General features: G+C 40.2%; 43 protein-coding genes, 3 tRNA genes and 1 riboswitch. Of the genes, 25 read left to right on the forward strand and 21 right to left on the reverse strand.

The annotated features are described in order from the left end of the window. Positions 1 to 37: 37 nt before the first annotated feature. A complete protein-coding gene (gene lptD, locus PR834_RS18455) occupies positions 38 to 2413 on the reverse strand; it encodes an LPS assembly protein LptD (RefSeq protein ID WP_153674097.1) in 2376 nt (791 codons plus the stop codon). A 178-nt stretch (positions 2414 to 2591) separates the two neighbouring features. Between lptD and djlA the strand changes: the two genes are divergently transcribed. Beyond that, positions 2592 to 3407 carry a co-chaperone DjlA gene (gene djlA / locus PR834_RS18460; protein ID WP_004257658.1) on the forward strand — a complete coding sequence of 272 codons (816 nt, stop codon included), beginning with the start codon at positions 2592 to 2594 and terminating at the stop codon, positions 3405 to 3407. A gap of 445 nt (positions 3408 to 3852) precedes the next feature. On the opposite strand, the gene rluA is transcribed toward djlA, so the two are convergent. The 6 genes from rluA to thiB form a co-directional block, all read right to left on the reverse strand. Continuing rightward, positions 3853 to 4506, reverse strand: a complete 654-nt coding sequence (rluA, locus tag PR834_RS18465) for a bifunctional tRNA pseudouridine(32) synthase/23S rRNA pseudouridine(746) synthase RluA (RefSeq protein WP_262960734.1) — start codon at positions 4504 to 4506, stop codon at positions 3853 to 3855. A 144-nt stretch (positions 4507 to 4650) separates the two neighbouring features. Then, the gene (gene rapA, locus PR834_RS18470) at positions 4651 to 7557 is read right to left on the reverse strand and encodes an RNA polymerase-associated protein RapA (protein ID WP_262960733.1); all 2907 of its coding nucleotides are present in this window, start codon (positions 7555 to 7557) and stop codon (positions 4651 to 4653) included. A 377-nt stretch (positions 7558 to 7934) separates the two neighbouring features. After that, the gene (locus PR834_RS18475; RefSeq protein ID WP_272536853.1) at positions 7935 to 10286 is read right to left on the reverse strand and encodes a DNA polymerase II; all 2352 of its coding nucleotides are present in this window, start codon (positions 10284 to 10286) and stop codon (positions 7935 to 7937) included. Positions 10287 to 10349: 63 nt separating this feature from the next. Further along, positions 10350 to 11060: a thiamine ABC transporter ATP-binding protein ThiQ gene (gene thiQ / locus PR834_RS18480; protein WP_206277535.1), complete on the reverse strand. Its 711-nt coding sequence runs from the start codon at positions 11058 to 11060 to the stop codon at positions 10350 to 10352. Beyond that, positions 11053 to 12657: a thiamine/thiamine pyrophosphate ABC transporter permease ThiP gene (gene thiP, locus PR834_RS18485; RefSeq protein ID WP_196725186.1), complete on the reverse strand. Its 1605-nt coding sequence runs from the start codon at positions 12655 to 12657 to the stop codon at positions 11053 to 11055. The genes thiQ and thiP overlap by 8 nt, the downstream gene beginning before the upstream one ends. Continuing rightward, positions 12633 to 13637, reverse strand: a complete 1005-nt coding sequence (gene thiB, locus PR834_RS18490) for a thiamine ABC transporter substrate binding subunit (RefSeq protein ID WP_196725187.1) — start codon at positions 13635 to 13637, stop codon at positions 12633 to 12635. The genes thiP and thiB overlap by 25 nt, the downstream gene beginning before the upstream one ends. 58 nt (positions 13638 to 13695) lie before the next feature. Further along, positions 13696 to 13793: riboswitch (TPP riboswitch) on the reverse strand. Between the two features lie 112 nt (positions 13794 to 13905). On the opposite strand from thiB, the gene rppH reads away from it, so the two are divergent. The 13 genes from rppH to PR834_RS18555 all read left to right on the forward strand — a co-directional run bounded on the left by rppH (position 13906) and on the right by PR834_RS18555 (position 33286). Beyond that, on the forward strand, positions 13906 to 14439 hold the full coding sequence (gene rppH, locus PR834_RS18495) for an RNA pyrophosphohydrolase (RefSeq protein ID WP_004257639.1): 534 nt from the start codon (positions 13906 to 13908) through the stop codon (positions 14437 to 14439). Positions 14440 to 14442: 3 nt separating this feature from the next. Further along, complete coding sequence (gene ptsP, locus PR834_RS18500) at positions 14443 to 16689, forward strand: phosphoenolpyruvate--protein phosphotransferase (protein WP_136134319.1); 2247 nt, start codon at positions 14443 to 14445, stop codon at positions 16687 to 16689. A 162-nt stretch (positions 16690 to 16851) separates the two neighbouring features. Beyond that, on the forward strand, positions 16852 to 17748 hold the full coding sequence (lgt, locus tag PR834_RS18505; protein ID WP_112307518.1) for a prolipoprotein diacylglyceryl transferase: 897 nt from the start codon (positions 16852 to 16854) through the stop codon (positions 17746 to 17748). 119 nt (positions 17749 to 17867) lie between these two features. Continuing rightward, on the forward strand, positions 17868 to 18719 hold the full coding sequence (locus tag PR834_RS18510) for a thymidylate synthase (protein ID WP_094961114.1): 852 nt from the start codon (positions 17868 to 17870) through the stop codon (positions 18717 to 18719). Positions 18720 to 19036: 317 nt separating this feature from the next. After that, positions 19037 to 19522, forward strand: coding sequence for a prepilin-type N-terminal cleavage/methylation domain-containing protein (locus tag PR834_RS18515; protein WP_036957998.1), 486 nt, complete (start codon positions 19037 to 19039; stop codon positions 19520 to 19522). Then, positions 19516 to 20121, forward strand: coding sequence for a prepilin peptidase-dependent protein (locus PR834_RS18520; RefSeq protein WP_004257611.1), 606 nt, complete (start codon positions 19516 to 19518; stop codon positions 20119 to 20121). The genes PR834_RS18515 and PR834_RS18520 overlap by 7 nt, the downstream gene beginning before the upstream one ends. After that, positions 20118 to 20558: a DUF2509 family protein gene (locus PR834_RS18525; RefSeq protein ID WP_004257609.1), complete on the forward strand. Its 441-nt coding sequence runs from the start codon at positions 20118 to 20120 to the stop codon at positions 20556 to 20558. The genes PR834_RS18520 and PR834_RS18525 overlap by 4 nt, the downstream gene beginning before the upstream one ends. Continuing rightward, a complete protein-coding gene (locus tag PR834_RS18530) occupies positions 20558 to 20944 on the forward strand; it encodes a type IV pilus modification PilV family protein (RefSeq protein WP_110591275.1) in 387 nt (128 codons plus the stop codon). Before PR834_RS18525 ends, PR834_RS18530 begins: the two co-directional genes overlap by 1 nt. Continuing rightward, on the forward strand, positions 20922 to 24296 hold the full coding sequence (gene recC / locus PR834_RS18535; RefSeq protein WP_196725188.1) for an exodeoxyribonuclease V subunit gamma: 3375 nt from the start codon (positions 20922 to 20924) through the stop codon (positions 24294 to 24296). The genes PR834_RS18530 and recC overlap by 23 nt, the downstream gene beginning before the upstream one ends. Positions 24297 to 24313: 17 nt before the next feature. Next, a complete protein-coding gene (gene ptrA / locus PR834_RS18540) occupies positions 24314 to 27211 on the forward strand; it encodes a pitrilysin (protein WP_272536854.1) in 2898 nt (965 codons plus the stop codon). Further along, complete coding sequence (recB, locus tag PR834_RS18545; RefSeq protein WP_272525365.1) at positions 27208 to 30816, forward strand: exodeoxyribonuclease V subunit beta; 3609 nt, start codon at positions 27208 to 27210, stop codon at positions 30814 to 30816. The genes ptrA and recB overlap by 4 nt, the downstream gene beginning before the upstream one ends. Continuing rightward, positions 30816 to 32663 (forward strand): exodeoxyribonuclease V subunit alpha, encoded by a 1848-nt coding sequence (recD, locus tag PR834_RS18550; RefSeq protein WP_272536855.1) that lies wholly within the window; start codon positions 30816 to 30818, stop codon positions 32661 to 32663. The genes recB and recD overlap by 1 nt, the downstream gene beginning before the upstream one ends. Positions 32664 to 32716: 53 nt before the next feature. Continuing rightward, complete coding sequence (locus tag PR834_RS18555; RefSeq protein WP_094961122.1) at positions 32717 to 33286, forward strand: hypothetical protein; 570 nt, start codon at positions 32717 to 32719, stop codon at positions 33284 to 33286. Positions 33287 to 33390: 104 nt separating this feature from the next. On the opposite strand, the gene argA is transcribed toward PR834_RS18555, so the two are convergent. After that, positions 33391 to 34734 (reverse strand): amino-acid N-acetyltransferase, encoded by a 1344-nt coding sequence (gene argA / locus PR834_RS18560; protein ID WP_036957996.1) that lies wholly within the window; start codon positions 34732 to 34734, stop codon positions 33391 to 33393. Positions 34735 to 35096: 362 nt separating this feature from the next. Here argA and amiC point away from each other — a divergent pair, with 362 nt between their 5' ends. Continuing rightward, on the forward strand, positions 35097 to 36347 hold the full coding sequence (amiC, locus tag PR834_RS18565; RefSeq protein ID WP_165880118.1) for an N-acetylmuramoyl-L-alanine amidase AmiC: 1251 nt from the start codon (positions 35097 to 35099) through the stop codon (positions 36345 to 36347). Positions 36348 to 36487: 140 nt separating this feature from the next. Here amiC and PR834_RS18570 read toward each other — a convergent pair. From PR834_RS18570 to PR834_RS18580, 3 genes are all read right to left on the reverse strand, one after another. After that, positions 36488 to 36564, reverse strand: a tRNA-Met gene (locus PR834_RS18570). 18 nt (positions 36565 to 36582) lie between these two features. Continuing rightward, positions 36583 to 36659 (reverse strand) — tRNA-Met (locus tag PR834_RS18575). A gap of 61 nt (positions 36660 to 36720) precedes the next feature. Then, positions 36721 to 36797, reverse strand: a tRNA-Met gene (locus tag PR834_RS18580). A gap of 232 nt (positions 36798 to 37029) precedes the next feature. Between PR834_RS18580 and mltA the strand changes: the two genes are divergently transcribed. Both mltA and tcdA read left to right on the forward strand, forming a co-directional pair. Beyond that, positions 37030 to 38151, forward strand: coding sequence for a murein transglycosylase A (mltA, locus tag PR834_RS18585; RefSeq protein ID WP_272536856.1), 1122 nt, complete (start codon positions 37030 to 37032; stop codon positions 38149 to 38151). Between the two features lie 30 nt (positions 38152 to 38181). Beyond that, positions 38182 to 38997: a tRNA cyclic N6-threonylcarbamoyladenosine(37) synthase TcdA gene (tcdA, locus tag PR834_RS18590; RefSeq protein WP_094961125.1), complete on the forward strand. Its 816-nt coding sequence runs from the start codon at positions 38182 to 38184 to the stop codon at positions 38995 to 38997. Positions 38998 to 39038: 41 nt separating this feature from the next. Here the strand turns inward: tcdA and csdE are convergent, their stop codons facing one another. Both csdE and csdA read right to left on the reverse strand, forming a co-directional pair. After that, positions 39039 to 39497 carry a cysteine desulfurase sulfur acceptor subunit CsdE gene (csdE, locus tag PR834_RS18595; protein WP_094961126.1) on the reverse strand — a complete coding sequence of 153 codons (459 nt, stop codon included), beginning with the start codon at positions 39495 to 39497 and terminating at the stop codon, positions 39039 to 39041. Positions 39498 to 39515: 18 nt separating this feature from the next. Then, a complete protein-coding gene (gene csdA / locus PR834_RS18600) occupies positions 39516 to 40721 on the reverse strand; it encodes a cysteine desulfurase CsdA (RefSeq protein WP_262960724.1) in 1206 nt (401 codons plus the stop codon). Between the two features lie 699 nt (positions 40722 to 41420). Here csdA and PR834_RS18605 point away from each other — a divergent pair. From PR834_RS18605 to rlmM, 3 genes are read left to right on the forward strand one after another with little or no spacing between them, the layout of a single operon-like run. Then, the gene (locus tag PR834_RS18605) at positions 41421 to 42362 is read left to right on the forward strand and encodes a transcriptional regulator GcvA (RefSeq protein WP_004257564.1); all 942 of its coding nucleotides are present in this window, start codon (positions 41421 to 41423) and stop codon (positions 42360 to 42362) included. 27 nt (positions 42363 to 42389) lie between these two features. Further along, positions 42390 to 42785, forward strand: coding sequence for a DUF423 domain-containing protein (locus tag PR834_RS18610; protein WP_004908716.1), 396 nt, complete (start codon positions 42390 to 42392; stop codon positions 42783 to 42785). After that, positions 42778 to 43881, forward strand: a complete 1104-nt coding sequence (gene rlmM / locus PR834_RS18615; RefSeq protein ID WP_004257556.1) for a 23S rRNA (cytidine(2498)-2'-O)-methyltransferase RlmM — start codon at positions 42778 to 42780, stop codon at positions 43879 to 43881. Before PR834_RS18610 ends, rlmM begins: the two co-directional genes overlap by 8 nt. A gap of 59 nt (positions 43882 to 43940) precedes the next feature. On the opposite strand, the gene xni is transcribed toward rlmM, so the two are convergent. The 3 genes from xni to queF all read right to left on the reverse strand — a co-directional run bounded on the left by xni (position 43941) and on the right by queF (position 47013). Further along, positions 43941 to 44696 carry a flap endonuclease Xni gene (xni, locus tag PR834_RS18620; protein ID WP_110591281.1) on the reverse strand — a complete coding sequence of 252 codons (756 nt, stop codon included), beginning with the start codon at positions 44694 to 44696 and terminating at the stop codon, positions 43941 to 43943. An 18-nt stretch (positions 44697 to 44714) separates the two neighbouring features. Then, the gene (ppnN, locus tag PR834_RS18625; protein WP_036957994.1) at positions 44715 to 46082 is read right to left on the reverse strand and encodes a nucleotide 5'-monophosphate nucleosidase PpnN; all 1368 of its coding nucleotides are present in this window, start codon (positions 46080 to 46082) and stop codon (positions 44715 to 44717) included. Positions 46083 to 46167: 85 nt separating this feature from the next. Then, positions 46168 to 47013 carry an NADPH-dependent 7-cyano-7-deazaguanine reductase QueF gene (gene queF / locus PR834_RS18630; protein WP_094961131.1) on the reverse strand — a complete coding sequence of 282 codons (846 nt, stop codon included), beginning with the start codon at positions 47011 to 47013 and terminating at the stop codon, positions 46168 to 46170. 145 nt (positions 47014 to 47158) lie between these two features. Here queF and syd point away from each other — a divergent pair, with 145 nt between their 5' ends. After that, on the forward strand, positions 47159 to 47719 hold the full coding sequence (syd, locus tag PR834_RS18635) for a SecY-interacting protein (protein ID WP_004257535.1): 561 nt from the start codon (positions 47159 to 47161) through the stop codon (positions 47717 to 47719). Between the two features lie 467 nt (positions 47720 to 48186). On the opposite strand, the gene PR834_RS18640 is transcribed toward syd, so the two are convergent. After that, the gene (locus PR834_RS18640; protein ID WP_004257530.1) at positions 48187 to 49083 is read right to left on the reverse strand and encodes a DUF535 family protein; all 897 of its coding nucleotides are present in this window, start codon (positions 49081 to 49083) and stop codon (positions 48187 to 48189) included. A gap of 255 nt (positions 49084 to 49338) precedes the next feature. On the opposite strand from PR834_RS18640, the gene PR834_RS18645 reads away from it, so the two are divergent. From PR834_RS18645 to PR834_RS18655, 3 genes are read left to right on the forward strand one after another with little or no spacing between them, the layout of a single operon-like run. After that, the gene (locus PR834_RS18645) at positions 49339 to 49674 is read left to right on the forward strand and encodes a YqcC family protein (protein WP_004257526.1); all 336 of its coding nucleotides are present in this window, start codon (positions 49339 to 49341) and stop codon (positions 49672 to 49674) included. A 7-nt stretch (positions 49675 to 49681) separates the two neighbouring features. Further along, positions 49682 to 50440, forward strand: coding sequence for a tRNA pseudouridine(65) synthase TruC (gene truC / locus PR834_RS18650; protein ID WP_272525363.1), 759 nt, complete (start codon positions 49682 to 49684; stop codon positions 50438 to 50440). 21 nt (positions 50441 to 50461) lie between these two features. Next, positions 50462 to 50914, forward strand: coding sequence for a flavodoxin (locus tag PR834_RS18655; protein ID WP_004257522.1), 453 nt, complete (start codon positions 50462 to 50464; stop codon positions 50912 to 50914). Positions 50915 to 50997: 83 nt separating this feature from the next. Here the strand turns inward: PR834_RS18655 and PR834_RS18660 are convergent, their stop codons facing one another. The 4 genes from PR834_RS18660 to map all read right to left on the reverse strand — a co-directional run bounded on the left by PR834_RS18660 (position 50998) and on the right by map (position 56232). After that, the gene (locus PR834_RS18660; RefSeq protein ID WP_004908747.1) at positions 50998 to 51378 is read right to left on the reverse strand and encodes a DUF3461 family protein; all 381 of its coding nucleotides are present in this window, start codon (positions 51376 to 51378) and stop codon (positions 50998 to 51000) included. Positions 51379 to 51797: 419 nt separating this feature from the next. Beyond that, positions 51798 to 52625 (reverse strand): 2,3,4,5-tetrahydropyridine-2,6-dicarboxylate N-succinyltransferase, encoded by an 828-nt coding sequence (gene dapD, locus PR834_RS18665; RefSeq protein WP_004257518.1) that lies wholly within the window; start codon positions 52623 to 52625, stop codon positions 51798 to 51800. A 63-nt stretch (positions 52626 to 52688) separates the two neighbouring features. Next, entirely contained in the window at positions 52689 to 55325 is a 2637-nt protein-coding gene (glnD, locus tag PR834_RS18670; protein WP_196725196.1) for a bifunctional uridylyltransferase/uridylyl-removing protein GlnD, read from the reverse strand. 109 nt (positions 55326 to 55434) lie between these two features. Continuing rightward, positions 55435 to 56232, reverse strand: a complete 798-nt coding sequence (gene map, locus PR834_RS18675) for a type I methionyl aminopeptidase (protein WP_036957992.1) — start codon at positions 56230 to 56232, stop codon at positions 55435 to 55437. A gap of 652 nt (positions 56233 to 56884) precedes the next feature. On the opposite strand from map, the gene rpsB reads away from it, so the two are divergent. Continuing rightward, the gene (gene rpsB / locus PR834_RS18680) at positions 56885 to 57610 is read left to right on the forward strand and encodes a 30S ribosomal protein S2 (RefSeq protein WP_004257504.1); all 726 of its coding nucleotides are present in this window, start codon (positions 56885 to 56887) and stop codon (positions 57608 to 57610) included. Positions 57611 to 57671 lie beyond the last annotated feature (61 nt).

Consider the following 57671-nt stretch of genomic DNA (forward strand, 5'->3'; position numbering starts at 1 on the left):
CCCCTGAGTTATTGACAGTAACTCTATGTTATTTTTATCAGAAAGCACGTTGATAAGGCATAATGCCACTTTCTAACATCTTCTGACTACCTAAACTATGATTGTTATTTAGGCCTCTAAGTTCCACATTGATTGACCATTTATTATCATATTCACTGCTGAACTTCTCTTTTTGCCAACCAACTATCTTACGTTCATAGCCAAGATTGACCGCCCAGCAGCAAGTATTGTATTGCAAACCAACAAGTTGGCTCGCAGGTTGCTGTTGTTTGGTATCATAATAATATGAGCCCACAAAACCCCAGCGCTCGCTTAATGGCCAACTAACTACAGTACCCACCTGTGAAATACCACGTTGGTATTCAGGCAGTGTATAGGTATAGCCGCCATTCGCAGTATCTTCACGACGGAAGGTCGCTTGAATATAATCGCGGTCAACGAAACGGTAGTTCAACTGAACTAAACGATCGGCATCTAAACGGTATTCTGCAACCGCATTCCCCATGGTGACATTACCGAGGCGGCGGTCATATTGTAAACCACCACGCAAGCCCCAGTTATCATCAATTCGCCACATAGAGTCGGTGGCCCACAATAATGAACCAGTGTTACTTTTATCATCAATTGGGCGATTTGAATCACCCGCACGTGGGCGTTCGAAATAATAAATTTGACCTACTGAGAAATTAAACCGCTCAGCTAAAGCATCATCATACACGCGGGTTGTAACACCTGTGGTGAACTGGTTTGCAGAGGCGATACGGTCAAGGCCACTGTAAATTCGGTCACGGAATAAACCACTATAGTCTGACTGCAACAATGAAGAGTCAAAGTTATTGATATTATCTTGATCTTTATACGGAATATATAAATATTGGACACGTGGTTCTAATGTTTGAACGAAATCACTACCTTGGAAAAGGTCTCGTTCGAAGACAACTTTTGCATCGCTTTTAAACATTGGTAGAACACGTGTCACATTTTTTTCTAAGCTTTTATCTGTATTCGAGCGTGGGATATCTTGGTCGTAATGAGTCGCATACAATTTGATGCTGTTATTCATATTCGCCCAGCCATTAGATAATGGCAGGTTTACTTCTGGCTCGATGTGTAAGCGAGTTGCATCAGGGTTATTTTTCCCCACACTCGTAAAGCGAGCAGCTTGTGCGTAAGTATGCACATCAAAGGCACCTAAATTATTTTTATAATAATTGAAGTCCACTTGTGGCTCTGCTTTATAAGCTCGTTTGTTGGGGTTATCAGCAAAAATTTGGAATTGTTTGTGAGTAACTTTTGCATTCCAGTTTGTATCTGAATAACCTGCACTGAATTTTTGAGTGGCATAGCCATCAGTGGTACTACCATACTGGGAACTAAAGTCAGTAAAATAGCTAGGGTCGCTCACTTTGGTATAGTCAGAGCTGAAGTTCCAGTGTTCCGCGTAAGTCCCAGAATGGCGCCAATAGAATAACCAACGGTCATCACTATCACGGTCTTCACGCTTACCACGTTCTTTGTCCTTGATATAAGCTCGGTCATGATTTAGAAAATCAAAGGCCACGGTGCCTGTACCAGGAGCAATGAGATAACGGAATTCATTGTTTAATTTTACACCACGGTGGGTCATAAACTGTGGGGTAATCGTGGCATCGTAGTTTGGCGCAATATTCCAATAATAAGGTAATGAGAACTCTAGCCCATCGTTACTTGAATAGCTTCCCGTCGGAATTAAAAAACCGGAACGGCGTTTATTACCAATCGGCAATTGCATATATGGGCTATAGAAAATAGGCACGTCACCCACTTTAAAACGTGCATGCCAAATTTCAGCCACTTCTTCTTCGCGGTCGATAATCACTTCAGAGCCCGCAACGCTCCAGCTATTATTGCCGGGCAAACAGGTCGTGAATGTGCCATTTTCCATAATAGAATAACGGTTTTCACCACGCATTTTCATTTTCGTCGCATCACCACGTCCCTGACGGCCTACCATCATGTAGTTACCATCATTCACATCAGTGTTTTTATTATCTAAGTTAGACCACGCAGAAGGGCCTTTTAAGATAATTTGTGGGTCATCGTAGTGAACATTACCGGTGGCGGTTACTTCACGGACAGGAAGTTCACCCGCAGTTTCTGTTTGCGTGAGTTTAACCTTATCAGCGGTTAATGTTTGGTTCCCTTGTTGAATATCGACATTACCTTCATATTCAACAAAATTCGGGTATTCACCACGGACATCTTCAGCGGTAATGTGAATCGGCAGGTCGTTAGGGTCACCTTTTACAATCGGTTTTGTGTAAACAGGGACACCCAGCATACACTGCTGTGCAAGGTCAGCATGCGCTTGCTGACTATAAATTGCCGCCCATACCATGGTGGCGAGTAGTGTTGGATAGCTTTTTTTCATCATTAAATATGGGGTTCCGTCATCATTGGCATCGCCAGCAAACGCTCAAAGACTAACTTAGCCAACCACTTTGCGCCAGTATAATGTAAGAAACTTTACGCGCGGGTAGTTATGCATAGAGCTGAATGAATAGTATGATAATGCAAAATTGCATTTTGAGCATTGAAGAATTGAGGGATATATGCACTATTGGGGCAAAATTATTGGCGTTATACTCGCAATCGTCTCTGGATTGGGTTTTTGGGGGGCGCTAATTGGGTTAATTATTGGGCATGGTTTTGATAAAGCATCGATTCAACGTAAATTTGCAGGGAGAATGAATAAGCGTGATCGCCAAATTATTTTCTTTGCTAGCACTTTCCAAATTTTGGGGCATTTAACGAAGTCCAAAGGCCGTGTAACCGAGACAGATATTCAGCTTGCAACCAATTTAATGGACAGAATGCAATTACACGGAGAAACACGAAAAGCGGCTCAACAAGCATTTAGAGAAGGCAAATCCCCTAACTTTCCATTACGTGATGTATTAAAACAATTACGTATGGCCTGTTATGGCCGTTTTGACTTGATTCAGATGTTTCTGGAAATTCAATTACAGGCAGCTTTTGCAGATGGGCAGCTACATCCGAACGAACGAAAAGTATTGTTTATTATTGCCGAAGAATTAGGGATTTCTAAGGTTCAGTTTGAACAGTTCTTGGATATGATCCAAAGTGGTCGCCAATTTGGCCAAGGGTACTCTCAGCAGCAATCAGGCGGGTATTATCAGCAATCAAATGGCCCAACCCTTGAAGATGCTTGTAAAGTCCTTGGTGTGTCCCCGAGTGATGACCCAACAAAAATTAAGCGTGCCTATCGTAAATTAATGAGCGAACATCACCCAGATAAATTGGTTGCGAAAGGTTTGCCGCCAGAAATGATGGAGATTGCTAAGCAAAAGGCGCAGTCTATCCAAGCCGCTTATGACTTAGTTAAGAAGGAGCTCGGCTTCAAATAAATTTCCCCGTCATATTTCGCGCCGCAGCGTTGTTGGCTGCGCTCGCGAACCCTAGTCACATACTACTGTATGCTCCTAGGAATTCGCTCTCTTGCCGCCTAGCTGCATCACGAACTATTTAGGGGAAATCAGGCTAACGAAGAAAAACCAAAAAATCTCGCTTTGTTGTCTTCATTCATGAACCCTAGTCACGTAGTTATCTACGCTCCTAAGGATTTGCTCTCTTGCCGCCTAGCTGCAACACGAACTATTTAGGGGAAATCAGGGGAATAATTAAAATGGATTATTTCGCTTCCGTTTTTTGTTGGCTGCGCTCGCGCACCCTAGTTACATAGTTATGTATGTTCTTAGGGTAAAAACAAACGGGAAAATAATCAGCGCAAAAATAGAGTGAGTTAATTTCTGCACTGGTAATATTGAAATCTAATCAATCGATTAGAGACCGTTAAAAATCCGGTGGGCAGGTAAAATGCATTGGCGTGCCGTATTCAGGGTGGGTGATGTATAATTCCTGAGCATGTAATTGTAAGCGAGTAGCTAGCGCTTTGGCCTCATCGTGTGCATAGAAGCGATCACCAAGGATAGGGTGACCTAATGCTAACATATGGACTCTAAGTTGGTGCGAACGACCCGTAATAGGGGAAAGCTTTACGCGAGTGGCTTGTTCTTCGTATTGTAAAACTTGGTATTCAGTTTGTGCTGATTTCCCTGTTTCGAAACACACTTTTTGCTTAGGGCGGTTTGGCCAATCACAAATTAGCGGCAAATCAACCAAGCCTTCTTCTTTTTCTAAATGACCCCAAACACGAGCAATATAGAATTTTTTCGGCTCACGCTCTCTAAATTGGCGTTTAAGTTCACGCTCAGCTTTTTTGTGCAGTGCCACAACCATTACGCCACTTGTCGCCATATCTAACCGATGTACGGATTCAGCGGCGGGAAAATCACGCTGAACACGGCTCATAATGCTGTCATGGTGCTCCGGCGCTTTTCCGGGAACAGAGAGTAACCCGCTAGGTTTATTCACCACAATGATGTGATCATCTTGGTAAAGTATATGCAACCAAGGTTCAATAGCAGGTTGGTAGGGTTCCATCATAACGTGTGTAACTCCGAAGCTTTTAAATAATTTCTCCCTCAGATGAGGGAGAAATAAGTGACTATTTTAGTTTACGCTTACTATAATTCAAATTACTAATAATAAGCTATTTGAATGAGCGACAGCGTACTCACAGCAAGTCGGCTACTGATGAGTTACCACAACTAAACGAATCGCATCTAGTCGCCATGTAGCTTGGTCGATATTAGTCATCAGTTGTTGGCGTTCTTCCTCAATAATATCAAGCTCTTCATCACGGATATTTGGGTTGACCGCTTTTAGTGCTTCTAAACGAGAAAGCTCCAACGTTAGCGCCTTATCAGCCGCTTCTTTTGCATTTTCTATCAATGCCTTGGCTTCTTTTTCGATCATCGGCTCAGATAAGCGTAATACCGAATGAACCTCATTTTGTACTGCATTGACCAGTTTGCTTGCCATATGGCGGTTAATGGCATTTAATTGGCGGTTAAAACTTTCAAACTCAACTTGAGATGATAAGTTATTACCTTTTAAATCAATTAATAAGCGTACCGGAGTTGCGGGTAAGAAACGGCTAATTTGCAGGTTCTTAGGTGCTTGCGCTTCCACAACGTAAATCAGTTCAGTCAATAAGGTGCCAACAGGCAGCGCTTTGTTTTTCAATAAAGAAACCGCACAGCTGCCGGTATCGCCAGATAGCACTAAATCTAAACCATTACGAATAATAGGGTGCTCCCAGCTGATAAACTGCGTGTCTTCACGAGAAAGCGCTTGCTCTCTATCAAACGTGATGGTGCAACCATCTTGAGAAAGTCCTGGGAAATCAGGTACTAACATATGGTCTGAAGGTGTGAGGATAATCAGGTTATCACTTTTATCTTCTTGATTAATACCGACAATATCAAAAAGATTGAGAGCAAAGTTAACCAATTCAGTATCATTATCACCTTCGCCAATTTCTTCAGCCAACAGATTACCAGACTCGCCACCGTTTGAATGCATTTCAAGTAAACGGTCACGGCCTTGTTCCAATTGCAATTTCAAGCTGTCATGCTCTGCACGGCAGGTTTTAATAAAATCATCAAAACCTTCTGTGACTGTCGGTTCAGCCATAAATTGCAGTAATGGTTGGTAGTATTTATCGTAGATAGCTCGGCCTGTTGGGCAGGTATGTTCAAAGGCATCTAAGCCTTCGTGATACCAGCGGATCAACACAGATTGTGCGGTATTTTCTAAATAAGGCACATGAATGCTGATATCACGGCTTTGTCCAATACGGTCTAAACGGCCGATACGTTGCTCGAGTAAGTCTGGATTAAACGGCAGGTCGAACATCACCAACTGGTTAGCAAATTGGAAGTTACGCCCTTCAGAACCGATTTCAGAACATAATAGAACCTGCGCGCCTTCTTCTTGAGAGGCGAAATAGGCAGCAGCTCGGTCACGTTCTAATAACGATAACCCTTCGTGGAACACGGCAGCACGAATCGCTTCGCGTTCACGTAACACTTGCTCCAATTGTAGTGCAGTTGCGGCTTTCGCGCAGATCACTAACACTTTTTCATGGCGGTTTGCGGTCAAAAAGCCCATTAACCACTCAACCCGCGGGTCAAAGTTCCACCACGTGGCGTTTTCACCTTCGAACTCTTGGTAAATTTGCTCAGGGTAGAGCATTTCTTTTGCACGTGTTTCAACGTCTTTTTTACTGCCCATAATACCAGCCACTTTAATTGCGGTTTGGTATTGGGTGGGCAATGGCATTTTTAACGAATGCAATTCACGACGAGGGAAGCCTTTGACGCCATTTCGGGTATTTCTGAACAACAGGCGGCTAGTACCATGGCGGTCCATTAACATGTTGATCAGCTCTTGGCGCGCGGCATTGCCATCTTCACCTTCAAGGTTTGCAGCCTTTAGCAGTGGTTCGATATCTTGTTCTTTGATTAATTCGTTAAGTAAATTTTGCTGGTCATTAGTCAGTTTGTCACCCGACAGCAACAGTGAAACCGCATCAGCAACAGGACGGTAGTTTTCTTGCTCAGCAATAAAGTCTTGGTAATCATGAAAACGGCTAGGGTCAAGTAAACGCAAGCGAGCGAAGTGGCTTTCTTGGCCAAGTTGCTCTGGTGTTGCCGTTAATAGCAAAATAGAAGGAATATTTTCAGCTAATGTTTCAATAACTTGATATTCGCGGCTCGGGGCGGTCTCACTCCACTGTAAGTGGTGAGCTTCGTCGACGACCATCATATCCCAGCCTGCTTCAACTAATTGGTCAAAACGCTGCTTGTTACGACGGACGAAATCCAGTGAACACAGAACGAGTTGTTCTGTTTCAAATGGGTTATCACTATCATGCTGTGCTTCACTGTAACGGCTATCATCAAACAAAGAAAAACGCAGATTAAAGCGGCGTAGCATCTCAACCAGCCATTGGTGCTGTAAGCTATCAGGAACAATAACTAAGACGCGCTCTGCACGGCCTGCCATTAATTGCTGGTGGATAATCATCCCCGCTTCAATGGTTTTACCTAAGCCGACTTCGTCAGCGAGTAATACACGCGGATGGTGGCGTTTTCCCACTTCATTGGCAATATGTAATTGGTGTGGGATCAGGCTTGCACGAATACCGCGTAGGCCTGTCGCTTGATGTTTGACTTGCTCGCTTTGGAATTTGCGCGCACGGAAGCGTAAAGCGAAACGGTCCATACGGTCAATTTGCCCAGCAAATAGACGATCTTGCGGCTTATTGAATGTGAGTTTGCTGTCAAGGAACACTTCTCTAAGGCTCACACCGGTTTCTTGCGTATCTAAACGTGTGCCGATGTAAGTCAATAATCCTTTATCTTCTTCAATGCTTTCAACTTGAAGTTGCCAGCCTTCGTGACTGGTAATGGTATCACCTTCATTAAACATCACTCGGGTAATAGGGGCATCACTGCTAGAGTAAAGGCGGTTTTCGCCACTAGCAGGAAAAAGCAACGTTACCATACGGGCATCAATTGCCACGACGGCACCTAATCCAAGTTCGCTTTCTGTATCGCTGATCCAGCGTTGACCAAGAGTAAATGGCATAGATTTAACTTAATTCCATAAAATTGAGAGTTTATTTTTTAGATTTTTTAAGACAATTTTTATCAGTGTCTTCGCCCAGTGTTGGTGTAGCTCATTAATAGTTACACAAGGAAGAGTTCGAATTATTTTAAAAATAGTCGTTACCTGATGATTAATTATACACATTTAATTATTCAAATTGCAGCAAAGTGAGCACTAAGGCGTTTGCTGGGCTTGTGGCCGAGACAATGAATCAGTCTATTTGAATTATAATGAGTATTGTTGATTATCACGCATAATTTGTGTAGCCAGACGTGCGAGACACCAAAGGGGCGATATATTAATTCAACCGAAGGCTATCGTCACCTGTTAAAAAAACATCAAAGGTAGAATAAATTTTAAAACAACAGGGTAATTTGCCCAGTTAGCAGGGTATCAAAGTCATCTTGTAAGAAAGGCAAGATAGCATCTGCTATTGGTTTGATTTGCTTGGAAATATAATGTTCGTAATCCGGTTTTGCCGTGATGATTTCCAGCGGTTCAGGCCCTGCCTGAGTGATAATATAGTTTATCCAACCACCATTTTGATATTGCAAAGGGCGCTGTAATTTTAAATTATAGTCATCAGCGTTACGAGCAGCTCGAACATGCGGAGGAACATTTTTTTGGTAATCAGTCAATTTTCGGCGCAGACGTTTACGGTAAACTAAACGGTCATCATATTGGCCTGAACGAATATTTTGCACATATTCACGAATATATTCACGGTAAGGTTGGCGATAAAAAATACGGGTATAGAGCTCTTTTTGGAATATTTGTGCTAAGGGGGTCCAGTCCGAGCGAATGGTTTCCAGCCCTCTAAATACCATGGTGTCTTTACTCAGCCCTGCATAGCGTTTTTTACTCCCCATTTCAGCACCACGTACCGTTGGCATCAAAAATCGGCGGTAATGGGTTTCATATTCAAGCTCTAAAACCCCCTCTAATTGCCATTCTTCAGCTAAATGTTTTTTCCACCAGCTATTCACGTAATCACGTAAAGCAAAGCCAATTTTTTGCGCTTGCTCTTCATTGTGGGCGTCTCGTAACCATACAAATGTGGAGTCGGTATCCCCATAAATAACTTGGTAACCCTGTGACTCAATCAAACGTTTGGTTGTACGCATAATTTCATGGCCACGCATGGTGATTGATGCAGTCAGTCTTGGGTCAAAAAAACGGCACCCTTCAGCGCCTAGTACCCCAGCAAATGCGTTCATAATAATTTTCAACGCTTGGGATAGTGGCGCATTATGCTCTTTTTTGGCTTTATCCCGTTCTTGCCAGATATGGCTGACAATATCGGGTAAACAGTGGGTTGTACGAGAAAACCAAGCTTGGCGAAAACCAGGAACAGAATATTCAAGGTCTGGATGCGCTAATCCTTCAATCATACCCGCAGGGTCGATGAGAAAAGTTCTAATAATTGAAGGATATAGGCTTTTATAATCCAAAACTAATACGGAGTCATATAGCCCAGGTTGGGAGTCCATGACAAAGCCCCCGGGGTTCAGTTGCATTTTATGTTCCGTCAGGTTGGGAGCGACAAAGCCAAGGCGGTGTAGACGGGGAATATAAAGGTGTGAGAATGCTGCAACAGATCCGCCCATTTTATCAACAGCAAGGCCAGTTACTGTTGAACGTTCTTGCAAGAAAGCCATTAAATCCGTTTTTTCAAAGATCCGATGGACTAAAATACAATCTTGAATATTGTAGTGTGCTAGAGCGGGTTTATCGTGAGCAAAGCGGCGGTTGATTTCATCCATTCGGTCATAAGGGGTATCAATCGCTTTACCTTCGCCAAGGAGTTCTTGAGCGACAAACTCTAAACTAAATGATGAAAAACTCCATGTTGCTGCTTTTAATGCATCAATACCATCAATAATTAACCGGCCTTCAGCAGCGGCAAAAAATACCCCTTGCTTAAAGCCATGCTCTCGCCACTCCAATTTTTTGTTTTGTCGACCAAACAATAATGGGATGCCATAACGCTCAGCATGCTTTTGTAATACTTGTAAGTCGAATTGGATTAGGTTCCAACCAATGATGGCATCAGGGTCATATTGGTGAAGCCATTCATTGAGCTTATGAAGTAATTGCGGGCGGCTATTCACATAGATTAAGCGATGTTCAGAGCTCAATGCAGGCCCTTGTTCTGGCCCTAACATAAATACCACATTGTCACCACAGCCAGACAGCCCTATAGAATAGAGTTCACCATGTTGGCTGGTTTCGATATCAAGGGAAACAGCTTTGATTAAGGGACGGTAGCCTTCGCAAGGTTTTAGTTGAAATTCTCCTTGCTGATTTTGAGAAAACCAGACAGAGGCCGCGATAAAGCGTTCCATTAGATACCGTTCACTTGGGCGAATATCTGTTTCTAATAATTCGACACCCAATTCGTTGCAGCTTTTTTCAAGATTCTGTAATTGTCGATATTGCTGGCAATAAATCGCATAGACTTTTTCGCGTTTAAAATCAATTAATCCAAGGAGCCGGTAGGTAATATTGGGTTGTTCATCTAATAGATGTTTTACTTGAGGGAATTGAGATTCAGCTAAAAAACCAATGGCTTTTTGATAGGGAACAGTGACCTTTTGAGGTTGGTTATTAGTGAGTAGCCAATAAGAGACCTCAACACCGTGGCGGGTGTCTTTCCAGTGACGGCTAAGAATAAAGCCTCTTTCTGCTGGAGCGATAAGTTGGGTCATTAGGCTACTCGCATAAAAAATAGTTACGATAAATATACGCGAATAGTGTGAATTTATACAGTGCTAATTATTGGAAACGCTTATGATACTCAGTAAAGCAGACGCAGCGCTTTGTCCCTGTAATAGGTATTGAGTATCACCATCGTAGGCAATATTACCTTCTGCAATAACCAGTGTCCGCGGGGCAATTTGTAAAGCATCATCAACATTATGAGAAACCATTAACAATGTGATTGATTTTTCTGCACAAATTTCCCTGAGTAATAGCAGCATTTCTCGGCGTAATGCAGGGTCGAGAGCTGAAAAAGGCTCATCAAGTAATAAAATTGGTTGATTGCGGATCATGCAGCGTGCTAATGCCGCGCGTTGACGTTGCCCCCCCGACAGTTGTGCTGGTAACCTATCTAAACATTCACTCAGGCTGACACGGCTCGCCATTTGCTCAACTCGCTGAATTTGCGTTTTATTCAGGCGTAAATTGGGTTGCAGTCCAAGACCAATGTTTTGCCGGATTGTCAGGTGTGAAAATAAATTATTTTCTTGAAATAACATAGAAACAGGGCGCTTAGCCGGAGGGCTAAAAGTATGGTCTTCGCCATTGAGCGCAATTGTACCGCTTTTGGGAAATTGAAAGCCGCTAATCAAGCTTAATAGCGTACTTTTCCCTGCACCACTTGGCCCCATAACTGCCACAGACTCACCGAACTGAACAGAAAAATCAAATGACATTGTCAGGTTGTCGTATTGGTAATCTAGCTGAGTCAATTTAATCATGGTGTTTTCCTGAGATACGTTCAATCAAGCTAAATAAGCAAAAGCAAAGTAATAATAATAACATGGCCGTAACAGCCCCATCGTTTGACCGGTAAGCCCCTATTTGCTGATAAAGATAATAAGGGAGCGTGCGGAAGTTATCATTGCCAAATAACGCGACAACACCAAAATCACCAATTGAGATAACACAAGCAAATGCGAGAGCTTGGGATATAGGTTTGCGTAATGCTTTAAGTTCAATAAGTTGGAAACGATTAAAACCAGAAATGCCAAGTGATTGGCACAATGGGTTATAGCGCTCAGCGCTGTCTCGCATGGGGTTTTCTAATACTTTTAACGCATAGGGAATGGCTAACAAAGCGTTAGTCATGATAACTAATGGGTAAGGGGATTCAGGTAAGCCCACCGTTTCATTAAAAAAGATAAAAAAACCTGTCGCGAGCACGATACCGGGCATGGCTAAAATAATTAACCCACTAAGTTCTAAGACTTGCCCTAGACGAACTGCTTGGCGTAAGCGCAATTCACGGCTGCTCCATAACAACATTAAGGTAAGTACCACGCAGACAGTACCAGCACACAGTGCAATAAACACAGAGGTTGCCGTGGCTTGCCATAAGGCGGGTTGCTGCAATACAGCCCAAAGTTGCCCATTTAACCCATCGAAAATAACCGCGAATAGTGGGGGAAGTAGCAATAACATGGCAGCGACAATGAGCAGCAGGTCACGAATACGACGAAATGCGTTATCAGCGGGGTCAACCCATTGCGCTTGGTGGCTAAAACCTACTGAAAATACACTATTTACTTTGTGGCAGATAAACATTAAACCGACACAGAAGAACAGCTGAATTAATGCCAAAATAGTGGCTCGCCCTAAATCAAAATCATAGTTAAGAGCTTGGTAAATAGCCAATTCGATAGTGGTTGCTGCAGGACCTCCGCCCAGAGCGAGCACAGTCGCAAAGCTGGCAAAGCACAGCATAAAAATTAACGCAGCAGTAGGTAATATTTGCCGCCGTAAATAAGGCCATTCTAAAATAGTAAATTGCTGCCACTCATTGAACCTCAGTTGTGCTGCAATTTGTCTCTGCTCAATAGCGATATTTTCTAAAGACTGTAATAGCATACGAGTCGCTAGTGGCATATTAAAGAAAACATGTGCTAGCAAAATGCCTTTTAGGCCATAAGGTGAAAAGGTGTAATTAAATCCCAGTAATTGACAAAGTTTAGCTAGCCAACCCGTCTGCCCGTAAACCGATAAAATACCAAATACGGCAACTAATACTGGAAGAACCAATGTCATTGCACATAGGCGTAAAAATAGAGTTCGCCCAAAAAAACGACGGCGATGTAATGCTCTTGCGAGAAAAATGGCAGGGATCACAGAAAAAATAGCAGATAAAAAAGCCTGCCAGAAAGTAAAACCAATTACATGCCACAAATAGCTATCGCTAATAATGTCAGTCATTGAAATTTCAGGTGCAAAAAACCACAGTGCACCAAAACTAATAAGTGCAACCGTAATCAGTAATCCGGAGGCCAACGCCCCCGGTAGTAGAGACAAATTAATTAGCGACTGACGGCGGTTTGCCATAAACGAGTCCAATTTTGGCGTTCTTTGGCCACTTCTTGAGAACTAAATTGTAAGGCTTTTTCAGGTAGAGGTAACTGGTTGTATACCTCAGGTAAGGGAATATCAATGACCGGATACATCCAGTTTGTTGTTGGCAGGGTATTTTGGAATTCAGGTGTTAAGACAAACTGCAAGAACTGCTTGGCAAGCTCTGGCTGTGGGCTATTTTTCAGCCTTGCTGCCACCTCAACTTGCATATAGTGACCCTCATTAAATAATGCCGCAGCATAGTTATCTTTTTGGTCATTAAGCATTTGATAACCCGGCGATGAGGTATAACTGAGTACAAAATCACCTTCCCCTTTTAAGAACAGGCCATAAGCTTCACTCCAACCTTTAGTTACGGTGAGTGTTTTGCCTGCCATTTTTTGCCATGCATCCGCAGACTTGTCGCCATACAGTTTTTCAATCCACAGCATTAAGCCAAGTCCGGGCGTACTGGTTCGAGGATCTTGGTAAATAATTTTCCAATTATTTTCACTATTTAATAATGCATCCATACTTGTTGGTGGTTGTTTAATTTTATTAGTGTCATATATGAATGCGAAATAGCCATAGTCATAAGGAATGAAGGTTGAGCTATCCCACGAAATAGGCAGCTTCAATACACTGGTATTAATGTCGGCAGAAGCAAACAGGCCTGTTTTTTCAGCAGAATCTAATAAATTATTATCTAACCCTAAAATCACATCTGCTTTGCTTTTTTTTCCTTCCATTCTGAGTCTGTTTAGCAGGGCTACACCATCCCCCAGCGCCACTATTTTTAATTCACAATCGCACTGCGCTTCGAAATTTTTTTTAATTTGTGGTCCTGGACCCCACTCTGCGGCAAAGGAATCGTAGGTATAAACAGTAAGCGTTGGTTTATCCGCCCATGCTAATTGACTTAAACTGAGTGCACCAAAGGTAAAGAACGATGCTATAATTTTGTTTTTAAACATGCTTTTTCCTGCGCTAAAAGATAGTGACACAGGATTTGAGGAGAAACCGGTGCAGATATGCAGACGGAGGCTCAAATCCCTACGCCGGTATTAACCGGATCAGGTTCTACGGGTTATTTCTCAGCCGAAATAAGTTCGGCACCCCGTTGAGATGTTCACTATTGTAGTGACTTCAGACATATCTGCAAACTGTATTGATATAGGTTTACCAGTTTAGGTATGTGTGAAACAATTAGGCATCTTTCAAATTTGGTTATTGAGGTAGTCTGTGATTGATGATGATGGCTACCGCCCGAATGTAGGAATTGTAATTTGTAATCGGCAAGGGCAAGTTTTATGGGCCCGCCGCTATGGTCAACACTCATGGCAGTTTCCTCAAGGAGGCATCAATCCTGGGGAATCGCCGGAACAGGCGATGTATCGTGAGCTATACGAAGAAGTCGGGCTACAGCGTAAAGATGTCAGGTTATTGGCATCTACCCGTAATTGGTTACGTTACAAATTACCCAAGCGTTTGGTGCGTTGGGATACAAAACCTGTTTGTATTGGGCAGAAACAGCGTTGGTTTTTACTTCAACTTCAATGCAATGATGCCGATATAAACGTGCAGCGCAGTAAATCGCCAGAATTTGATGGCTGGCGATGGGTCAGTTATTGGTATCCTGTTAGGCAGGTGGTTTCTTTCAAACGTGAAGTTTATCGGCGTGTCATGAAAGAATTCGCTCCCGTAGTTATGCCTTTACAGGAACAAAAATTACCACAACGGCCCTCTTTTAATAACCGTAGGCGTGGAGCAAAGTAGCCTATGTTGACGCGTTTACGTGAAATTGTCGAAAAAGTTGCAATGGCGACAAGTTTGACTGATGCGCTAGAAGTGTTGGTGAATGAGACCTGCAAAGCAATGAGAACAGACGTTTGTTCCATTTATTTAGCTGATCACCCTCGCCAATGCTATTACTTAATGGCAACCCGCGGGTTAAAAAAACCTAGCGGGATTGCTATTCGTCTAGGTTTTGATGAAGGTGTCGTAGGGGCCGTAGGGCGCCAGTCTGAGATGCTCAATCTAGCCGATATTCGTGAACATCCTCAATATAAATTCCTGCCTCAGCTTAAAGAAGAACAATTAAAAGCTTTCTTAGGTGTTCCCGTGGTATACCGTCGCCAATTATTAGGCGTGCTGGTCGTACAGCAACGGGAAAAACGGCTGTTTAATGAAACCGAAGAATCTTTCATGGTAACGTTGTCGATGCAACTCGCCGTGATTTTGTCGCAAGCACAAGCAAAAGGTATTTTTGGGCAATATCGGCAAAATAGAATTAAAGCGATTCCTGTATCACAAGGAATTGCAATGGCTTATGGATGGCAAGATAGTTCCCAACCTTCTTTAGATAGTATTTTTCAAGCAAGCGCTATTGATATCGACAAAGAAAAACAACGCCTTGTCGCCGCCCTCGAAAGTGCTACAGCGGAATGTCGTCGTATTAGTAAACGTTTTATGGCGAGCTCGGCAAAAGAAAGTGCGGCGATATTTGATCTCTATAATCATTTACTGAGTGACCCGCAGCTAAAAAAACATCTGTTTGCCGCCATCAATGATAACGCAACTGCTGAATGGGCAGTTAAAACAGTTATTGAAAATTATGTAGAGCAGTTTTCTCGCCTGCGTGACCTTTATTTAAGGGAAAGAGGGGCAGATTTAAAAGCATTAGGTCAACGCTTATTATTTCATCTTGATGATTCACTTACCGCAAATGAGCAATGGCCAGAACGTTTTATTTTAGTTGCTGATGAATTAAGTGCTAGTGTATTGGCGGAGTTACCTATTGAGCAACTTGCTGGTGTGGTCGTGCGTGACGGAGCAACGCATTCTCATTCCGCTATCTTAATCAGAGCTATGGGAATTCCTGCAATTATGGGCGCGGATATTGAGCCTTCGTTATTACATAACCGCCATTTAATATTGGATGGTTACCGTGGTGAGCTCTTTATTGAACCTGAAAATTTAATTGTTCAGGAATACCAGCAAATCATTGAAGAAGAAAATGTTATTAGTCGCTTAGCGGAAGGAACTCTTGAACAAGATGCAACACTTAAAGGCGGCGAACAAGTTCATATTTACCTTAATGCAGGTTTAAGTCCGCGCTACGAGCAACAGATTAACACAGGGGTTGATGGCGTTGGCCTGTATCGTACTGAACTGCCTTTTATGTTGCACAATGGTTTTCCCTCGGAAGATGAGCAAAAACAACTCTATAAAGAAGTTTTACAACTTTTCCCTACCAAGCCTGTAGTGTTAAGAACCCTTGATATAGGGGCTGACAAACAGTTGCCATACATGCCAATTAGCGAAGAAAACCCAAGCTTAGGCTGGCGCGGTATTCGCATCATGTTGGACCAGCCCGAGATTTTTTTAATCCAGCTAAGGGCTATGTTACGGGCGAATATGTTTTCAGGTAATTTACGTATTTTATTACCGATGGTGACCAGTGTTAATGAGATAGACGAAGCAATTTTGCTGATAAAAAGAGCAAGGGACGAAGTGAGTTTTTTATTAAAAATGCCAGTTGAGATGCCCCAAATTGGTATTATGCTTGAAGTTCCTTCTTTGCTATTTCTATTACCGGAAATAAAAAAACGCGTTGATTTTATCTCTATCGGGACTAATGACTTTACACAATATTTACTTGCTGTTGACCGTAATAACACCCATGTAGCGGCGCTATATGATAATCTTCATCCCTCAATTGTGCGCTTTTTAGCAAAAGTAAGTGAAGAGTGCCAACGCCTTCAACTCCCTGTAAGTGTTTGTGGGGAAATGGCAGGGCAGCCACTCAGCGCAATGGTATTAATTGCTCTAGGATATCGCTCCTTAAGTATGAGTGGGCGTAGTGTTCCTCGCATGAAATATTTAATCCGCCAGCTTGACCCAGCCTTGATGTCGCAGTTAGTACCTAAGTTATTGGCTGCGGAAACGAGTGATAGTGTCAGGCTAGAGGCGAGTGAATTTATGGAGCAACACCATTTAGGCGGTTTTGTACGTGGTGGGATTTAACTTACAACAAGATGTAAGTATTTAATTTGGTTTAGTTTGAAAAATATCAAGTATAAATGACTATACTTTTTGTTGTATGCTTCAGGGGCTTCACAAATTGAAGCCTGTTGAATACGTAATAGTCGACGAGTAGTTGGCTTAATGATTAAAAAGTGGGGAACAATGAGTAACAACTACTTAGCATTTCCGGAAATAGATCCTGTTATGTTCTCGATTGGGCCAGTATCGTTACACTGGTATGGCTTTATGTACCTTGTTGGCTTTGTTTTTGCCCTTTGGCTAGCAGGGCGTCGCGCTGCAAAACCCAATAGTGGCTGGACAAAAAACGAAGTAGAAAACTTGCTGTATGTTGGCTTTGTTGGCGTATTTGTCGGTGGTCGGTTAGGTTACGTTTTCTTTTATAATCTCCCTGTTTTTCTTGATGATCCTTTATATCTATTTAAGGTTTGGGATGGTGGCATGTCCTTCCATGGCGGCCTAATCGGTGTGATATGTGCCATGATGTGGTTTGCTCACCGTACTCGCCGTCGTTTCCTGCAAGTATCTGACTTTGTTGCACCATTGATCCCATTTGGCTTAGGCATGGGCCGTATTGGGAACTTTATTAATGGGGAGCTATGGGGACGAGTAACACTCGATACGCCATGGGCATTTTTATTCCCACATTCACGCAGTGAAGATATTCAACTTGCCGCACAGGACCCTTCGTTATTACCCATATTAGAGCAGTATGGTGTGCTACCAAGACACCCATCACAGCTTTATGAAATGTTCTTAGAGGGAATTGTTCTGTTCCTTATTTTGAACTTATTTGTGCGTAAACCTCGCCCAATGGGGAGTGTTTCTGGGTTATTCTTGATTGGTTATGGTGCATTTAGGATTATTGTTGAATTCTTTAGGCAACCAGACGCACAGCTTGGTTTATTTGGTGGTATTAGTATGGGACAAATTCTATCAATTCCGATGATTATTATTGGCGTTCTGATGATTGTTTGGGCTTACAAATATGGCAAAAATGTGCCAGCCCATAAGCCACTGAAAGAGCCTAAAAAGAGTTAATAAGTACAATTATTGGGGCTAACTTAGTCTGTTGAATATAACTATTTTGTAAATAAAGCAATGAAGTACAACAAGACAAAGGTTAGCCACTTAAGTTATTTTTTTAAAAGAGAGTCTCTATGAAGCCGTATCTTGATTTATGCCAACGTATTATTGATGAAGGGCAATGGGTTGAGAATAAACGAACAGGTGTTCGTTGTTTAACCGTTATTAACGCTGACCTTGAATATGATGTGGGCAATAATCAATTCCCCTTGATTACGACTCGTAAAAGCTTTTATAAAGCGGCGATAGCTGAGCTTCTTGGTTATCTACGTGGCTACGACAATGCGGCTCAATTTCGTGAAATTGGTTGTAATACATGGAATGCCAATGCAAATGAGAACCAAGCATGGCTGAATAACCCTTATCGCAAAGGTGAGGATGATATGGGCCGCGTATATGGAGTTCAAGGGCGCTCATGGCAACGCCCAGATGGAACACATTTAGATCAGCTGAAAAAAGTCGTCAATAACTTAAAAAATGGAATTGATGACCGCGCAGAAATTATCACTTTCTATAACCCTGGTGAATTTGAAATGGGTTGCTTGCGTCCCTGCATGCATACTCATACTTTTTCATTGTTAGGTGATACCTTACATTTAACATCTTACCAACGTAGCTGTGATGTACCGCTCGGTTTAAATTTCAACCAAGTACAATGCTTTGTTTTACTCGCTCTAATGGCTCGTATTACAGGGCATAAAGCAGGTAAGGCTTACCATAAAATTGTGAATGCACATATTTATGAAAACCAACTGACTTTAATGCGTGATGTCCAACTAAAACGTGAGCCGTTTGCTTCCCCTTCATTGTTTATTAACCCCAAAATTCAGTCATTAGAAGACCTCGAAACATGGGTGACTTCGGATGATTTTACTCTCGAAGGGTACCAGTGCCATGAGGCTATCAAATATCCGTTTACTGTTTGATTAGCGAATAAATTGTTTACTAAGATGGTTTTATCGAAAAGCCATCTTAGTATTGTGTTTTTACATTTCATCAACCTCCCTCCTTTATCTATCCCATCTTTCTTAATGAATTTTATCTTGGTTCATAATTAATTTACTTTCTTACATTTATTTTGAATTAACTATTTCTTTGCGAAGCAGCTCGCAAATTGACTTGTATTGTTATGCATTTATTTATTTTGTTGCGAAGCGTTATGCAGTTTGTAATGACAAACCTCGCTAGACAGATTTTTTTTGGCAATCTCTGTCTTGCATATAAAAAGTGGAGTCACAACAAAATGAAAGTTGAATTAAATACAACGCAGCGTGGTTTCACCTTAATTGAGATTATGATTGTTTTATTTATTTGTTCTTTTGTTATTTTTTCTGGTTTATATCAATGGCAACAGCAAGTAGAAAGGCAGCGGTTAATCGATGCGGCTAGGCAAGTATCTGAGTTTATTTATAGCCAAATGACAGAAGGTGTCTATTTAAATAGGTATCAAATATTATCCGTTAAGGCTGGTAGAAATGATTGGCAGCTTGATGTTAAAGATGCGAACAGCAAGCAAGAGGTTGGCAAGTTAACAGCAAAAAGGCACCAAGGAATAGAACTTAGTAAAGCAAGCCGTACTTCAATTCAGCTATATGGTAAGCAGGGAACAATCCGTGCTTTTAGCATAGAGCTAAAAAATCAGGATCAGCAAATCACAATTTATATTTCTTCATTAGGCCGTATTAGAAGCTGTAGTCATAAAAAAATGACAGGGGTACCTAAATGTTGAATCCCTTAAATAACGATAAATTAAAAAAACAGCAGGGATTTACACTCATTGAAATATTAATGGCAATGGCTATCAGTAGCATTGTTTGTGTATCAGCGATGAGTGCTATTCCTACATTATTTAAGCAAACCTATCGAACTTACATTCAATACCAAATAGACAAGGATATAAGGCAAACATTGATAAATATGGAAAAAGATTTTAGAAGGATAGGTTACTGTAGTAGCCTAAATTGTGGTGAAGAACCTTTAAAAATCACATCAAAATTTTTAAGCAAAGGGAATAACTCGTGCATTATTTTTGCTTATGACCAAGATTTATCGGGTAGGTGGGAAGATATTAAATCCAAATCTAAAGATTCTGATTATTTTGGTTATCGGTTAAATAATGAAAAATTAGAGTCCAATCGAAATGTCCGAAATTGTGATGGGACTCGTTGGCAATCATTATTTGATGAGAAGCTAATCAAAGTTAAAAAATTAGCATTTGATTGGCGGGAAAATACCCAATTACTTGAAATGGAAATAAGCCTTAAAACAGAGTTATTACCTAATCAAACATTTAATTACCGAATAGCGGTCTTAGTTAGAAATCTATGAAGAATATAGAGCAACAACAGGGAAACGTTTCTCTGCTTATGGTTATTATTTTTATCACAATAGGCACATTATTGATTAAATCGGTGCATTTTTTCCAAGAACGAGCTCGGGATGAGTTGCATAAGGAAATTAAATATTTCGATGCTTTTAATAAAGCAGAGTCAGCTCTTGCTTGGGGGGGAACATTACATTGGGATAGTCAATATAGAGGATTAAAGCGTTGGGTTTGCCAGAAAGAGGAAAATCAACAATGGAAAAGTTGCTTAAAACATTACAAAGGGGCGGATTTCGTGCTGTCGGGGCAAAGTCATTATCTCTTAGGGAATGATATTAAAGTTTATCGATGGGTAGTATGGGATGCAAATAAGCAACAGTTTTTCTCTCGTAAAAAAGGGTGGTTAGATTATTGCCCAGTGATAAAAAAAGGATTTTGCTAATGAAAACAAAGCAGCAAGGATTTGCATTAGTAGAGGCAATGATTGGCGTGGTTATTTTTGCTATTTCACTGGTAGCTTTGGTAAACTATTCGCAATATATCATATTGAATTTTAATAAATTGTATATGAATTCTTCGGCCATTAGAGTGTTACATAGTACATTAGAGAAAAGCTCAATGTTAGGGGAACCAATATCAGGGGAGAAAAATTCTTCCATAGATCCAAATTTGCGTTACCCTGAGTGGAAAATACAAACAACTCGCTTACCGCGAGCCGATAACTGTACTGAGTTAATGGTATCGTTAACGATAAAAAAACAGCCATTTTCATTAAGCCGTTGGTATTGCTCAACAGGAGAATACTATGTTCCAAGTGTATCATTCTAATCAATTAGATTTATTAAAAGATCTAATGACTCATTTAATGAAAAATGAACCACTTTCTCACCCTTTTGAGCAAGAAATAATTTTAGTACAAAGCCCTGGAATGTCACAATGGCTGCAAATCGAACTTGCTAAGCAGTTTGGTATTGCTGCAAATATTAGCTATCCCTTACCTGCAACGTTCATTTGGGACATGTTTAGGCGAGTCTTACCGGATATTCCAAAAGAAAGCGCTTATACCAAGCAAGCTATGACATGGAAACTAATGACAATATTGCCAACTGTCATTAATGAGGAAGAATTTGAACCTTTAAAGCATTATCTTCAAGAAGATACAGATAAACGTAAACTTCATCAGCTTGCTGGTAGGATTGCTGATTTATTTGACCAATATTTGGTTTATCGCCCACAATGGGTTGGAGTATGGCAAAAAAATGAACTAATAGAGGGGCTAAGTGAAAATCAACTATGGCAAAAACGTTTATGGCAGTGTCTTGTTGAATATTCAAATGAACTAAAACAGCCACCTTGGCATCGAGCTAATTTATATCAACATTTTATTGATACATTATCATTGAACCCTGATTTAGGAAAATTGCTGCCAAAGCGTATTTTTATTTGCGGTATCTCATCTCTTCCACCTGTTTATCTACAAGCTATCAATGCAATAGCAGAACATACAGATGTTCATTTAATGTTTACTAACCCTTGTCGCTATTATTGGGGGGACATTCAAAGCGCGTCGTTTTTAGCTAGGTTACAGCAAAGAAAACTTCGCCATTATCTTGATAAACATGAAATTTCACGTTTTAAACTCGAAGAGCATATTCCTAATTTATTTAATGAAAATGGCGAACAGGATATCGCTAATCCACTACTCGCCTCGTGGGGAAGGTTAGGTCGAGACAACCTATACTTTATTTCTCAAATCGATAGTGCGAATGAAATTTCGGCCTATGTTGATACTGAACGAGCCAATTTATTAGAGAATGTTCAGCAGGATATTTTAGATCTCGAAAACCATGCTCAATTAGGGACAACATTAGAAAATTATGAAACGAGTATTGGTAAACGACCAATCAATGAGCTAGATGATTCGATAACATTCCATTTATGTCATAGTGCACAGCGGGAAGTTGAAGTATTACAAGATCATTTGCTTTCTCTCTTTGAGCAAGATTCATCGCTAACACCGCGTGATGTGATAGTCATGGTGGCCGATATTGACAGCTATGCACCCTATATTCAGGCTGTTTTTGGTAATACGGCATCAACTCGTTATATCCCATTTTCAATTTCAGATAGAAAAGCACTGCAAGCTCACCCAATTTTACAAGCATTTATTATGCTACTCGACTTACCTCAGAGTCGTTTTTCAACGGAGCAAGTTCTTAGCCTACTTGAAGTTTCTGCTTTTTCTCAACGTTTTGGTATTGATGAAAGCGAGTTAAGTTTATTACGCCGCTGGGTTAATGAATCAGGGATCCGCTGGGGGCTTGATGACGATAATGTACGTTCTTTTGCTTTACCAGTGATAGGGCAAAATACATGGGAATTTGGCTTAAGTAGAATGTTGCTTGGCTATGCAATGGATAGCAGAAATGGCCCGTGGAATGGTATTTTACCTTATGATGAGTGCAGTGGCTTAGCCGCCCAGCTTGCCGGGAAATTAGCGCTATTAATTAATACACTAAGAGAATGGCGCTCTTTATTAGCACAAGAACGCCTACTTGAAGAGTGGAAAGAACTTTGTCAGCAACTACTTGATAGCTACTTTATGGTTGATGGGGAAACTGAACTTGTTCTCGCACTATTAACAGAACAGTGGCATCAAATCATTGATAATGCGATAATTTCAGGATATGAAGAACAAGTTCCATTGCGTTTAATTCGTGATGAACTTTCAGTTCGCTTTGATGATGAAAAAATTAGTCAACGTTTCTTGGCTGGAGCCGTTAATTTTTGCACTTTGATGCCAATGCGTTCAGTACCATTTAAAGTTGTCTGCTTACTGGGTATGAATGATGGTGCTTATCCGCGAAATATACCACCATTAGGATTTGACTTGATGGCGGAAAAACCTGTTCGTGGAGACCGAAAACGCCGGGACGATGATAGATACCTATTTTTAGAAGCATTAAATTCAGCATCTAAACAACTTTATGTTAGTTATATTGGGCTTTCTATTCGTGATAATCAGCCTTGTAATCCATCGGTATTAGTTACTGAATTAATTGATTATATTTGCCAAAGCTTTTGTTTAGTTGGTGATGAAACTTTGACTATTGATGAAAGCGCTAAACGATTAAGTGAGCATCTGGTCATCCAGCATAATAGAGTCCCATTCGCAAAAGAAAATTTCTTGCCTGAAACGCCTTATCAGAGTTTTGCGAGTGAGTGGTTACCTGCCGCAAAAACAACAAATAAAGTTGATGAACCATTTTGTTCAATACTTGAAACTCGAGAGCCCATTACTGAAATTTCTTTAGAACAATTATTACGATTTTATCGTCACCCTATCAGGGCATTTTTTCAACAGCGTTTGAAAGTCCATTTTTCTATTGAAGAAACCGAACTGCCAGAAGAAGAGCCATTTAACTTAGGTAGATTACAACGATATAAAATTAATGATCAAATTTTAGATTTACTTGTCAAAGATAAGAACATTGAGCCTTTTTATTCTGCTTTAAAAGCATCGGGTCAGCTGCCTGCTAGGCAATTTGGTCAACTTTTTTGGGAACAGCAGTTGAACGAGATATCGCCATTAGCTGAAAAAGTTAAAGAACATGATATGCAGCTATTTGATTATCCATTAGATTTTCAGTTAAATGGGATAAAAATTACTGGTTTATTGAAAAATATTCATGAAACAGGAATGGTACGATATCGCCCGGCTTACTTAACTGCTAATGATGGGGTACAGCTATGGGTGGAACATTTGCTATTTAACTCGCAAATTGGTGAAGGGGAAAGCCTTGCACTAGGAAGAGATAATAGTATTTGGCAGTTTGCTGCTATTAGCAAAGAAGATGCATTGGCTTATCTACAAGATTTAGTCGTAGGCTATTGTGAAGGGTTTAATTCCCCGTTAATTCTTCTTTCTCAAAGTGGTTGGAGTTGGGTTAAAGCTTGCTTTGATAAAAAGACAAAACAGTACGATTTTTCGAGTGAAGAAATTCAACAAAAAGCATTATCTGCTTTGCTCCAAAGCTTACAAGGAAGTCAGATGCAAAAAGGTGAGATGGAAGACGATTATGTGTCAAGAACTTGTAGAAGCATTGATGATGCGATGATTAAATCTTTGTTATCGAACACTCAACGGTTTTTATTACCGATGACAAAATACTTGAAATGACAGGAGAGCAACAAAGGATGCAATATTTATCCAAAAATATCGCTCATCTATTTTTATTACTGATAATTTTTTTCGGTGGTCAAGCAATAGCAGCGCAACCACTTTGGCAAGTTTTGCCTGAAACAGTAAATAAAAGTGAAAGAGACCCTAGGGAATATAAAGCCATCAAACTTAGTAATGATATGACGGTTTTATTGGTATCAGATGCCAAAGCAACAAAATCATTGGCTGCGGTATCGATACCTGTTGGTAGTATTGAAAACCCAAATAGCCAATTAGGGTTGGCTCATTATTTAGAGCATATGGTTTTAATGGGTTCCAAAAAGTACCCAGAGCCAAGTAGTTTCTCTGAATTTTTGCAAAAACACGGTGGTAGCCATAATGCAAGTACCGCTTCTCATCGTACTGCTTATTACTTTGAAGTTGAAAATGGTGCATTAAAAGAAGCGACGGATAGGCTTGCAGATGCATTAGCTGAGCCACTTTTAGACCCGATTAATGCAGACAGAGAACGTAATGCAGTTAATGCAGAACTTACAATGGCACGTTCTCGTGACGGGATGCGTATATGGCAAGTACGTTCTGAAACATTGAACCCATTACACCCGAACTCACGTTTTTCGGGGGGGAATTTAGAGACTCTGAAAGATAAACCTAATAGCAAACTACAAGATGAGCTTGTGGGTTTTTATAAGCAGTATTATTCTGCAAACCTAATGAATGCAGTGCTTTACGGCGACCAATCTATCGAATCATTAGCGAATATTGCACAGGAAACATTTGGGCGTATACCTAATTTTAACGCAAGTGTTCCCGCTGTTAATATCCCAGCAGTAACGGATAATGAAAAAGGTATTATTATTCATTATGTGCCAGCGCAACCGCAAAAAGCCATACAAATTGAATTCAGTATTAAAAATAATATGGCAGATTTTCGCAGTAAAAGTGACAACTATATTAGTTACTTAATTGGTAATAGAAGCCCCGGAACATTGGCTGATTGGTTAATATCGCAAGGGCTTGCTGAAGGTATCAGTGCCTCTGCCACTCCAAATTTAGATAGAAACTATGGTTCATTCTCTATTTATGTGACATTGACTGATAAAGGGTTACAAGAAAGAGACGAAATTATTGCAGCTATCTTTTCTTATCTTGAGTTAATTAAAAATGATGGGGTCAATAAAAGTTACTTTGATGAAATAGCAAAAGTTCTTAATTTATCATTCCGTTATGGTTCAATTGTCAGGGATATGAACTACATTGAATGGCTATCAGACCAAATGATTGATGTTCCTGTTAATCATGTTCTTGATTCAGATTACATTGCAGATAAGTATGAGCCTGAAGCGATTAAACAGCGTTTATCAGAGCTCACCGCGCAAGAGGCGAGGATTTGGTTTATTAGTCCAAATGAACCGAATAACAAAAAAGCCTATTTTGTCGATGCACCGTATCAGGTCAATAAAATCACAGCAAAACAATTTAAAACCTGGGCAAGTTTAGAATCTAAAATGAATTTTAAATTGCCTGCTTTAAACCCGTATATTGCTGATAATTTATCACTAATTAAAGCTGATAAGGTTTATAAACACCCCGAATTCATCTATCAAGATGGCAATACACGAGTGTTATATATGCCAAGTCAATATTTTGCAGATGAGCCAAAGGCGAGTATCACTTTATCATTACGTTCTAACCAAGGTGATAAAGATGCTAAGCAACAAGTAACGGGCTCTTTATTACAATATATCGCTTCATTGAAAATGGATGAACTGCAATATCAGGCATCTGTAGCTGGCATGTCTGTCTCTGTTTCTCAGGGAATCGGTCTGCAATTAAATGCCAGTGGTTACACCCAACATTTACCTGAACTCTTTTTATCCATGATAAAGCTATACCTGAATTTTGAGCCAACGGAACAAGAATTAGTTCAAGCGAAATCTTGGTATAAAGAGCAAATTGAAGTTGCTAATAATGCGAAAGCTTATGAGCTAGCCATGCAGCCGCTTCAGCGTATTAATAGTGTACCTTATTTTGAGCAAGAACAACGTTTAGCCGAGCTAGATAAAATTTCATTGCAAGACATCACTAACTACCGTGAAATGATAGTTAAAAGTGCAGCATTACAAGCGCTGGTCTTTGGTAATATGACTGAGTCGCAAAGCATTAAAACTATTAAAGATGCACAGCAATTATTAAAGAGCGAAGGTACCAATTGGTGGCGTGGTGATATTGTAGTTATCGACAAAAATTACCTAGCAGATTTCCATAAACAGGGGAATAGCTCAGATAATGCACTTGCTGAAGTCTTTATTCCAGACGGTTATAGCCGCATTGATGGCGCAGTATTATCAGGTATTCTTTCTAAGGTAATTCAGCCTTGGTTTTATGACCAATTAAGAACCAATGAGCAACTGGGTTACGCAGTATTTGCTTTTAAAGCAGGGCTGGGGGATCAGTGGGGAATGGGCTTTTTAATTCAAAGTAATGCCAAAACACCGAGTTACTTGAATACTCGTTATCAACAATTCTATCTTCAAGCATTAGAGAAACTGAAAAAGCTGCCGATAGATGAATTTAATCAATATAAACAATCCATTATCACGGAGATGAATCAACCACCTCAAACATTCTATGAGGAGGTAGGCCGTTATTCATCTGATTTTTCTAGAAATATTTTCAGTTTTGATACTCGTGAAAAAGTTATTGCAACTTTAGGGACAGCAACGAAAGAACAAGTCATTGAGTATTATGAAAATGCAGTTATAAAGCACAAGGGGTTAGCAGTAAGCTCCCAAGTTATAGGCCAAGGAGTTGATACTAAAGTGGGGTATGCTCATCTGAAAGATTGGGTGCTTTACCCAACAGCTTCTCAGTTGCAAAAGATTTTACCAATAAAGGAAGATGCTGAGTGAATAAAGTGCAGGTAGAGTCCCAATTACTGAATGTTTTTTCCTTACCTCTGCGTGGGCAGCGGTTAATTGAAGCATCTGCAGGAACGGGTAAAACATATACAATTGGTATACTTTATCTGCGGCTTTTATTAGGTCTGGGAGGCGTTAATGCGTTTCCTAGGCCGTTAAGTGTTGAAGAAATTTTAGTTGTAACATTTACTGAGGCTGCGACGAATGAGTTACGGGGACGTATTCGTCAACGTATTCATGATATGCGCTTAGTTTGCTTAAGAAATGGCGTTGGTTTCGAGTCGCAGCCTGAGTATCTTGAATTATTAGCTGAGCTTTCGGGGGAATCCCAAAGAAAATTCGCTGCGCAATGGTTGCAGGCAGCGGAAAGGCAAATGGATGAAGCCGCGATATATACTATCCATGGTTTTTGCCAAAGAATGCTAGTTCATAATGCATTTGAGTCGGGAGTATTGTTCGAACAAACAATGATTCAAGATGAATTTCCGATCCAAAAACAAGCTTGTGCAGACTTTTGGCGCCGCCATTTTTATCCTCTGAATTACTCCATGACGAAAGTCATTCAGTCACTGTGGACTAGTCCTGAAGCATTACTTTCGGAGATTAAACCTTTCTTGCAGGGTGACATTCCTTTAATTATTAACCAACCGAAACAAGTAGAAACTCTAGAAGAACGGCATCAGCGGCTAATCTTGTTAATTGAGTCAGTTAAAACGGCCTGGTTAGAAAACTCAGCGGATTTTGAGAAGCTTATCGCTGATTCAGATGTGGATAAACGAAGTTATAGTACTCGTTTTCTACCTACATGGCTGATAAAAATAGGCGAATGGGCTCAAGAAAAAACAGAAGATTATCAGCTTCCTAAAGATCTTGAACGTTTCTCACAAACGGTATTACATAAAAAATCAAAAAGTGGCTTAGGGCCAGAACATATTGTTTTCCAAAGTATAGATGAGCTACTTTCTCAATCATTAACTCTAAAAGATCTGGTTATTCCACTGGCCATTTCAGAGGTGAGGGAAGCGATTACTAATGAAAAACATAATCGTGGTGAAATGGGGTTTGATGATTTATTGACCCGTTTAGACGGTGCTCTTGCTCAAGAAAGTGGGAAATTTTTAGCTCAAGCTATTAGTCAACGCTTTCCTGTTGCGATGATAGATGAGTTTCAAGATACAGATGCACAGCAATACCGTATTTTTCAAAGAATTTATCGGGAAGTTAATGACAGCGCATTACTTTTCATCGGCGACCCTAAACAAGCTATATATGCTTTTCGGGGCGCAGATATTTTCACCTATATCGAAGCAAAAAATGAAGTTAGTGCTCACTACACATTAGAGACTAACTATCGTTCATCGCAAAATATGGTTGAAGCTATTAATCACTTATTTGGCCGCTGTCAGTCACCATTTATTTTTGAGCAAATTCCTTTTCAACCCGTTAATTTCGCTAAGCAAAATAGCGGTAAAAAACTTATTCATGATGGCGAAGTGGTCAAAGCACTTACATTTTGGCAAGTGGAAGCAGAAGGTGTCTCAGTTGCTGAATATGAACAGGCAACAGCTTCACAATGTGCAGCGCAAATAGCACAATATTTACAAGGCGGGTTTCAGGGTAGTAGCTATTTTGACAATAAAGGAGCACATACTCCTGTAGAAGCTTCTGATATTACTGTGTTGGTTCGTAGCCGACGTGAAGCTGTATTGATTCGTGATGCTTTAAATCGGTTAAATATCCCTTCTGTGTTTCAATCTAATCGGGAAAGTGTATTTTCAACACCAGAAGCGAGAGATTTACTGTGGTTACTACAGGCAGTTTTAACACCAGAAAAAGAACGTGTTTTACGCAGTGCATTGGCGACAGGAATATTGGGTTTAACCGCTAAACAAATTGATGACCTAAACCATGATGAAAAATCGTGGGAAAAAATTGTAGATGAATTTGCTCGTTATGGCATGGTGTGGCAAAAACGAGGCGTGCTCCCCATGCTTAGAATGGTCATGGCGCAGAGGCAAATTGCAGAAACGTTGTTATCAGGTGCTGATGGAGAGCGTCGCTTAATGGATGTGATGCATATTGGTGAGCTGTTACAAGAAATGTCATTACAGCTTGAAGGTGAGCACACACTAACACGTTGGCTAGCGCAACAAATTGCCCATCCTGATCATCAATCTGACGTACAACAAATGCGTCTTGAAAGTGATAAACATTTGGTGCAGATCAGTACCATACATAAATCTAAGGGCCTTGAATATAAGATTGTTTGGTTGCCTTTTGCGAGCAATTTTCTACCCCAATCTAAAGGTTTATATCACGATAGAACGGATTATGCAGTACGGCTAGATTTAAACGATAGTGAAGAAAATGTTGCTCTAGCTGATGAAGAGCGTCTAGCAGAAGACCTACGCTTATTATATGTAGCACTCACAAGGGCTATCTATCACTGTAGTGTCGGTATTGCACCATTAATTAAAGGTAACAGAAAAAAAAGTGGTGAAACCGATTTACACTTATCTGCGCTGGGTTACGTCATCCAAAAAGGGCAAGCAGGAGATAGCCTACTACTGAATGATATGCTGGCTGAAATTAGCAATGACGTTATTGATGTTGCAGTGATTAATCAGCCTAAGTCGGAACGCGTATTGTTAGAACAAAATGATAGCGTAAACTTATCGGCAAGAGCAGTGACTCGTCATTTTAATGACCATTGGCGTGTTACCAGCTATTCTGGGTTAAGTTACGGTTCAAGCCATACTGAATCAGAAGAATCAGTTTCAGCATTGCAATTTGCTAATTCATTAGCCCCTAATATGGATATTGAGGCTAGTGTTGATGTGGAGCAACAGGAAGACGAGTCTCTTATCCTAACTCCTCATCAATTTCCTAAAGGTGCATCACCGGGAACATTTTTGCATAACTTGATGGAGGAGATTGATTTTAGTGGGCATGTTTCTCAAGAATGGTTGTCTGAAAAACTTGAATCCTCAGGGTTTGACATACAGTGGGCACCAATGCTGCAAGAATGGCTGCATGCAATTGTACAGGCACCACTATCAGAAGACGGCTTATGTTTATCTGCATTACAGGCTCAAGACCAATTGGATGAAATGCAGTTTTATCTCCCTATTGATTCCCTATTGAGTGCCAGTCATTTAGATAAGATAACGCACCAATATGACCCATTATCACAACGTTGTCCTCCGCTAAATTTTGAGAGAGTTCAGGGTATTTTAAAGGGGTTTATTGACCTCACCTTTTACTGGAAAGGCAAATTTTATCTTCTTGATTATAAATCAAATTATTTAGGGAAAGATGCCAGTTTTTATACCCAAGAAGCCATGGCTGAAGCGATGATAGACCACCGCTATGATTTGCAATATCAACTATATTCGTTAGCGTTACATCGTTACCTCAAGCAAAGAATGCCTAATTATGATTATGAAACTCATTTTGGTGGCGTTTATTATTTATTTTTACGAGGCATAGATAATATTCACTCAAGTAACGGCATTTTCTTTTATCGCCCTATAGAGCCTTTTATTGAAGCGTTAGATAGCTTATTTAAAAATGTTCAGCAAGGGGAAGCAACTTAATGAAATCCCTATTTAATCAGGCTATTGAGAAGAATATCTTTACACCTCTAGATGTACAATTTGCTTACAGCATTTCTGATGATAAGTGTCCTATAGTACTTATGATTGCCGCACTCCTTAGCGCAGAAACTATGGCTGGGCACGTTTGCCTAGCACTGGCGGATGTTGACCCCGAAAAATTGTTTGCGGGAAGGCATCCAGAGTTAGCAACTGCGTTTTGGCAAAAAATGGGAGAGCCGAGTGAGCAAGAGCTCTATCAAACGCTCAGACAAGCAAATGCAGTGTCATTATCAACAGAAAACAAAATCTCTCCTTTGGTGCTTTCAGGGGAATATTTATATTTTCAACGGATGTGGCAATATGAGCAGTATGTTGCGAAATTTTTCTCTAATACATTAATAGATAAGCAAAATAATGTTCAAATTAAGAATGTACTAGACAGCTTATTTCCTATTACTGATGATATAGATTGGCAAAAAGTTGCAGCAGCAGTTGCTGTAACGAGTAAGGTGTCAATTATATCAGGGGGGCCAGGAACAGGAAAAACCACAACAGTTGCACGTATCCTTGCTGCATTAATTAAACTTGAAACTAAGTATCACCATAAAATTAGAATAGAGTTGGCAGCTCCAACCGGTAAGGCGGCAGCTAGGTTGACGGAGTCCCTCGGAGAGGCGATGAAAAAAATGCCTTTAACCGATGAAGAACACGCTGTTTTGCCTAATCATGCAAAAACATTGCACCGTTTACTAGGGGCTCAACCTGAGAGCCAGCAGTTTCGCTATAACCGAGATAATCGCTTATCTCTTGATGTACTGATTGTTGATGAAGCCTCAATGGTAGATTTACCCATGATGAGCAAATTACTTGAGTCATTACCTGAAAATGCAAAGTTAATATTTCTAGGTGATAAAGACCAATTAGCCTCAGTCGAGGCAGGGGCAGTATTAGGGGATATCTGTCAGTTTGCTGATAACGGTTATAGTGCAGAAAGAGCGTCCCAACTTTCGGAGTTAACAGGGCATTCAGTTGAATCTTATGCATCACCAAGCGGCCCAATTATTCGTGATAGCCTATGTCTGCTACGTAAAAGCTACCGTTTTTCGGCAGATTCAGGGATTGGCCAACTCGCTTTTGCTGTAAATGAAGGTAATGTTTCTAGAGTTCAACAGTTACTAAATCAGCAGCGGCCAGATGTACATAGTTATATTCAAGAAACCGCAGATGATTACGCGAAAATTTTATTAGATGCCGCTGAAAATTATAAGGAATATCTACTAGCGGTTAAAAATAAAGAAGATCCTGAGCAAGTTTTGAAAAAATTTAACCAATATCGGGTACTAACAGCTCTGCGAGAAGGCCCTTTTGGCGTCATTGGCCTTAACGATAAATTGGAAAAATTATTTCATAGGCAAGGGATAATAAACCGTCCATATAATTTATTGAATAAACACTATGCAGGCCGGCCAATTATGATTAGCCGTAATGACAGCCCATTAGGACTCTTTAATGGGGATATAGGTATCATTTTACCGGATGAAGAAAATGCACTGAGAGCCTATTTTCAATTTCCAGATGGGACTATTCGTGGGGTACAACCTAACCGACTTCCACAACATGAAACAGCTTATGCAATGACCGTTCATAAATCACAAGGTTCGGAGTTTGCTCATACCGCATTAGTTTTACCAAATGTATATTCTCCCGTAATGACTCGTGAGCTGGTGTATACGGCGATAACTCGAGCTAAAAAAGAGCTATCTCTTTATGGCAGCCCAAAGGTATTACGTCGAGCAGTTGAAACACCAACCAAGCGGCGAAGTGGTTTAGCGACCCAATTAATGTGACTAGTTTATATGTAAGTTACGTGAATATTTAACCCAAAAGTAAAGGTAATGAGATGGATAACCAGCAAGCAATGACGGCAATTACAGTAACATTAAATGCAAGACTTGAACCGATTAGGCGTGGTGATTTAGAAGATGCATTTAATGAAGTCATGAAAAGCATGGGTAAAAATATCCATGTTACAGGTGGTGGAACATTATTAAGTGATAATGGCGAAGCGCAAGAATGCGATATAGAAATAGCACTTGAAGAAGCTAGTGACGAAAATATCAGTTTAATTATTCAACTTTTTTCTTCAATGTTAGCTCCAAAGGGCTCTCGTTTATTCATTCATGGCGAAGATGTTCGAATCGATTTTGGCTCAGATGAAGGTATGGCTATTTATTTCAACGGGACAGAGCTCGCTGATGACGTTTATGAAAATGGGGATATCAATGAAGTATTCGATACTCTAGATGAAGCAGTGGAAGATATTGGGAGTATTCACGGGGTCTGGGATGGCCCGACAGAAACGGCATTTTATTTTTATGGTACTTCTTTCGCTGAGATGAAAGCTGCAATACAGCCGCATTTAGACTCCATTCCTTTGTGTGAAAAAGCAAGGGTTATTCAGATAGCTTAGTGGCTATTCATTTGTGTTAAAGCCATAGCCCAAACTATGCATCCTTGTATAGTTTGGGGTTAAAGTAATTGGCTAAATAGTAATCATTTTGAATACTCTAATATTTACTTATCAGCTTGGTTTTTTAAATCTAAAATCAATATTTTAGAGCGTCGCTGGTAGTTGTATAAAGCCTGTTTTTTCATTGGTAACATCTCAATCTCCGCAGGGGTAAAACCACGCTCTTGAAACCAATGGATGCTACGAGTTGTTAGTACAAATAGCTTGTCTAAACCAAATTGTTTTGCTTGTACGGCAATACGGTGCAGTAACTCCTCTCCCCTAGATGAACTACGGTAATCAGGATGAACAGCGACACATGCCATTTCACCTAATTTTTCTTCTGGGTAAGGGTAAAGCGCTGCACAAGCGATGACTAAGTTATCACGTTCAATAATGGTAAATTTATCAATTTCCATTTCTAATTGCTCACGTGAACGTCTAACTAAAATCCCTTGCTGCTCTAATGGGCGAATAAGTTCTAATATTCCACCAATATCATTAATGTTTGCACGGCGGATTTGTTCCGCGCTTTCCATGACTATTTGGGTACCAATACCATCGCGAGAGAATAATTCTTGAATTAAAGAACCATTTTCTTGGTAGCTCAATAGGTGGCTACGGCGGACACCCCGGCGACAAGCTTTTGCGGCTCCACGTAGAAAACGCACGGTTCCTGAGTAGTAATCGCCCTCAGATTCCAGCTCTTGAATACGGTTTTCTGCTTCATTTGGGAATAATTCAGACAAAATATTGCCTTCTTTATCTACTACACCTTGTGAGGAGCAAAAACCGATCAGTTTTTCCGCTTTCATTTTTACTGCTAATTGAGTTGCAATTTCTTCAGAGGTCAGATTAAAACTTTCTCCTGTGACAGAGACTGCAACCGGCCCAATCAACACAATGGAACCATTATCTAACTGATTATTAATGGCTTCTTCATTAATACGGCGGATTCTTCCGCTGTGGCAATAATCAATGCCATCATCAACCCCTAGAGGTTGAGCAATAACGAAATTACCACTAACCACATTAATATGTGCGCCTTGAAGCGGGGTATTACCTAAGCTCATAGATAACCGAGCCGTGATATCTAATTGTAAAGCTCCAGAAGCTTGTTTTACATATTCAAGTGTATTCGCATCTGTTACGCGAGTATGTTTATGATAAACCGCATCATATTTGTGTTCAGCTAAGATATCCTCAATTTGAGGCCTAGCACCATAAACGACAATAATTCGGATGCCTAAACTATGCAATAATCCTATATCATTGACAATGCTAGGAAAATTTTCATGCGCAATCGCTTCACCACCAAGCATAATAATGAATGTTTTGCCGCGGTGGGCGTTTATATAAGGGACCGAATGGCGAAACTCATCAACCAACTCGGTGCTGCGCTCTTTCATAACAACCCTCTTAATTGAATTTTTATTCGTTAATAATGTATTTTTATTCTTTTTGTTGGGAAATATCAAGTAAAAGATGGGATAAAAAAAGTAACATTTTTATTTTTATCGTTTACATATCTCTAAATTTAACTAGATATACTCTACGAAAATTAAATTGCATAAAATTGACACAGAAAGTCACTCACAAATATTTTCTCTCGGTATGATTAGGTTATACTCATTAATGTAACTCTATAGATGCTTTGATATATTCTTAATGACAGAGTGCAAATGATTAGTTAGAGTGCGTATTTCAAGTCTAATTATTAGCAATTATCCTAAAATCACTTTATTTTTCAGTTCTAGGTTCGGAATTATTGATGAGTCACCAAGATCACAACCCATCGAAGCGTCGTTTTATTCAGGGCGCAGCTGCAGTTATGTTACTGAGCATTAGCCCATTCGGTTTTTCTGCGAGTAGCAGCGTGGTGGCTGTGCGCATTTGGCCTGCATCCAGCTATACCCGGGTAACATTGGAATCTAGTACTCCATTGAAGTACCGCCAGTTTGTGCTTAATAACCCTGAGCGTATTGTGGTCGATCTTGAAGGGGTGCAGTTAAATAATGTATTAAAGGATATGGGAACCCAAATTCAAACACGTGATCCTTACCTTAAACTGGTTAGAGTTGGGCAATTTGATCCGAAAACGGTTCGCTTGGTATTTGAAGTTAAAAATAAAGTTAGTCCTCAATTCTTCTCGATGACCCCTGTTGCGGAATTTAAGCACCGCTTAGTTCTTGATTTTTATCCAGGTAAAGGTGTTGACACCAATGATGATCCTCTATTGGCATTACTTGAGGATTATAATAAAGGTGATCTTGAGGAAAGCATGCCTGCTCAAGCGAAGAAGCCTGGAAAAGCAGGAACGGATCGCCCCATTATTATTATGATCGACCCAGGGCATGGTGGTGAAGACCCTGGTGCGATAGGCAAATATAAGACACGTGAAAAAGATGTGGTTTTACAGATCGCACGGCGCTTAAAAGCTTTGATAGATAAAGACCCTAAAATGCGTTCCTATATGACTCGTAATGAAGATGTCTTTATTCCGTTAAAAGTCCGAGTGGCGAAAGCACGTAAAATGCAGGCTGATTTATTCGTTTCAATTCATGCAGATGCGTTTACTAACCGTTCAGCCCGCGGTTCTTCTGTTTTTGCGCTATCAACGAAAGGTGCGACCAGTAATACGGCTCGCTACCTAGCACAAACACAAAACGAAGCGGACTTAGTGGGCGGTGTGAGTAAAAGTGGAGATGTGTATCTCGACCATACGATGTTTGATCTCGTGCAAACAGCGACGATTAACGACAGTTTGAAATTTGGTGACGAAGTACTAAAACGGATGGGAAAAGTTAACAAGTTGCATAAAAATAGAGTTGACCAAGCCGGGTTCGCGGTGTTGAAGGCTCCAGAGATCCCATCAATTCTCGTTGAAACGGCTTTTATTAGTAATTTAGAAGAAGAGCGGAAATTGAAAACAGCTAAATTCCAACAACAAATGGCAGAATCCATTTTTGAAGGGGTAAAAGCTTATTTCCGTAATGGCGGTGCATTAGCAATTCGCAACTAATTAATTTAAATCAGATTAAAATAAAGAAAGGTGATAAACGTGTGTGAGTCGCCTTTTTTGTTTTTATCGATGGGTAAAAATAGAATTTATTATAGTGGTACTAAAAAGGTAATTGAATTAGAAAGGATATTTGAAAGAATTGGTTGCGGGGGCTGGATTTGAACCAACGACCTTCGGGTTATGAGCCCGACGAGCTACCATGCTGCTCCACCCCGCGACTGAAGAGGTAAAAAATTGGTTGCGGGAGCTGGATTTGAACCAACGACCTTCGGGTTATGAGCCCGACGAGCTACCATGCTGCTCCATCCCGCGACTGAATTTTTACGACTTTATACTGCAGATTTTTTGTTACTTTACTGATTTAATCAGTAATTGGTTGCGGGGGCTGGATTTGAACCAACGACCTTCGGGTTATGAGCCCGACGAGCTACCAAGCTGCTCCACCCCGCGTCCGATGCGGGCACTATACTCGGGATGAGATCTGATGCAAGTTTTTTCGTGTTTTTTTTTCAAAATTTAGCATTTACAGAACAAAATCTGTTCTGTCTGGCTGTTTTTTGCTCTTTAGTGAGTAGAGAGAGGAAAATAACCTAACTAAATATATTTACACGTTTCATTCCCTAATTGGGTTTGCTATTGTGCGCTTCATATTGGATTGTTGGATTTATTTGGGTGGTAGAGCATGAATATAGGGCTAACAAAAATCGTCAATAAACAAATAGTAAAAAAATGGTTAGTAACCAGCGTATTTCTTTCCTTATTAGCTGGATGCCAAACCCATCCAACGGATAAAGGCCAACAATATAAAGATGGTCGCTTAGTGCAAGATTTACAGAAAGTAAATCAAGTGAATGTACAGGGGAGACCAATAAATGCGCCAGATTTTAATCAACAAGTTAATGAAATTAAAAATGCATCACCGCGATTGTTTAAAAATAACAACGATACCTATCATGCTATAGAAAACTGGTTGATGGCGGGGGGGAACCCGGCTCAATTGGCAAATTTCAATTTAACCGCTTTCCAAATGGAAGGCGCTGATAATTATGGAAACGTACAATTTACAGGGTATTACACGCCTGTGATCGAGGCGCGCCGTATGGCTCAAGGTGAATTTCGTTATCCGTTGTACGGTATGCCGCCAAAAGGAAAAACACGCTTACCTAGCCGAGCGGCAATTTATAATGGTGCCCTGAGTGATCATTTAATTTTAGCTTATAGTAATTCGCCGGTTGAAAATTTTATGATGGAAGTTCAGGGAAGTGGTTATGTTGATTTTGGGGATGGCAGCCCACTGAATTTCTTTGGTTATGCAGGTAAAAATGGTCACGCCTATAAAAGTATCGGAAAAGTGCTGGTAGACCGAGGTGAAGTTCCTTTGAGCCAAATGTCATTACAAGCTATCCATGATTGGACGAATCAGCATAGCGAGCAAGAAGTTCGCCAGCTATTAGAAGAAAATCCGTCATTTGTATTTTTTAAACCGCAATCATTTGTCCCCGTTAGAGGCGCAAGTGCGGTTCCTTTAATTGCTAAAGCATCTGTTGCATCAGATAAAACCCTCATTCCACCGGGAACAGCCTTACTCGCGGAGATCCCTGTGTTAGATAATAATGGGAAATTTACGGGTCAGTACGAAATGCGTATGATGATAGCCTTGGATGTTGGTGGTGCGATTAAAGGGCATCATTTTGATATTTACCACGGTATAGGCCATGAAGCCGGAAAAATGGCCGGTTTTTATAACCATTACGGGCGAGCTTGGGTGCTGAAAAAAAGCCAGCCGCTATTTGGTTCAATGTAGTTACAGTTTTAACTGAGGTTGTTCGTTATTATGCAAGCTAAGCTTTCTGATGCTTGGATGCAGCGTTTTGCTGGGATCGGGCGTTTATATGGGCAACATGCTCTTCATCTTTTTGCACGTTCCCACATTTGTGTCATTGGCATTGGTGGGGTAGGCGTGTGGGCCGCGGAGGCGCTTGCTCGTTCAGGTATTGGGCATATCACATTAATTGATATGGATGATATTTGTGTGACTAATACCAATCGCCAATTACATGCCATCAAGTCGACAGTTGGGCAACCAAAAGTTGATGTGATGAAAAATCGTATTTTAGAAATTAACCCCGAATGTGTAGTGGATGTTATTGATGATTTTATTACTGTTGATAATGTCGCTCACTACCTTAGCACGGGGTTTGATTATGTCATTGATGCCATTGATAGTGTAAGGCCTAAAGCAGCGTTGTTAGCGTATTGTAGACGCTTTAAAATACCCATTATCACCACAGGTGGGGCTGGTGGACAAATCGACCCAACACAGATTCAAGTGACAGACCTAGCTAAAACGGTTCAAGACCCTTTAGCCGCTAAGTTGCGCGAACGCTTAAAATCCGATTTTAACGTTGTTAAAAATGGCAAAGGAAAGCTCGGGATTGACTGTGTTTTTTCTACTGAACAGCTTGTTTATCCGCAAAGTGATGGCACTGTGTGTGCGGCAAAAAGCACTGCGGATGGCTCTAAGCGTATGGACTGCGCTTCAGGCTTTGGTGCGGTGACTATGGTTACAGCCAGTTTTGGGTTTATTGCTGTCTCACATGCACTTAAAAAGATGATAGCAAAATCACAACGGGAAATGGAACAGCAGTAAAGTGAATGAGGCTATTGCGATAGATAGCCTCATTCAATGAATTACGCAGGTGTCATTTCATTGGCAATATTTTGAATTGCCGTAATGAGTGATTGAATACCATTTTGGCGGGATTCGCTGAGCTGGCTAGGTAAGCCGGTTTGAGCTAATAAGCTATTAAAATCAATTTCCATGATTTCTTTCGCTGTTTTTTGCTCTATTGCCGCTAATAAAATGGTAAATAACCCTTTCACCACTCGGCCTTCACTATCCCCATAAAAATGAAATGTTTCATCATCATTGAGAAGTGCTCCAATCCAAACTCGGTTTTCGCAGCCTTTAACCTCTTGAGTTTGCAGTTTTTCATCATCAGACAGCGCTGGCAATTTTCTCGCAAATTGAATTAATAAACGGTATTTATCTTCCCATGCTTTATGTGTGGAAAACTGTTCAACTATTTCTTGAATTTTAATCTCTGTACCGAATGGGTGCGGAGCAAGTTCATGGTTAGTCGAAGTCATTAGGCTTCCTTTATTGATTTATTCATTGAGTATAGAAAGTGAAACGGTGACTGCATCGATAAATTTATCGACGTCTTCCCGGTTGTTGTACGGCATCATTGAGATACGCAAGCAGCCACTGATATTTAATGCATCCATTAATGGTTGGGTGCAATGTTGACCATAGCGTAATGCAATATTTTGTTCGGTCAAGAGGGCACCTAGATCACTATGGTGAATATCTTTGAAGTTAAATGATAGCAAAGGAGAATCAGGCACACTATAGCTAATAAAGCCGGGAAGTGCCGACAGTTTTTTAGTAGCATATTCGATTAGTGAGCAAGTATATGTTTCTGCTAGTGTTAAATTTATTCCTTCCAGCCACTCTAGGGTAGCAGAAAAGGCAATTACCCCTGCAATATTCGGTGTTCCTGCTTCGAATCGTTGTGGGATAGGTGCAAGAGTGAAATCGTCAAATGTGACGTGGGTCAACATTTTTCCTCCACCATGCCAAGGGGTCATTTGCTCTAAAAGTTCTGTTTTGGCGTAGCAAACTCCAAGCCCAGTTGGCCCATATAACTTATGTGCTGAAAATGCATAGAAATCAATATTCAGCTCACTGACATTAATCGGGCTATGAACGACACCTTGTGCGCCATCAACAACGACTAAAGCTCCTACTTGGTGAGCGAGCTGAGTCACCGTTTGTATATCGGGTTGATAGCCAGTTACATTGGACATTTGAGTGATAGCGATGACTTTCGTTTTTTCAGATAATTTAGATTGGAGTACATCAAGACTCAATGTCAGGTTCTTTTCAACTGGCCATTTTATAATTTTTGCGCCAGTTTGCTGTGAAAGCATAATCCAAGGTAATAAATTTGAATGATGTTCTATTTCACTGACAATAATTTCATCGTCAGGTTTTAATGTTGAGCGAAAATAACCTTGTGTAATTAAATTAATTGACTCAGTTGTTCCGCGTGTCCAAATAATATTTTTTTCACTGGAAGCATGAATATATTTTGCAGCACGGATTCGCCCCTGCTCATAATCACGTGTTAATTTCAATGATTCAGATGACTGCCCTCGATATACCGAACTGCCCGACAAGCGATAATAGTCATTAGATGCATTGATCATGGCGATAGGCTTTAATGCCGTTGCCGCACTATCAAAAAATAGTGTTGATGAGTCTATCGCTGGGAAGGTGAGGCGAAATGTGGTGGCGCTAAAATGATCCATGAGTATTTTCTTTTTAGTCAAAATTTCAATGTGTTTTGATTTTACTGAGTGCGGTATTAGTTGATTGTACATTTATTAGTACATTTATAGGTACTTTCTGATTAATTTAAACTTATCATTTTTTAATCTAGCCATTGAAATATTTTGTTACGTTTGGTATTAATTGTTAGCAATTCTTCTAGATGTGGTTTCAAGATGATTCAGTGTTTTGCGTTGCAATGCAATGCCTTTTGTTTATAAATTTATTTTTTTAAGTACTTAGTAAATAATTTTCAAGATTTATCTTAAATATCTTACTGAAAGTTTTTTCGGTACACTTACAATTATCTATAGTTATTTGTATTTATTAAGTTAAATTGCTTAAGTAAATACCGAAATAGCATTAAAAAAAGAGTAAAAAAAAGCACCGCGCGTTGGCGGTGCACTATATAAAATCACTATGGACAGACAGGGTAAATGTACAGGAAGTGAAAAAACAGTAGCTAAAGCTACAAAGGTCTGGTTCAACCAGACAACTTGCAAACACAACATCACAACCACAAAGCCAAAAGTTTCAAAGTAACTAAACTCTGTAACTTTTCGTTCCGGCTTAGGAAGTGTGCATACTATAGGTATTTACTAGCGTATCCTCAAGGGACAAATTATAATGCTTCGGATGAAAAAAACTAATGCATAACAAGATGCCAAGTAGAAGTGATTATGTCTAAAAGATTACCGCCCCTAAATGCACTGAGAGTCTTTGATGCTGCTGCTCGTCATTTAAGTTTTACTAAGGCAGCAGAAGAATTATTTGTAACTCAAGCAGCCGTTAGCCACCAAATGAAAAGTTTGGAAGATTTCCTTGGGCTGAAATTATTCCGTCGGCGCAACCGATCATTGTTATTGACAGAAGAAGGTCAAAGTTATTACCTTGATATTAAAGAGATTTTCTCTTCTTTAAACGAGGCGACGCGTAAGTTGCAAGCCAGAAGTGCAAAAGGGGCATTAACGGTTAGTTTATCCCCAAGTTTTGCGATTCAGTGGCTGGTGCCAAGGCTTTCAGGCTTTAACCAGGCCTATCCAGGAATTGATGTGCGGATCCAAGCTGTAGATAGAGAAGAAGATAAATTGGCAGATGACGTTGATGTCGCTATTTTCTACGGTAAAGGTAATTGGCCAGGGCTAAGAACAGATAGGCTTTATGCTGAATATTTAATGCCGGTATGTTCACCATCTTTATTAACTGGAGATAGCCAACTAAAAATTCCTGAAGATTTAGCAAAACATACGTTACTTCACGATTCTTCACGAAGAGACTGGCAAGCATATGTTAAGCAACTAGAGTTACAAAATGTCGTTAATGTACAGCAAGGTCCCATTTTTAGTCATAGTGCGATGGTTATTCAAGCTGCTGTTCATGGTCAGGGAGTTGCACTGACGAATAATGTTATGGCTAAAAATGAAATTGACGCAGGGCGCTTAGTTTGTCCCTTTAGTGAGGTGTTAGTTAGTAAAAATGCATTCTACTTAGTTTGCCAAGAAAATCAGGCAGATTTAGGCAAAATAGCTGCATTTCGCCAATGGATTCTTGGGCAGGCGGCAAGTGAACAAGAGAAATTAGGTTTTATTACGGGTGACCAAGATGTGGCGCTTATTCAGTAATCAAGTATTTAAATAAAAGGTGTTACTGTGAATAGTCGTTTGATGTTAATTTTTGCAGGAATTAGTGGCTTCTTTACTGTTGCTTTTGGAGCTATTGGTTCACATGCGTTATCGTCAATTATGAGTGTCCATCAAATGGACTGGATTGAAATAGGGCTACGTTATCAAATGTTGCATACTGTTGCACTAATGGTGCTAGGGGCAATTTTATTACGTAAAATAATTCTGTGGTTCTATTGGTCAGGTGTGTTTTTCTCTGTTGGGATACTTCTTTTTAGCGGTAGCCTTTATTGTATGGCACTATTGCAGGTAAAATACTTCTCTTATTTTACGCCAATAGGTGGTGTATGTTTCCTAATTGGTTGGCTGTTAGTGGTTATTGGCGCTATGCGTCTAAGGAAATCGGCGTCACGCAATGAGTAATAAAATTGCACTATATTGCCGTCCAGGCTTTGAAAAAGAATGTGCAGCAGAAATTACAGATAAAGCAGGGCAAAAAGAAATTTATGGTTTTGCCCGCGTAAAAGAAAACAGTGGTTATGTTATTTTTGAGTGCTACCAAGCAGAAGATGCGGACAAACTCGCACGAACGTTGCCTTTTCGAGAATTAATTTTTGCTCGTCAAATGATTGTAATAGGGGATTTACTTAAGGATTTACCGCCTGAAGACCGTATTACCCCGATTGTAAATGCATTGAGTCAGCAAGTTGTGCGGGCAGGAGATCTCCGTGTTGAAGTTGCTGATACCAATGAATCGAAAGAACTCTTGAAGTTTTGCCGCAAGTTTACGGTACCTTTGCGTAATGCATTACGTAAAGAAAAAATCTTATTGCCACTCGAAAACTTTAAGCGGCCCGTTATTCATGTATTCTTTATTGCCCCTGGTTGCTGCTATACCGGGTATTCGTATACCAATAATAGTTCAAATTTCTATATGGGGATCCCAAGGTTAAAATTCCCATCAGATGCACCGAGCCGTTCAACCTTAAAACTTGAGGAAGCTTTCCACGTCTTCATTCCTTATGAAGAATGGGAAGAACGTCTAGCTAGTGGGATGAAAGCTGTCGATCTTGGAGCATGCCCAGGGGGATGGACTTATCAATTAGTGAAACGCAGTATGATGGTGGATGCTGTAGATAATGGCCCAATGGCGGAAAGCCTTATGGATACAGGGCAAGTTAAGCATCACCGTGAAGATGGTTTTAAATTTAAGCCTACTTCCCATAATATTACTTGGTTAGTCTGCGATATGGTTGAAAAACCAGCTAAAGTTGCTGCGCTAATGACTGATTGGCTTGCTCAAGGTTGGTGCCGAGAGGCCATTTTTAACTTAAAATTGCCGATGAAAAAGCGCTATGAAGAAGTTTCACATATCTTAGAAAAGATGAAAACACAGCTTAAAGAGCAAGGTGTTAATGTGTTGATTCAAGCTAAACAGCTTTATCATGACCGCGAAGAAGTAACTGTACATGTGATGAGGATATGGTCGGCAAATCCAATGGCACGTGAGTATTATTAATTTATAGAATCAGTTAATAAAAAAGCCACTTCATCATTAAGTGGCTTTTCTGTTTTCTATTAGTTGGGTGCATAACGCAACTGATTCAGATTCCCTCGTATCGGGATATCGGTTCTTAAAGTCGCAATATCTCGGCAAATCAATGCAATTTCCTGCTGATTGATGAGCTTTTTCTGCCATTTCTCTTCAAGGTTATCTAAATTGGCAAATATATTTTCAATAGAGTGATATTGTTGCAATAGTGTCGTGGCACTTTTAGGACCAATCCCTGCAACACCGGGAACTTTACTACTACTGATCCCTGCAAGCCCCCAATAATCAGGAAGTTGATTAGGAGAAACGCCAAATTCCTTTTCGATAAAAGGGATATCTAGCCAGCGCTTTTGAAAATAATCGCGAATTCTTAAGTTAGGGGAAAGTAGTTGGCAGTAACCTTTGTCTGTGGATACGATGGTAACTGTGTGCCCCGATCCCGCAATGCGTGTTGCTAAGGTAGCGGCTAAATCATCGGCTTCATCCCCTTCAGACTGCCAGCAGTGAACCCCTTTTTCTTTAAATAAGGCTATTAAGGTGGGGAGTTCAGCATGCAGATCTTCAGGCATAGGTTGTCGCCCCGCTTTATAATCGGGGAGTTTTTCATGGCGCCAGCTTTGGTGACGTCCTTCTTCATCAAACACTGCAACAATGTGCGTGGCATCAGTATGGGCGATCAACTGCGATATTGCAGATAAACAAGTTTCTCCACACGGGCTTCCTTGCACCGCGTGGATACGGCGTATTAAGTTTAATGCATCAATAATTAATAAGTGGATCATAAATACGCCAACATTTACTTATTTCACGATTTCATAGCAAGGTTCGTATGCCGTGCCACCCGGTAATTTCATACGATGTTGCTCAACGAAGCCTTGTAATAACACATCCATACGCTTCATTAGCTCACTATCGCCGTGAATTTTGAATGGCCCATGTTTTTCGATGGCTTTCATACCAAATTCCTTCACGTTACCAGCCACAATACCGGAGAAAGCGCGGCGTAAATCTGAAGCCAGTTTCTCAGGTGCTTGCCCTGGGTGGAGGTTCAGTGATGCCATATTTTCATGCGTTGGTTCGAATGGATGTTGTAAATCGTGAGCAATTTTAATTGACCAGTTGAAGCTATAGGCATCACCTGTGCTACGGCGATTTTCTTTAACTTGTGGCATGCTGCGTTTCATTACACGAGCGACTTCTTGAGCATCATCAATAATAATTTGGTAATGCTTACTGGCTTCATCACCTAAAGTGTGTCGAATAAAGTCGTCTAATACTTCAAAGTATTCCGCACTTTCTTTTGGGCCCGTTAAAATCAGTGGTAGAACTTGTTCACTGTTGGCTGGGTCCATTAAAATACCCAATAAATACAGTAACTCTTCGGCGGTACCGACACCTCCTGGGAAAATAATAATCCCATGACCTAATCGAACGAATGCCTCTAAACGTTTTTCGATATCAGGCATAATGATGAGTTCGTTCACTAATGGGTTTGGTGGCTCAGCGGCGATAATTGAAGGCTCAGTTAAGCCGATAAAACGGCTATTTTTGTATTGTTGTTGTGCATGGCCAACTGCTGCACCTTTCATCGGTGCTTCCATAGCACCCGGGCCACAGCCTGTACAGATATTTAGCTCACGCAACCCAAGCTCATTACCTACCTTACGGCCATATTGGTACTCAATTTCATTAATTGAGTGGCCGCCCCAGCAAACAATCATACTCGGGTCTTCATCGATATGCAGGGCACGGGCATTACGCAAGATAGAGAAAATCATATTGGTAATATGTGTGCCATTTTCGAGGTCTAAATTAAATTGTTCTTTGGCATGCGTAATTTGCGCATGGACGAATAGAATGTCACGCAATACGGCAAATAGGTTTGCTTGTAAGGTGCGAATAATTTTACCATCAACAAAAGCTTTTTCTGGTGGGTCGATAAGTTCAAGCTTAACGCCACGCTCACGGCGTAATACATTGATATCAAAATCTTTACTTTTTTCTAATAGCTCTTTACTGCTATCAGTTAAGCTGCCTGAATGCAAAACGGCTAAAGAACAATTTCGAAATAATTGGTACAAATCGCTACTGGCCGTGCGTTTTAGCATATCAACTTCAAGTTGAGAGAGTAGATCCATAGATCCTAATGGACTGATATGAGTAATCAAGTAGTACTCCTTTACCCCATGGGTTCTTGATATGTGAATTGTACTGCAAATGTATTAATTACACTTACTTTTCAACTATATATACTTATTGTCGTGATAAACGACCTAGTTCTGGCGTAAATTCTTCATTACTACGCCATGGGTTTATATCAAGCCCTCCACGGCGAGTATAGCGTGCATAAACACTTAATTTTTCAGGTTTACACAATTGCATAATATCAGTGAAAATGCGTTCAACGCATTGTTCGTGAAACTCATTATGATGGCGAAATGAGACCAAGTAGCGTAATAAGGCTTCACGATCAATTTTGGGTCCACAATAGTGGATCTGCACAGAGCCCCAGTCAGGTTGGTTGGTAATTAAACAGTTTGATTTTAATAAATGGCTCACTAACGTTTCGTCAACAACTTGTTGTTGGGTGCTATTCGCCAAATAATCTCGATTAAACTCATAATTATCAATATCAATCTCTTGTTCATCAATACATTCGCCAAGTAATGGCTGGATAGGTTGATGAGCAAAGTGCTCTAATTTATGAAGTGTAACGCTTACTTGGCCATTAGCACAGCGGCTTAAATCATTTTGCAAAGCGCTTCGCACATTTTCCCAAGTTTCAAAACGTGTTTGGTTAAAACTATTTAGGTAAAGCTTAAAGCTCTTAGATTCAATTAAGTTTTCGCTATTTGCATCAACACTAATCGAGCCTATTGCTACTTGGGGAACACCGCGCTGATTTAGCCATGAAAGCTCATACATTGTCCAAATGTCAGCACCGTGAAATGGAAGTGCTTTAGCGTGAATGGCTAAAGGGTCACGATTTAAGCTACGAGGGACAGCTTGTAATAATGTGGCATCATACTGATCATGATAATCCGTTTTCTTTCCAAGAGTTAAATTATTAAGTGCGGGATTATTCTGGTAGTGTGACATATAGGTCCTTATACTTCATAAACTGAAAATGAGGCTAATAGGTAAAATTGGGATATTTTCTTCGTCTGTGAACTTCTGTCATAATACCATTTATCGACAACATTGACGCCTTTCTCTTTAAATTGACGACAAAAAACACATAATTATGAATACTTCACATTCTGCCGCACTACATAATTTTACTCAGAAATATGTTTCACAATGGCACCAACAAACGGGGTTACCTCCCGCCTCAACAGACTTATATGGTATTCCATCGCCATGTATTGTCCGCACAGGTGAAAACTGGGTTTACTGGGAACCTCAACCATTTCCAATAAAGGATGCGAGCTTAGATAAAGTTGCGACAGCATTGGAGATTAATTTACAAGGTGATATTCATGCTTTTTATACTGCACAGCTTGCTGGCGATATGAAAGCCACATTTCGTGATATTACGCTGAGTTTAGTACAGGTGTGGAATGAAGATGATTTCATCCGTTTGCAAGAAAATTTAATTGGTCATTTAGTGACTCAAAAGCGTTTAAAACTATCACCCACGCTATTCATTGCAACGTTGGAATCAGAGATTGAAATGATATCAATGTGCAATCTCACGGGGGAAATTATATTAGAAAAATTTGGTAGTCAGGAAAGGCGTGTACTTTCTTCGAATTTAACAAGTTTTCTCGATGAGCTAGTGGTTGTTGTTGAGCCTCAGGGGTAAGTGTTTTTAAGCGGGTTTGTGTAAGTAAATGCCTACAATTAAGCTAAGTAATTTCTTAAAAAATGTTCTTTATATTGTAATGATAATTATTTAACTTTTAATTTCATGGCGTTACTATCTGGTTTGTACTTTTTGCGTATTTTTACCGTGTTATTGTTTATTTTGCTAGGTTGTTTCATTAATAGATTTAATGCATTCTTATCGCGCTGGACAGGGTAAACTCGTTTAGCTTTTTATACCTTCATGTGAGGTGTAAAAATTGTTTAAAACAAGGCGATGGAACGCGATTAGGTGATAAATCTATAAATTTGTTTTAATCAACAGGATGTTGAATGACGGGAAGTCATTAGCAGGATGCGTAAATTTTAAAATATGAGCCAGTCAGCTTCGGTTGACTGGCTTTTTTAGTTAATACCTATTGTAGCGGGGTGATTTAAAAAAATTAAAGGTACTTTAATTTATTTAAATCAATGTTCTAATCTAATTGAATTTTTAGTTAGCGAAGCAATAATATCTTGGGTCATGGAATCGCGTAGCGCTTCTCGGCGGCGAAATTCAGCACGACGCTGGCTTTTCACTGACTCTATATCTCGTACAGGTTCTTGAATAGGTAATTGGAACCAACCATCAGGTGTTTTCGTGGCACCGCATTCTTGCCAAAACGTATCATAGCTTGATTTCAAATGCTGGCTCTTAATATGACATTGGTTTGAAATTCCTAATATTGATTTTACATCAAAGAAGGCTGCTACTGCATAAACCGCTGACATTAATAAATTTTTGGGCCTCATACCGTGCATTTGCTTAGTTATCAACCTAACTTGATCGACACTTTGTTCAGTGGAAGGGCCTTGCAAAGAGCACACGTACAATTGTCCTTCTGGGCCGAAGGAAAAACTCATTAAATAAATATCGTCACCGGTCTCATTTCTCAAGTGTAAAGTGAGGTCGCCTTCTCGAGGGTATTGAGAGTAAATCAATGTTAATTGAGCGAACTCTCCTGATTTTAATTCAATGTTTGCCACGAGAAGCCCTTCTCGCTTAGCAGAAAACATAGCTTCAATAGCTTCGGGCTTGAATGTACTTTCAATTAAATTGAGCGTGTAGCTGGCGGTTGATAGTTTTTGTTTTCCGCTCCAGCTTTTATGTAGATACTTATTTATAGGGCGTTCGATAAAATGAGGAACGCCTTCAATAACTGAAGAAAATTGCGCACTACGGTAGTTTTGGCACATAACTTGATAATGCTGATATTGTGACGAAGGCAGCTTTGAAATGCGTATTTTTCTTTTTAATTCAATATAGTTAGAGTTTAAAGCTTTCCAGACTTTATTTTCCTTGCGCCACTGTTTTAGTCGTCCCATAGATAAACCATTTTGTTGTTAATTATTCTGTAAGTACTAAATTGATAAAACATTTAATCTTACATGTGCTATCTGCAACAAAATATAAACGAATCTTATTAAATGAATTGTTCGATTAATAGCTACGATAATAATTATTATCGATATGCAAAATAAATAAACTTGTATTTGCTGAGGCTTAACCCCATGTATCCGACAGAATTATGATAGAAAATACCGTATATTTGCTGCAGCCATCACTAAATGAGTTTAAGTATGAATATTGAACAACGTATTATTGAGAAACTTCGTCACTTAGAAGAGGAAATGAAATTAAAATCTCTTTGGAATGAACAGCCACCTTCACCCGAGGCTTTTAACAGTGTAGAGCCTTTTTGTATTGATACGATGGAGGCTATAGAGTGGCTGCAGTGGATTTTAATACCTCGTCTACAAATGTTAATTGAACAAGGGGCTACGCTGCCAACTAATTTTGCGGTCGCTCCTTATTTTGAAGAAGCGTATAAGCATGATGAAGAAGAACAATACACGCTACTTATCAATTATTTGCGTGAGTTAGATGGTTTTTTCTCCACTAAGACCTGCGGGTAATTTATTGATGCTGGAAATTATTTATCACGATGAATATATGGTAGCGGTTAATAAGCCTGCTGGTATGTTAGTGCATCGCAGTTGGCTGGACAGTAAAGAAACCGTATTTGTGATGCAGACACTACGTGACCAAATTGGCCAGTATGTTTACCCCATTCATCGCCTCGATAAGCCGACATCAGGTATATTACTATTTGCGTTATCGAGCGACGTCGCAAGGCTGTTATCGGCTCAATTTGAAAACCATCAGTTAGAAAAAGTGTATCACGCTGTTGTTCGCGGTTATTTAACCGAAGAGCAAACCATCGATTACCCGCTATTAGAAGAGTTAGATAAAATTGCGGATAAACATGCATCACGTGAACCTGTTTTACAGGAATGCGTTACCCACTGTAAACCGATAGCGACGGTTGAATGCGCTATTGCGATTGGGCGATATGAAACATCAAGATTTAGTTTAGTTGAGTTAAAACCTGAAACTGGCCGTAAACATCAATTGAGAAGGCATATGTCTCATCTTCGTCACCCTATTATTGGTGATAGCAAGCATGGAGACTTACGCCAAAACCGAGGGGTGAATACGCATTTTTCAGTGTCTCGCCTGATGTTACATGCCAGCTTATTAAATTTAAATCACCCAATAACAAAAGAAAATATATCGTTAGTGGCCGCGTGGGATACACAATGGTTATCATTAATTGAGCAATTTGGATGGTCAGATACAGTTGCAAAATTAGGGATAAACGTTATTAACTCATCAAGTTAACTATGAAATAGAGGGAATGTTATGTCAAAAATAGGCATTTTTGTTGGAACTGTCTATGGTAACTCTTTAGCTGTTGCGGAAACAGCACAAGAAATTTTAGAGCAGCAAGGGCATGAAGTGGTTGTTTTTGATGAGCCCACCTTGAGCGATTGGCAACTTTATAATTCAGGTAATGAAATTGCACTTATTGTGACTTCGTCTACAGGGCAAGGGGATATACCTGACACCATCGCTCCGTTATATAGTGAAATCAAAGATGTTGTCGGTTATCAACCTGATTTACGTTACGGAATAATTGCTTTAGGTGATAGCAGTTATGAAAGTTTTTGTGGCGCAGGTATTCGTTTCGATGAACTGTTAGCTGAACAATCAGCGACCCGTATTGGCGATATTTTATTTATTGATGCAATTGAGGTGGATGTTCCTGAGGAGTTTGCTAAGCCTTGGGTTGAAGCATGGGCGGAGCTGCTTTAAATGTCTGCACCGTAGTATTACCTATATTAATGATAAATATTGGCAGTGCTACGGCGCAGTAAATTAATCATTTCACCTGTAAATTATTTACGGGTCAATTTTTCTAGATCTGCTTCAATTTCTGCGATCTTATTTGAAACCACATGTTCAAGATGGCGTAAGTCATCGAGAATTTTGTGTTTTAAATCAATGTCAGTTTGATCTGTTTGGCAAATTTGATCTAGTTCTTCAATGGCGTAACGTAGGTTAGTGTTAATTTCATTAATTTCTTTGAAATTATTATTACCATCCGCAATAGTTTTACGCTGGCGTGGGTATTTAAATTTTACGCTTTTAGCGAAAAACTCCCCTTTATCTTTGCGAAAATAAATTTTTAAAATGTCATTATTCGCTTCTTGGCGTAAGGTGTAGCGGTCAATATCTTGAGGGTTACTGATGCCTAAACTTTTCAAATTATCGTACATGTTAGCTCGCTTTACTGTAGAGACAGAGTCGGTGAACAAAGTGATAGTGTGAGCAGGCCGTAACAATATCGGTCTATTTCTCGTTAATAAGCTATCTATCCCATTCGTTTGGGTGATAGATATAATGATGTTATTACACAAACAGCATCATTATAATGAAAAATAAAATAATACAGTTTTATTAGAGGTAAACGGCAAAAGCCACGGACATATTATGCGCGATTTGTAGAAATTGACAAACTTCTCTTTGCAATTAATGCGCTAATATTAAAAGGTAACACTGATATGGCCACCCGAGTTGCATACGGGGGTATGCGATTCGGGATAGCTTTAGTTTTTTAACCTAATTACAGTGGCTCACTATAAAAGTTTATTATAAAAACCAGTAACAGGTTTGGCGTGAGATTTTAGGCGTTTAATTACTCATCAATCGTTCTTAATAATTCATTAATACCCACTTTACCGCGAGTTTTCTCATCAACTTTTTTTACAATGACGGCGCAATACAGGCTGTATCGACCATCTTTAGATGGCAAATTACCTGAAACAACTACGGAGCCAGCAGGAACTCGGCCGTAATGAATTTCACCTGTTTCACGGTCATAGATTTTGGTGCTTTGCCCCAGATAAACACCCATTGAAATGACGGAACCCTCTTCAACAATCACCCCTTCGACCACTTCAGAACGAGCACCAATAAAGCAGTTGTCTTCAATAATTGTTGGGTTAGCTTGCAATGGCTCTAATACGCCACCGATCCCTACACCACCAGATAAATGCACGTTTTTACCTATCTGTGCACATGAACCAACGGTTGCCCATGTATCTACCATTGTGCCTTCATCGACGTAAGCACCAATATTGACATATGACGGCATTAATACGCTATTTTTAGCGATATAAGCGCCTTTACGAACAGCGGCAGGAGGAACAACTCGGAAGCCTTCTTTTTCGAAGCGAGCTTGGTCATAATCCGCAAATTTCATTGGAACTTTATCGAAATAACGGCTTTCTGCACCGTCAATCACTTGGTTATCTTGAATGCGAAATGATAACAAAACAGCTTTTTTCAGCCATTGATGGGTAACCCAAACACCGGCAATTTTCTCAGCTACACGTAGTTCTCCGCTATCGAGTAATGCAATGGTATCTAACACGGCTTGTTTTACTGAGTTTGATACCGTATTTGGTGTGATACTGGCTCGCTCTTCGAACGCTTGTTCAATGATCGCTTGTAAATGCTGCATTGATTGTATTTTCCTCTTGAATGTTATAAAAAGTGAACGTTCACCATAAAAATGTGATGGACGCTATATTTTATCCTTCGATTTTAGGGCCTCTGTCAACCTTTCTGATAACTCTTGTTGCATATTTTTAGTCAACGCTTTGTGTTCCTTATCAGCTAAAACAAAGAAATCTTCCACTTTTTCGCCAATTGTCGTGATGCGTGCGCCATATAGAGAAATTTCCATTTGAGCAAAAATATGACCGATGCGAGCCAATAAACCTGGTTGATCTAAGGCGAACAGTTCCATATAGGTGCGACGGTCGTTGGTGGAATGTAGAAAATTGACTTTTGTTGGCACGGTAAAGTGACGTAATTTTGACGGCAGAGTACGTGGCTTAGGCAGTGATATTTCTGGTTGCTGAACGGCTAATAACAACATTTTTCGGATGTGGTCGTATCTGTCTTTGGACAGAGGACTACCGTTAGGCTCAAGAACGACGAAGGTATCCATGGCCATATTGTCTTTGTTAGTAAAAATTTGAGCACTGTGAATGCTTAAATTTCGCCGATCCAATTCGCTGGCGACAGCGGCAAATAAATGGGGTTTATCATGGCACCAAATAAAAATTTCTGTTCCGCCATGTTTAGGTTGTGTGCTGATTAATACCAAAGGCTGGCTCAAGTCGTGGGCTAGTAAGTGCTTAGCATGCCATGCTAATTGGGATGGCGTATGACGTAAAAAATAATCGGCATGGCAGCGGGACCATAACCCCTGCAGTTTTTCTTCATCAATTGATGATTGGCGTAGTAATGATAAAGCTTGATAACGATGATGACGAATGCGTTCGCGTAAGTCAGGGGTGCTCTGCATGCCTTGATTTAATTGATGCTCTGTAGATAAAAAAAGTTCACGAATTAAACTTTGTTTCCAGCTATTCCACAGTGTGCTATTTGTCGCGCAAATGTCTGCAACCGTTAAACACATCAAGTAGTTAAGCCGTGAAACAGTTTTAACTTCCCCTGCAAATTGTTTAATAACATCGGGGTCTTGAATATCACGCCGTTGAGCTGTCACCGACATCAATAAGTGGTTTTTAACCAACCATGAAGCTAATTCAGCTTCTTTGACAGAAAAATCATGCAGTAAGGCAAAATCATAAACAAAATCAGAGCCAAGGTCGGAATGATCTCCTGATCGGCCTTTAGCTATATCGTGAAAAATGGCAGCTAATCGTAAAAGTTCAGGTTGCAATAATTTGGGATAAACACTGACACACAGTGGATGGTCACGACGATTTTCTTCTAACGTAAAGCTATCAATTTTTTGCAGTACACGAATAGTGTGTTCATCAACGGTATATGCATGAAATAGGTCGAACTGCATTTGACCAACGATATTGCTCCAGAGTGGGGTATAAGCGCTCAGTACACTATGAAGGTGCATTGGGACAAATGCACCTTTGATGGCGCGAGGGTGGCGTAGAATTTTGATAAACAGTTTTCGGGCTTCAGGGATTTCACATAATGGCACTGAAAGGTTGCGCCGCGCATAACGTAGTTGCCGTAAAGTAGTGGAATAGATCCCTGTAATATTTGGGTAGCGAGCCATTTGGTAAAACATTTTTAAAATAGCGGCTGGCTGCTTGATAAATAACTCTTCATCAATAACGTCAATCAATGATCCACGTAATTGGAATAGAGAATCAATAGGACGGGGCTTTTCGTTGGGGTTAAGCGTTAAAATAGCTTCATCAAATAACTGCAATAGCATTTGATTGAGTTCCCGAACACGGCGAGTGACGCGATAGAAATCTTTCATCATTAGTTCAACGGGTTGGTTTTTTTCGCCTTCATAACTCAGTAACCGAGCCACACTAAACTGGCGGTCAAATAGCAGGCGATTATCATGACGTTTCACCACTAAATGGAGCGCAAAGCGAATTTTCCATAAAAATATTAGGCACTCTTTGAGTTCTTGGCGCTCTTCTTCAGTGAGAAAACCAAAACCTACCATTTCATCGACGGTGGTTGCACCAAAATGACGCCGCCCGACCCATAGTAAGGTATGGATATCCCGTAATCCCCCAGGGCTACTTTTAATATCGGGTTCTAAATTATAGCTAGTGCTATGGTAGCGTTGATGGCGTTCTTGTTGTTCTTCAATTTTTGCAGCAAAAAAGACCGCGGAAGGCCAAAAATCATCGCTAAAAATAGTTTTTTGTAATTGTAAAAACAGGGCGACATCACCACAAATTAACCGTGATTCAATGAGATTAGTTGCGGTGGTTAGGTCTGCATTTCCGGCTTCAATGCATTCAGCGAGGGAACGGACGCTGTGGCCGATATCAAACCGCAAATCCCATAATAGAGTGATAAATTGCCCAATTTCGTTAGCGATGTGTTCTGGAAGCGGTTTTTTACTTAAAACTAAAATATCAATGTCAGAAAGTGGATGTAGTTCATGGCGCCCGTAACCCCCAACGGCGATTAGTGACATATCAGGCTGCTTATCAAATTGAAAGGATTGCCATAATCGAGTGAGTAACGCATCAAGGTAATCACTTCGCAAGTGAATAAGGTCGACAACATCTTTACCTTGGTTGAAAGCCTCTTCCAGCCACTGATCGAAATCATCGACATGTTGTCTTAATAAATTAAGTTCAAGGTCATGAGTACTAAATTGATTAGGGGGGAGGTAGGAAGCTGAATTTACAGTCATCTTTATCTTTCCGTATTGATAGCAATAGGGGGTTAGCTACCAGCTTACGGTTTTTTGATAAAAATGAACAGAGGAAGAGCCTTCGGTTAGGAAGGCTCAATGGAGCAGATTATTCGTTAACTAATACTGCAGAGATAAACGGCTCTTCTTCTTTACGTAGAGTGAGGATTTCACAGCCGTTATCCGTCACAACTAACGTGTGTTCATATTGTGCAGACCAACCGCGGTCTTTGGTTTTAACTGTCCAGCCATCTTTCATGGTGCGAATACGGTGATCGCCTGTATTGACCATAGGCTCAATGGTAAAAGTCATCCCTTTTTGTAGAACCACGCCACTGTCGTCAGCATCATAGTGCAGAACTTGTGGTTCTTCATGGAAACCTTGGCCAATGCCGTGGCCGCAATATTCACGCACAACTGAGAAATCTTGTTTTTCGACAAACTCTTGAATGGCTTTACCTAAAGTACGTAAGCGAATACCCGGTTTAACCATTCGGATTGCTAAATATAAGCTGTCTAGTGTGACTTGGCAAAGGCGCTCACCTTGAATGGTTGGTTTACCAACAATAAACATTTTGGAGGTATCGCCATGGAAACCATCTTTAATAACGGTGACGTCAATATTAACAATATCGCCATCTTTTAAGATTTTATCATCACTAGGAATGCCGTGGCAGATGACATCATTGACAGAAATACAAACAGATTTAGGAAAACCGTGATAATTCAGGCACGCAGGGATAGCTTGCTGTACGTCAACAATATGTTGATGACATAGGCGATCTAATTCACCCGTACTAACTCCCGGCACAACGTGCGGAGCAATCATTTCTAACACTTCTGCTGCTAAGCGGCCAGCAACACGCATTTTCTGAATATCTTCTTCAGTTTTGATAATAATAGCCATGAATTTAGTCCATTCATGCCAACATTGAATTTGATGGCATGTTAAAAAAGAGGGGGAAAATAGGTAGCCCATTTTACATCGATGAGATATATGGTAACAGCCACCGCATTTTCTGCCAACTAGCTATCGAGCGGACTCGAAAGTCGAAGTCACTTTATAGTAGATAAGGAAAGGAGTGGAGCTTGTTCATTTTGAGCTTTTAACAGCACAAAATGCAAAAAAATAGTAACGAAGACCATCTAGAAGGTATTGCAAAAATAAGGCTTTTTTATCTTACCGAATAGCGTCTATAATTGACCTGAGTAATGGTTAAATATTGCTCAGGTCAATGGCTTTAAATCAAAACCACTTTTAGGCATTTTTGTGAGCGAAAAAAGCAACAAAAGTTGGCTTCTAGGTTGGTTTTATGGTATAAAGCGCGCCGGCAATCCATTTATTTCTTATCACCATCATCGAAATGTCATTTTATGGCATCAAGATAAAGTCGTTGATAAAATATTGGATGTGCGAAACTTAAAACTCAATTGTGTAATAACACACACAAATCGACACGTGCACCGGGGTGCTCTTATGCGTTTTAACGCAGCTTTGGAGTCGGTAGCATGGGATTTGTGGAGGCATAACCCCAATTACTTAAATACAGAGGTATTAAATGGCAACTGTTTCCATGCGCGATATGTTACAAGCAGGCGTACACTTTGGTCACCAGACTCGTTACTGGAACCCAAAAATGAAACCTTTCATTTTCGGTGCGCGTAACAAAGTTCATATCATCAACCTGGAAAAAACTGTTCCAATGTTCAACGAAGCTCTGGCTGAGTTGACTAAAATTGCTTCTCGTAAAGGCAAAATTCTGTTTGTCGGTACTAAACGTGCTGCAAGCGAAGCCGTTCAAGAAGCTGCTAACAGCTGTGATCAGTATTTCGTTAACCACCGCTGGTTAGGCGGAATGTTGACTAACTGGAAAACCGTTCGTCAGTCAATCAAACGTCTGAAAGATTTAGAAGTTCAATCACAAGACGGTACTTTCGACAAACTGACTAAGAAAGAAGCGCTGATGCGTACTCGTGAACTTGGTAAGTTAGAAAACAGCTTAGGCGGTATCAAAGATATGGGCGGTTTACCTGACGCTCTGTTCGTTATCGATGCAGACCACGAACACATTGCTATTAAAGAAGCAAACAACCTGGGTATCCCAGTATTTGCTATCGTTGATACTAACTCTGATCCAGACGGTATCGACTTCGTTATCCCTGGTAACGATGATGCAATCCGTGCAATCAAACTGTATCTGGGCGCTGTAGCAAGCACCGTTCGTGAAGGTCGTTCACAAGATCTGGCTGTTCAAGCAGAAGAAAGCTTAGTAGAAGCTGAGTAATAAGGCCCAAACCCTTATTTAGGTATTGCTATACAGGTACTGCTATATGTTAGAAGGGGCC

Origin of the sequence: Providencia sp. PROV182, assembly GCF_028480325.1 — a bacterium.
In the GTDB taxonomy this organism is placed as follows: Bacteria; Pseudomonadota; Gammaproteobacteria; order Enterobacterales; family Enterobacteriaceae; genus Providencia; species Providencia hangzhouensis.

Coding starts and splice junctions, on each gene's coding strand:
- lptD (WP_153674097.1), bottom strand. CDS start 2,413: ATGATGAAAAAAAGCTATCCAACACTACTCGCCACCATGGTATGGGCG.
- djlA (WP_004257658.1), top strand. CDS start 2,592: ATGCACTATTGGGGCAAAATTATTGGCGTTATACTCGCAATCGTCTCT.
- rluA (WP_262960734.1), bottom strand. CDS start 4,506: ATGATGGAACCCTACCAACCTGCTATTGAACCTTGGTTGCATATACTT.
- rapA (WP_262960733.1), bottom strand. CDS start 7,557: ATGCCATTTACTCTTGGTCAACGCTGGATCAGCGATACAGAAAGCGAA.
- PR834_RS18475 (WP_272536853.1), bottom strand. CDS start 10,286: ATGACCCAACTTATCGCTCCAGCAGAAAGAGGCTTTATTCTTAGCCGT.
- thiQ (WP_206277535.1), bottom strand. CDS start 11,060: ATGATTAAATTGACTCAGCTAGATTACCAATACGACAACCTGACAATG.
- thiP (WP_196725186.1), bottom strand. CDS start 12,657: ATGGCAAACCGCCGTCAGTCGCTAATTAATTTGTCTCTACTACCGGGG.
- thiB (WP_196725187.1), bottom strand. CDS start 13,637: ATGTTTAAAAACAAAATTATAGCATCGTTCTTTACCTTTGGTGCACTC.
- ptsP (WP_136134319.1), top strand. CDS start 14,443: ATGTTGACGCGTTTACGTGAAATTGTCGAAAAAGTTGCAATGGCGACA.
- lgt (WP_112307518.1), top strand. CDS start 16,852: ATGAGTAACAACTACTTAGCATTTCCGGAAATAGATCCTGTTATGTTC.
- PR834_RS18510 (WP_094961114.1), top strand. CDS start 17,868: ATGAAGCCGTATCTTGATTTATGCCAACGTATTATTGATGAAGGGCAA.
- PR834_RS18515 (WP_036957998.1), top strand. CDS start 19,037: ATGAAAGTTGAATTAAATACAACGCAGCGTGGTTTCACCTTAATTGAG.
- PR834_RS18520 (WP_004257611.1), top strand. CDS start 19,516: ATGTTGAATCCCTTAAATAACGATAAATTAAAAAAACAGCAGGGATTT.
- PR834_RS18525 (WP_004257609.1), top strand. CDS start 20,118: ATGAAGAATATAGAGCAACAACAGGGAAACGTTTCTCTGCTTATGGTT.
- PR834_RS18530 (WP_110591275.1), top strand. CDS start 20,558: ATGAAAACAAAGCAGCAAGGATTTGCATTAGTAGAGGCAATGATTGGC.
- recC (WP_196725188.1), top strand. CDS start 20,922: ATGTTCCAAGTGTATCATTCTAATCAATTAGATTTATTAAAAGATCTA.
- ptrA (WP_272536854.1), top strand. CDS start 24,314: ATGCAATATTTATCCAAAAATATCGCTCATCTATTTTTATTACTGATA.
- recD (WP_272536855.1), top strand. CDS start 30,816: ATGAAATCCCTATTTAATCAGGCTATTGAGAAGAATATCTTTACACCT.
- PR834_RS18555 (WP_094961122.1), top strand. CDS start 32,717: ATGGATAACCAGCAAGCAATGACGGCAATTACAGTAACATTAAATGCA.
- argA (WP_036957996.1), bottom strand. CDS start 34,734: ATGAAAGAGCGCAGCACCGAGTTGGTTGATGAGTTTCGCCATTCGGTC.
- amiC (WP_165880118.1), top strand. CDS start 35,097: ATGAGTCACCAAGATCACAACCCATCGAAGCGTCGTTTTATTCAGGGC.
- mltA (WP_272536856.1), top strand. CDS start 37,030: ATGAATATAGGGCTAACAAAAATCGTCAATAAACAAATAGTAAAAAAA.
- tcdA (WP_094961125.1), top strand. CDS start 38,182: ATGCAAGCTAAGCTTTCTGATGCTTGGATGCAGCGTTTTGCTGGGATC.
- csdE (WP_094961126.1), bottom strand. CDS start 39,497: ATGACTTCGACTAACCATGAACTTGCTCCGCACCCATTCGGTACAGAG.
- csdA (WP_262960724.1), bottom strand. CDS start 40,721: ATGGATCATTTTAGCGCCACCACATTTCGCCTCACCTTCCCAGCGATA.
- PR834_RS18605 (WP_004257564.1), top strand. CDS start 41,421: ATGTCTAAAAGATTACCGCCCCTAAATGCACTGAGAGTCTTTGATGCT.
- rlmM (WP_004257556.1), top strand. CDS start 42,778: ATGAGTAATAAAATTGCACTATATTGCCGTCCAGGCTTTGAAAAAGAA.
- xni (WP_110591281.1), bottom strand. CDS start 44,696: ATGATCCACTTATTAATTATTGATGCATTAAACTTAATACGCCGTATC.
- queF (WP_094961131.1), bottom strand. CDS start 47,013: ATGTCACACTACCAGAATAATCCCGCACTTAATAATTTAACTCTTGGA.
- syd (WP_004257535.1), top strand. CDS start 47,159: ATGAATACTTCACATTCTGCCGCACTACATAATTTTACTCAGAAATAT.
- PR834_RS18640 (WP_004257530.1), bottom strand. CDS start 49,083: ATGGGACGACTAAAACAGTGGCGCAAGGAAAATAAAGTCTGGAAAGCT.
- PR834_RS18645 (WP_004257526.1), top strand. CDS start 49,339: ATGAATATTGAACAACGTATTATTGAGAAACTTCGTCACTTAGAAGAG.
- truC (WP_272525363.1), top strand. CDS start 49,682: ATGCTGGAAATTATTTATCACGATGAATATATGGTAGCGGTTAATAAG.
- PR834_RS18655 (WP_004257522.1), top strand. CDS start 50,462: ATGTCAAAAATAGGCATTTTTGTTGGAACTGTCTATGGTAACTCTTTA.
- PR834_RS18660 (WP_004908747.1), bottom strand. CDS start 51,378: ATGTACGATAATTTGAAAAGTTTAGGCATCAGTAACCCTCAAGATATT.
- dapD (WP_004257518.1), bottom strand. CDS start 52,625: ATGCAGCATTTACAAGCGATCATTGAACAAGCGTTCGAAGAGCGAGCC.
- glnD (WP_196725196.1), bottom strand. CDS start 55,325: ATGACTGTAAATTCAGCTTCCTACCTCCCCCCTAATCAATTTAGTACT.
- map (WP_036957992.1), bottom strand. CDS start 56,232: ATGGCTATTATTATCAAAACTGAAGAAGATATTCAGAAAATGCGTGTT.
- rpsB (WP_004257504.1), top strand. CDS start 56,885: ATGGCAACTGTTTCCATGCGCGATATGTTACAAGCAGGCGTACACTTT.